We start from the raw sequence: 57,671 nt of genomic DNA, 5'->3' as shown, positions 1-57,671 counted from the left end.
AGGCGTTCGAGGGAGAGCGCGAGGTGGGCGCCGCGTTTGCTGCCGGCCACCGCGTGCACCTCGTCGACGATCACCGTCTGGACGCCGCGCAGCGAGTCGCGAGCCGCGGACGTGAGCAGTAGGAACAGCGACTCGGGCGTGGTGATGAGGATGTCCGGCGGAGTGCGGGCGAAGGCTCGTCGCTCGTCGGCGGGCGTGTCGCCGGTGCGCATGCCGACGGTGATGTCGGGCGGTGCGACGCCCAGCCGGGTGGCCGCCTGCCGGATGCCGGCCAGCGGGGCGCGCAGGTTGCGCTCCACGTCCACGGCGAGGGCCTTGAGCGGGCTGACGTAGAGCACGCGGCACCGTTGGCGGGCCTCGGCCGGTGCTGGCTCGCGGGCGAGTCGGTCCAGTGACCAGAGGAAGGCCGCGAGCGTCTTGCCCGAGCCGGTGGGTGCCACCACGAGCGCGTTGCGGCCGGCGGCGACCGATCGCCAGGCGCCGGTCTGCGCGGCGGTCGGGGCTGCGAAGGCGTTGTCGAACCAGGCGCGGGTGGCCGGGCCGAACCCGGCCAGCACCGCGCCGGCGTCTGCGTCTGCCCCGGTCACCGGTCCATCGTGCCCCGCCGGTCCGACATCCACGAGCGACCTCTCGACGGAATGAACCAGCAAGAAGCAAAAAGCGTGGAACGTGCGCTTAATACGTTAAGTCTCACTTAACTGCTTGCTTCTAAGGAGCAACATAAAGTAACTTCACTCGCAACGCGAACCGGGGTGAGGGGGTTTGATGGCCGGCGAGCAGCACACCGTCGAACCGGGCACCGACGTGCTGATTCGCAAGGTCGACAGCCACCTCGCCGCGCTCCGCGCCGGCCTGCACGGCCCCGAGCTCGAGCTCGCCGAACGCCTCGCCCACTGCCTGCGCGAGATGGTTCTCTGTACCGCCCAGGCCAGCGCCGCCGACCGGGGTCAGGTCCGCGTTGCCGTGCACTACTTCGTGCTCCGTCGCGAGAGCCGTGGCCGCCTGCTGGCGGTGCGGTCGCTGACCGCCGCCGAGCGGGTGGTCGACCGGGTCGCCCGCCAGCTCGGCCGCCTCGACCTGCTGGCCGAGCTACGCCGCGACCGGTCCACCCCCGACGACGCGCAACCCCTCAACAAAGCCCTGCTGCGCTAACGCCGCTCAGCCTCCCCTCCCGTGTTGATCAAGAGATTTGCGTCAGGAACCCGGGCGCGGGTGACGCAAACCTCTTGATCAACGGTCGGGGTCGGGGTCGGGGTTGGGGTCGGGGTTGGGGTCGGGGCTGGGGTCGGGGCTGGGGCTGGGGCTGGGGCTGGGGTCGGGGGCTGGGTTGGGGCTTTGGGGGCGAATTCTGGCAAAACCGCCCGGCGGGGGAGGAACTGGCGTCTGATCGCTGCTAGGCGCCACCGCTGCCACGGGCGTCGGCCATGTCGATCAGGAGCGCAGGTGCTGGTACTGCTCATCCTCCATCTCGTGGCGGCGCTCGCCGCGCCCCTGCTCGTCCGGTGGTGGGGTCCGCGCGCGTGCTACCCGCTGGCGCTCGCGCCGGCCGCCGCGTTCTGCTGGGCGGTGGCCCGCACCCCGGCCGTCGCCGACGGCGGGGCGGTGGTCGAGACGTACCCGTGGATCCGGCAGTTGGGCCTCGACATCGCGTTCCGGCTCACCACGCTGTCCTGGCTGATGACGCTGCTGATCGGCGGCGTCGGCGCGCTGGTGCTGGTCTACAGCGCCCGCTACTTCGGTGCCGGTTCCACCGGGCTGGCGCAGTTCGCAGCGGTCCTGGTCGCGTTCGCGGGCGCGATGCTCGTCCTGGTCTTCGCCGACGACCTGCTGCTGCTCTACGTCGGCTGGGAGCTGACCACGATCTTCTCGTACCTGCTGATCGGGCACAGCACCGAACGGCGGTCCAGCCGCTGGGCGGCGGCGCAGGCGTTGACGGTCACCACGCTGGGCGGCCTCGCCATGCTGGTCGGCTTCATCATGCTGGGCGAGCACGCCGGCACCTACCGCTGGTCGGAGATCAGCGCGCAGCCGCTGCCCGGCGGCGGGTACCTGGTGGGCGCCGTGCTGCTGATCCTGGCCGGCGCCCTGTCCAAATCGGCGGTGCTGCCGTTCAGCTCGTGGCTCCCGGTGGCGATGGCGGCGCCCACGCCGGTCAGCGCCTACCTGCACGCCGCCGCCATGGTCAAGGCCGGCGTCTACCTGGTCGGGCTGCTCGCCCCGGTGCTCGCCACGGTCGGCCCGTGGCGGCCGCTGGTGCAGATCGCCGGTGTGGCGACCATGCTGCTCGGCGGATGGGCCGCGCTGCGCCAGACCGACCTCAAGCTGCTGCTGGCGTACGGGACGGTCAGTCAGCTCGGCCTGCTGGTGGCCGTGACCGGCTCGGGCACCCCGGACGCCGCGCTGGCCGGCACCGCGATGCTGCTGGCGCACGCCCTGTTCAAGGCGGCACTGTTCCTGGTCGTCGGCATCATCGACCACGGTGCCGGCACCCGTGACCTGCGCGAGTTGTCCGGGGTGCGGCACTGGTCCCAGCCGCTGTTCGTGGTCGCCGTGCTGGCCGCGGCGTCGATGGCCGGTGTGCCACCGCTGGTCGGCTTCGTGGCCAAGGAGGCGGTGTTCGGGGCGTTCACCGACCAGCCCGTGCTCCTCACCGGCCTGGTCGCCGGGACGGTGCTCACCGTCGCGTACAGCGCCCGCTTCCTCTGGGGCGCGTTCGCCGACCGGCCGGGTGTGGCGCCGGTCCCGCCGGGGCCGATCGCCGCGTCGTTGCTGGTCCCGCCCGCGGTGCTCGCCGGTGTCGGTCTGCTCGCCGGTCCGGCCGCGAGCGTGCTGGACGACCTGTTGCGCCCGTACGCCGACCTGCTCGGCGGGGTCGACGCGCACCTGGCGCTCTGGGCCGGGCCGACCCCGGCGCTCGGCCTGTCCCTGCTGGCGCTCGGCGGCGGCGGCCTGCTCTTCGCCGTGCGTGGGCCGCTCGCCCCGGTGCTGGCCCGGTTCCGGTCACCGGTGGGGGGCAACCAGGGGTACGAGTGGGTCATCGGCCGGTTCGACCGGCTGGCCATCGACGTCACCGGCGCGACCCAGCGTGGCTCACTGCCGCAGTATCTGGGCATCATCCTGGTCACCCTGGTGCTGGTGCCCGGTGCGGCGATGCTCTCCGCCAGCCCCTGGCGGGCGCGGATTCCGCTCTGGGACAGCGCGCTGCAACCGGTGGTCGTCCTGGTGATCACGGTGGCGGCGGTGCTGGCGGTCGGTGCCCGTCGCCGGCTGACAGCGATGCTGCTGGCGGGCATGACCGGCTACGGCACGGCGATGTTGTTCGTGCTGCACGGAGCGCCCGACCTGGCGCTCACCCAGTTTCTGGTGGAAACGGCGACGATCGCCGTCTTCGTACTGGTGCTGCGTCGCCTGCCGGAGCGGTTCTCGGCCCGCCCGCTGCGCCGTACCCGCTGGGCCCGTCGGGTGATCGGGGCGGCGGCGGGGCTGGTCGCCGCCGGGTTGGCCCTCACCGCCGTCGGCGCCCGCCGGGCATCGGACATCTCGGCCGCCTTCCCCGACCTGGCGGTGGCGCACGGGTACGGCCGCAACGTGGTCAACGTGACCCTTGTCGACATTCGGGCCTGGGACACGATGGGCGAGCTGGCGGTGCTGGTGGTGGCCGCGACCGGGGTGGCCAGCCTGATCTTCGAGCGCTCTCGCACCGGACCGCGGCCGCGCCGGCCCGATTCCGAGCAGGGCGTGAGTGGACGCGGCCGGCCGGTCTGGCTGCGCGGAGGCCCCACCCTCTACGAGGAACGCCGCTCGATCGTGTTGGAGGTGGTCATCCGGCTGATCTTCCACACCGTGGTGCTGTTCTCGCTGTTCCTGCTCTTCTCCGGGCACAACGCGCCGGGCGGCGGGTTCGCCGGCGGGCTGGTGGCGGGTCTCGCCCTGGTGGTGCGCTACCTGGCCGGCGGCCGGTACGAGCTGACCGAGGCGGCCCCGATCGGCGCCGGCGCGATTCTCGGCGCCGGGCTGGCCCTGGCGGTGGGCAGTGGCGTGGTGGCGTTGCTGGTCGGCGGGTCGGTGTTGGAGAGCGCGAAGGTCGACCGAGCCTTGCCACTGGTCGGCGACGCCCATCTGGTCACGTCGCTCTTCTTCGACATCGGCGTGTACCTGGTCGTGATCGGGTTGGTGCTGGACATCCTGCGCAGCCTCGGTGCCGAGGTGGACCGGCACATCGAGGCCACCGGAACGGCCACCGGCGGGCTGGCCGTCGACAAGGGGGACCGGGCATGACGCGGAGCGGTGCGGGGCCGACGTTGGTGCTGGTGTTGGCCGTCGCGGTGCTGGTCGGGTGCGGGGTGATGCTGCTGTTGGAGCGCAGCCTGACCCGGATCCTGCTGGGCGTGGTCATGCTCGGCAACGGGGTGAACCTGTTGATCCTGTTGGGCGGGCGGTCCGGCGGGGCGCCGGTCGTCGGCACGGGCCCGGTGGAGCGGATGAGTGACCCGCTGCCGCAGGCGATGGTGTTGACCTCCATCGTGATCACCTTCGGGTTCACCGCGTTCCTGCTCGCTGTGGCGTACCGCAGCTGGTATCTCTCCGGCGACGACGAGGTGCCCGACGACCTGGAGGACCGGCAGATCATCCGGCGGGCCGGGCGCAACGAGGTCGGTGCGGCCGATCGTGGTGGGGAGGGACCGAACGGTGACCCGGAACAGGTCGATCCCGAGCCGGCCCGCCGGCGGTTACGACGCGGAGACGAGTCGTGATGCGCGCCCTGGTGCCGCTGCCGGTGGTGGTGCCGCTGCTCGGTGCGGCGCTGACCCTGCTGTTGGCCGGGAAGCCCCGAATCCAGCGCGCGACCAGCGTGCTGTGTCTGGGCGCCACGCTCACTGTGGCGGTGCTGCTGCTGGTGCAGGCGTACCGGCACGGGCCGGTGGTGGTGGCGGTCGGGGGGTGGCCGGCGCCGGTCGGCATCGTCCTGGTGGCCGATCAACTGGCCGCGCTGATGCTGGTGGTCTCCTCGGCGGTGACCCTCTGCGTGCTGCTCTACTCGATCGGCCAGGGTCGCAGCGAGACGAGCGAGAGCTCGCCGGTGTCGATCTTCCACCCGACGTACCTGGTGCTCACCGCCGGCGTCACCAACGCGTTCCTGGCGGGTGACCTGTTCAACCTCTTCGTCGGGTTCGAGATCCTGCTGGCCGCCAGTTTCGTGCTGATCACCCTGGGGGGCACCGAGACCCGCATCCGGACCGGGTCGACGTACGTGGTGGTCAGCATCCTCTCCTCGATGATCTTCCTGACGTCGGTCGGTCTGGTGTACGCCGCCACCGGCACGCTCAATCTCGCCCAGCTCGCCCAGCGCCTCGACGACCTGCCCGACGGTGTCCGACTGGCCCTGGAGCTGATGTTGCTGCTGGCCTTCGCGATCAAGGCGGCGGTCTTTCCCCTGTCGGCCTGGCTGCCGGACAGCTACCCCACCGCGCCGGCCCCGGTCACTGCCGTCTTCGCGGGTCTGCTCACCAAGGTGGGCGTCTACGCGATCATCCGTACCGAGACGTTGCTGTTTCCCGGTGGGCGTGCCCACATCCTGCTCATGGTCGTCGCCGGGCTGACCATGGTGATCGGCATCCTCGGTGCGGTGGCCCAGTCCGACCTGAAGCGACTCTTCTCGTTCACCCTGGTCAGTCACATCGGCTACATGATCTTCGGGGTGGCGTTGAGCACCGTCGCCGGCCTCTCCGGCGCGATCTTCTACGTGGTGCACCACATCACCATCCAGACCACGCTGTTCCTGGTCGCCGGACTGGTCGAGGAGCGTGCCGGCAGCACCGACCTGCGTCGTATCGGCGGTCTGGCCCGGGTGGCGCCGCTGCTGGGCGTGCTCTTCTTCATCCCGGCCATGAATCTCGCCGGAGTGCCACCGTTCTCCGGCTTCCTCGGCAAGCTCGGCCTGCTCCAGGCCGGGGTGGCGGCCGGCGGGCCGCTGCCCGGGGTGCTGGTCGCGGCCGGCACCCTGACCAGCCTGCTCACCCTGTACGTGGCGTCCCGGGTGTGGAACATCGCCTTCTGGCGCGCGCCCCGGCTGGCCACCAGCGAGCCGGTCGTCCAGTTGCCGAGGCTGATGGTGGGCGCCACAGTGGCTCTGGTCGCCATCGGGCTGGCGTTGACAGTGCTGGCCGGTCCGCTCTTCGACGTCACCGCCGACGCGGCCGAGGACCTGCGGCTGCGCACCCCGTACGTCCGTGCGGTGCTGCCGGGCGGTGTGCCGTGACCGGCTCCCCGGAGCCGGCTCCCGACACCCCCGGGCCCGCCGTGGTGGGGCGGGGCCGGCTCGGGCGCTGGCGGGACCAGGCGGTGGCACTCGGGTGGCTGGTGCTGGTCTGGAACCTGCTCTGGGGCGACATCACCTGGGCCAACCTGGTCGGTGGCCTGCTGGTCGGTGCGGCCGTGCTGGTGTTCTACCCGCTGCCGGCGGTCAGCTTCGGTGGCCGGTTGCGACCGTGGGCTCTGCTGGTGTTCGTGGGCCGGTTCGCCGTCGAGTTGGTCAGCGCGAGCCTGCACGTCGCCCGGATCGCCGTGCAGCCCGGCTACCGACCGCGTGGGGCGATCATCGCGGTCCGGTTGCGGGTGTCCACCGACCTGAACCTGGCGCTCACCGCCGAGGCGGTCTCGTTGGTGCCGGGCACGCTGGTCCTCGAGGTGGACCGGGACTCCGGAACGCTCTACCTGCACGTCCTGGACACCCACGGCCCCGGCGACCTGGACGTGGCCCGGGCCCGCACGCTCGCCGTCGAGCGGCGAATCGTCCGCACGGTCGGCTCCACCAGTGAACTGCGCCGACTCGACGTCACCTCACCCGAGAAAGGAACCCGCCCGTGACCACCTTCCTGGCCGTCGTCCTCACCGCACTGCTGTCGGTCACCGCGCTCCTCGCGCTGACTCGCCTCTACCGTGGCCCGTCGCTGGTGGACCGGGTGATCGCCGCGGACATGCTGCTCGCCACGATGGTCGGCGCGGTGGGCGCCGAGGCGGCGGTCAACCGGCACGCCACCACGCTGCCCGTGCTGGTGGTGCTCTCCCTGCTCGGCTTCGTGGGCTCGGTGTCGCTGGTCCGCTTCGCCGTCCGGGAGCAGCAGTGATCGCGACGATCGCGGACTGGATCGGCGCCGGTTGCCTGGTGGCCGGCGCCCTGCTCGCCCTGGCCGCCGGGATCGGCGTACTGCGTTTCCCGGACGCGCTGTCCCGGATGCACGCGGCCACCAAGCCGCAGGTGCTCGGGGTGCTCCTGTTGCTGCTGGGCATCGCGTTGCGGCTGCGGTCCCCGGCGGACCTGGGCATGATCCTGCTGGTGGCGGTCTTCCAGTTGGCGACCGCGCCGGTGGCTGCGCAGATGATCGGGCGGGCCGCGTACCGGTCGGGGCGGCTCGACCGGAGCCTGCTCGACGCCGATGAGCTGGCCGAACGCGGACCAGGCGGCGGGCCGGCGGGGCCGGCGTGACGACCGCCAGGCGGCGGGCCGGCGTGACAAACCGGGGCGCTCGCTGAACCGGACGTTCCGCTCCTTCGGCCCACCCCCAGCGGAGTCCCAGCCAGCGCCGATAAAATGACGGCATGATCGACTCTTCTGCCCAGGAGGGCAGCAGTAGCCAGCCGGGTCGTGCCCGGCATATCCCCGTACCGACGACCCCGGGAGCCCTGAGCGACCCGTGTTGATCGTCGTTGGTCTCCTACTGATCATCCTTCTCACTGCCGCCACCGGCTACTTCGTGGCGCAGGAGTTCGGCTACGTCGCCGTGGACCGGGGCAAGCTGCGCCAGCTTGCCGATGACGGCGATCAGGCCGCCGCCCGGGCCCTGACCGTCACCAGCCGGCTCTCCTTCATGCTCTCCGGTGCCCAACTCGGCATCACCGTCACCGCGCTGCTGGTCGGCTACGTCGCCGAGCCGTATCTGGGCGGTGGTCTCGCCGACCTGCTCGGCGTGGCCGGCGTCAGCGAGGCGGTCAGCCTGCCGCTGTCGGTGGCGTTGGCACTGGTCATCGCCACCATCGTGCAGATGGTCCTCGGTGAGCTGGCCCCGAAGAACCTGGCCATCGCCCGGGCCGTGCAACTGGCCCGGGCGCTGAGCCGCTCCACCCTGATCTACCTGGCCGTCGCCGGGCCGCTGATCCGGCTCTTCGACCGGGCCTCGGTCCGGCTGCTGCGCCGCATCGGCATCGAGCCGATCGAGGAACTGCCCAGCGGCGCCACCCCGGCGGACCTGGAACAGATCATCGCCGAGTCCCGCGAGGAGGGCAGCCTCGACGCCGAGATGTCCACGCTGCTCGACCGAGGTCTGGACTTCCGCGAACTGACCGCCGGCGAGGCCATGGTGCCGCGCGTCGACGTGCACACCGTCCGGGCGCACGAACCGGTGAGCCGGGTGGTCGAGCTGCTGGACACCGGCCACTCCCGCTTCCCGGTACGCGGTGCGGAGGGCGTCGACGACCTGCTCGGCATCGTCGGCATCGCCGACGTGCTCGGCGTACCCCCGGGGGAGCGGGCCACCACCCCGGTGAGCGCGGTGGCCGGGCCGCCGCTGCTCGTACCGGAGACGTTGCCCCTGCCCACGGTGCTCGACCGCCTGCGCGCCGGGCACCGGCAGATGGCGTGCGTGGTCGACGAGTACGGCGGCTTCGCCGGCGTCATCACGCTGGAGGACATCGCCGAGGAGCTGGTCGGCCCGATCCGAGACGAGGACGACCCGCCGGAGCGGGCGCCGGCCCGGCAGGACGACGGGTCCTGGGTGGTGCCGGCCCGTTGGCGGATCGACGAGGTCGCCGACAGCACCGGCATCGCCCTGCCCGAGGCCCCCGAGTACGACACCCTGTCCGGGTTGGTGATGCGGGAGCTGGGCCGGGTGCCCGAGGTCGGTGACCGATTGGAGATCAGCCTGCAACCCGAGGGGGCGGACGGCGAGGACAACGAGGCGGAGCCCCGGGCGTTGGTCGAGGTGTTGGCCGTGGACCGGCACGTGGCCGACTCGGTGCGGTTGCAGCTGACCAAACCTGAGGTGACCGCATGAGCCCCGGGATCGCGCTGTTCAGTTCGGTGATCCTGCTGGCGCTGAACGGGTTCTTCGTGGCCGCCGAGTTCGCCCTGGTGGCCAGCAAGCGCTACCGCCTGGAGCAGGCGGCGGCGAACGGTGGCCGGGCGGCACGGGCCGCGTTGGACGGCGTCCGCGAGCTGTCGCTGATGCTGGCCGGCGCGCAACTCGGCATCACGCTGTGCACCCTGGGTCTCGGTGCGCTGGCCGAGCCGGCGATCGAGCACCTGCTCAGCCCCCTGCTGCACGCGGTGGGCCTACCGGACGCGGCCAGTCACCTGATCGCCCTGGTCTTCGCCCTCGGGGTGGTGACCTTCCTGCACCTGGTGGTGGGGGAGATGGCACCGAAGTCGTGGGCGATCACCGACGCGGAGCGCTCGGCGACGCTGCTCGCGTTGCCGTTCCGCGCCTTCGCCCGGGTCTCCCGGCCGGTGCTCTCCGCGCTGAACGCCCTGGCCAACGCGATCCTGCGGCTGTTCGGCGTCAACCAGCAGGACCAGCTCGCCCAGGTGCACGGCCCGGACGAGCTGCGGATCCTGTTGGAGCAGTCCCGAGAGCACGGGCTGCTCGGTGCCGAGCAGCACCAGCTGTTGACCAGCATGCTGGAGTTGCAGGGCACGTCGGTGGCGCAGGTGATGGAACCGTTCGCCACCATGGTCACCGTCCGACGGGACGACCCGGCCGAGCGGATCGAGGAGGTCAGCCGCGACAGCGGCCGATCCCGGCTCGCGGTGCTCGACGAGGCGGGTGACGTGTGCGGGCTCGTGCACGTCCGGGAGGCGGTACGGGTGGTCACCACCGGCCGGGTCGCCACCGCCGGGGAGCTGATGACCCCCGCGTTCACGCTGCCCGCGACGTCCTCGGTCACCGAGGCGGTGGCGGCGATGCGGGCCCGGCAGTCGCAGCTCGCGTTGGTCCGCAACGGCGGTGGCCCGGCCCGGCCGATCGGCTTCGTGGCCCTGGAGGACCTCCTTGAGGAGGTCATCGGGGAGTTCGACGACGAGACCGACACGGTCCCGCGCGGGCGTCGGTTGCGCTGACCTGTCGACCCGGCCGTACCGACGAAGTACGGCCGGGTCGACGCTCCCCATGGCAGCGCCGCTCGACGCGGGCGGGCTTGAGCCGACCCCGACCGGGTAGGCGCGCCTGGTGGGGCCGCCGGGGCCCCGTCCCGGGAGGGGGCGCGCGGTGCGGCTGACGGGAGTGTCCCCGGAGTCCGGTGGCACCGGACTCTCCGTGCAGACCACGCTGCCCAACCCGAGTACCCGCCCGGGCCTGCGCCTGCCCGGGCGGGTGACAGTCGCGGCCGGCCCGGAGGACGTGCTGGTGCGGCACATCCGGCTCGGCCTCGTCACCACTGTCGAGCCGGACGACCCGGCCGCGGCCCGACGTCTCGTGCAGTTCCACCACCTGCCGATCGCCGGCCGGTTCGTCGTACCGGCCGGTCGGCGGCGGGCGGTCGACTTCGCGTTCCCGCTGCCGTGGGAGACCCCGGTGACCACCTTCGGTGGGGTGCCGCTGCTGAGCCTGCGGATGGGCCTGCGGACCGAGGTGTCGCTCGACCCCGACCTTGACCAGGGGGCCATGGTGCCGGTCTTCGTGCATCCGATCCCCACCCAGCAGCACGTGCTGGCGGCGCTGGACACGCTGGGCTTCATGATCCGCCAGTCCGGGTTGCTGGAGGGCGGGTTGCCAGGGGTGGAGCACACCCTGCCCCTGCACCAGCGCTGGGGCTACTGGGTGGGGCCGCTCTACGCCGGCCCGATCACCGAGCTGGAGGTGATCTTCGTGACCAACTCGGCGGGCCTGGAGGCGATCCTCTGGATGGATCGCCGGCTGGCGCTGGCCGGAATCACCCACCAGAGCATCAGCCGGTTCCGGATCTGGCACGAGGACGCCGACCGGCGGGACTGGGTCGCCACAGTGGACGGCTGGATCCGCCAGGCGATCAACCGGCACGCCGCAGCGGCCGCGCACGCCGACTGGTCCGCGCAGATCGCCGGGTCGGCCCACGTCAGCCGCCACCCCGACGAGCCGATCCGACCGGGCTACGGCCTGGGCGGCACCGCCGGCGGCACCGGCGTAGGCGGCGGCGGCTCCGGCGGCGACGGCACCTGACCCCTCGGCCCCGCCCTCTCCCGCCTTCTCACCCTCGCGATCTTGCAGTTTCTGCGGCGACAAAACGGCTCAGAATGCGCGTTTCTACGACCGAAAGTGCAAGATCGCGAGGGCGGGCGGGCGGGCGGACCGAGGGGGGTCAGCTGGCGCTGGCGGTGGCTAGCTTGAGGCTGAAGGCCAGGAAGAGGGCGGCCACGGCGGTGGTGCCACCGGCTGCCAGGCGGCGGCGTTGGCGGAACTGGGCGGCCAGGAAGGTGCCCGCGAAGATCAAGGCGGTCAGGTAGAGCGCGCTGGTCACCTGAGCGATCAGCCCGAGCAGCAGGAACGACAGCGCCGGCCAGGCGTAGCCGGGGTCGACGAACTGGATGAAGAACGAGATGAAGAACAGGATCGCCTTCGGGTTCAGCAGGCTGATCACCAGCGCCTTGCGGAACGGGCTGCGCATCGCCGCCGGCTCCGCGGCGTCGATGAGCCGCGGCGTGTTCGGGTCGTTGCGGTCGCGCCAGCGCCGCACGGCGCCGAGCAGCATGGTCACCCCGACATAACCGAGGTACGCGGCACCGGCGTACTTGATCACCATGAACAGCGGCGGGTACGCGTTGAGCAGCGACGCCACCCCGGCGGCGGAGAGGAACATCAGCACCCCGTCGCCGACGAACACGCCACCGGCGGCCCGGTAGCCGACCGCGACGCCCCGCTTGGCCGCGGTCGAGAGCACGAAGAGTGAGTTCGGCCCGGGCAGCAGGATGATGGCCACGGTGCCCAGCACGTACGTCCAGATGTCGGTGATCCCCAGCACGCCCGCCATCATCACGCCACCGGTGCCGTCCGCAGAAGTCTTTCTCGCAGCCTGGCCTGTGCGTTCGGCCACTCGTCGACGGTCATCGCGTACTGCACGGTGTCCCGCCAGGAGCCGTCCGGGCGTTGCCGGTGCATCCGCAGCACCCCCTCCCGGGTCGCGCCGAGCCGTTCGATGGCCGCCTGGGAACGAACGTTGCGGATGTCGGTGTGCCAGGCGACCCGTACCGCGCCCAGGTCGTCGAAGGCCCGGCTGAGCAGCAGCAACTTCGCCTCGGTGTTGATCCCGGTACGCCACCAGGGCCGGCCGAGGAAGGTGTGCCCGATGGCCACCGCCCGCCGCTCCGGGTCGATGTCGTAGTAGGAGGTGCTGCCCACCACCGCCCCGGTCGCCGCGCACCGCTGCACCCAGGCCACCCGCTCGCCCCGGTGCTGGGCGGTCAGGGCGGTGCCGATCACCTCGGCGGTTTCGGCGGGGGCGGTGGGCGGCGCGACGCTGAGGTGCCGCCACACCACGGGGTCCGCGGTGGCGGCGTGCAACTCGTCGGTGTGCGCCAGCTCCAGCGGCTCCAGCCGAACGTGCTCACCGTGCAGCGGCACCGGGTCGTGCCAGGGCGTGCGGGGCGTTCGCAGGTACGCCGGCAGCGGCGCGGTGACCCCGGCGTCCGGCTCGGGTGCCCCGGCGGTGAGTCGCAGTGGCAGCACGCCGGCCCAGTGCGGCAGGTGCAGGTCGGCCTCGTCGTCGCGGACCCCGCCGGTGCGGGCCCGGACGGACACCTCGCGTAGTGGCAGCGCCAGTACGGCGGTCTCGGCCAGCTCGCGATGGCTGGGCGGACGGGTGGCGGTGCTGCGTCCCGCGCCGACCTTCTCGACCAGCGCGGTGAGCATGGCGAGCTTCTCCCGCTCGTCGGTGACCAGTCGGGCGGTGCCGTGGGCGACGACCGAGCGGTAGTTGGCGCTGTGGTGGAACTGGGAACGGGCGTAGACCAGCCCGTCGAGCAGTGTCACCGCGACGCAGACCGGCAACCCGTCGTCGCCCCGGGCGGCGAGCAGCGGCCGGCTGCCGGTGGAGCCGTGCAGGTAGAGCGTGTCGCCGATGCGGACGTGCAGGGTGGGCAGCACTCGTGGCTGGCCGTCGACGATGAAGCTGAGCGCGCAGTCGTACGCCTCGTCGAGCACGGCGTGGGCGGCGGCCTGGTCGTAGCTCATCTTTTCGCGGGAGCGGTGGGGTGTGGTCCGGGCGGTGGGTGGATACATGCGCGCGCCCCTTTGTTCTAGTACAATCTCTTATTTGTGTCAGCACACTATCAGCTCACCGGTACGACAGCCGTCGAGATTTCGGCCAGCATCGAGTCGGGCATCCGTACCGGCGCCCTGTCCCCGGGGGCCGCCCTGCCGCCCGTGCGGGCGCTCGCCGCCGAGTTGGGGGTCAGCCCCGCCACCGTCGCCCGCGCCTACCAGGAGCTACGCCAACGTGGTCTGCTCGCCACCGCCGGTCGGCACGGCACCCGGGTACGCCCCCGCCCGCCGGTGGCCGCCCGCCGCTCCGCGCTGCGCCCCCCACCGTTGCCCGGCGCCCGAGACCTGTCCCGGGGTGAACCCGACCCCCGTCTGCTGCCCCCGCTGGGCCCGCACCTGGCGGCGCTCGCCACCGAGAACGGCCCGTCGGTCGGCTACTCCGATGCCGGAGTGCTGCCCGAACTGGCCGAGATGGCCCGCGCCCGGCTGCGCGTCGACGGCGTACCGGCCGGGGAGTTGACGCTCACCGGCGGTGCGCTGGACGGCATCGAGCGGTTGCTCGGCGCCCACCTGCGCCCCGGCGACGCGGTGGCGGTCGAGGACCCGGGCTGGGCCAACCTGCTCGACCTCGTCGCCGCGCTGGGCCTGCGTCCGATCGGCGTACCGGTGGACGACGAGGGGCCGCTGGTCGCCGGGGTGGCCGCGGCACTCGCCGCCGGAGCGCGGGCGCTGATCGTCACCAGCCGGGCGCAGAATCCGACCGGCGCCGCCGTCTCCGCGGCCCGCGCCGAGGCGCTGCGGACGCTGCTCGCCGGCCGACGGGACCTGCTGTTGATCGAGGACGACCACGCGGCCGAACTGGCCCGCGTACCCCTGCACCCGCTCGCTGGTGCGACAGCGAGTTGGGCCTTCCTCCGCTCGGTGAGCAAGCCCTTCGGCCCGGACCTGCGGATGGCGGTGCTGGTCGGCGACGAGACGACTGTGGCCCGGGTGAGCGGCCGTACCCGGGTCGGCGCCGGCTGGGTCTCCACAGTCCTGCAACGCCTGGTGCTCGCCCTGTGGCGGGACCCGGCGGTCACCGAGTTGGTGCAGCGGGCGGCGCAGAGCTACGAGCAGCGCCGCGACGGGCTGCTCGCCGCGCTGGCCGAGCACGGGCTGACAGCACACGGTCGCAGCGGCATCAACGTCTGGCTGCCGGTCGCGGACGAGACCAGCACGGTGACCGCGCTCCGCGACGCCGGCTGGGCGGTGGCCCCCGGCGCCCTCTACCGGATCGCCGCCCCGCCGGCCCTGCGCATCACCGTCAGCTCCCTGGACCCCGCCGACCTGGCTCCGCTGGCCGCCGCACTGGCCCAAGCCGAAAACCCACCCCCCTCCCAGGGCTTCCCCACCTGACCCCCCGCGCCTCCCGCACCCCGCCGCGCCCGCGATCTTGCAGTTTGTGTTGGCGAAATGTCGGGTCTGTGCACGTTGGTCGGGGCAGAAAGTGCAAGATCGCGGGGATTCGGGACGGCGGGGACGGGTATGCGGGCGCCCGGAGGTGGGGGACATGGCTTCTGGTGGGGCTCGTAAGGGGATCTGGATAGCGGTGGCGGTGGCGATCATCATCATCGTCATCGTGCTGATCGCGATCGCGTCCGGCGGAGACGGGGGCGGCAACGGGTACTGACGCGTTGCGGCCGGGGTGCCGGGGCGTATCCGGCGGCGAGCATCGAACGGGTATATAACAGTCGGCATGGCCGAAAGTGCTCCGGGCGCCCAGCGGTTCATTCCGCCCGACGCCGACACCATCGACGACCTGCGCACCGCCGCCGGCGGCTGCCAGGGCTGTGAGCTGTACCGGGACGCCTCGCAGACGGTCTTCGGTCGGGGCGACGAGAGCGCCCGCGTGGTGCTCGTCGGCGAGCAGCCCGGCGACATGGAGGACCAGAAGGGGCTGCCCTTCGTCGGCCCGGCCGGACGCCTGCTGCGCCGCGCCGTCGACGACGCCGGGCTGGACCCGGGTCTCCTCTTCCTCACAAATGCCGTAAAGCACTTCCGTTTTGTTCAGCGCGGCAAGCGGCGGATCCACCAGACCCCGGACCAGGTGCACATCACCGCCTGTCGCCCCTGGTTGGTCGCCGAGTTCGCCCGGCTGCGTCCGGAGATCGTGGTGGTGCTCGGCGCGACCGCCGCCAAGGCCCTGCTCGGCCCGTCCTTCCGGGTCACCCGGCAGCGGGGCGAGCTGCTGCCCTGGCCGGAGTCGGCCCAACACCCAGCGGACTTCGAACAGGTGCCGGTGGACAACGCCGGAAAGCGGGCCGACGCGCCGCAGGCTCGGCTGCTGGCCACCATCCACCCGTCCGCCGTCCTGCGGGCCGACGACCAGGACAAGGCGTACGAGGGCCTGGTCGCCGACCTCACCGTCGTCACCCGCGCCCTGCCCGGCTAGCCAACTACCCCGCGCGACCACCAGCACCCCGGCCTCGCTCATCCGGGCACCCTGGGCGTGGGCCGCGCCGGTGGCGACCCCGTTCCGGCGAAACCCACTGCCGCCGGTCGGTGCGGGTGCGCGAGGATGAGGCACCCCTTCCGACAGGAGCGCCGATGGCGACCGACCTGACCGCGCCGCGTACCGCCGCCCGACCCGACGTCGCGTCGATCCAGCGGCGTACCCTGCGGCTGCTCTTCACCACCCAGATCATCGGCGGGATCGGCGTGACCATCGGCATCGCCGTGGGCGCGCTGCTCGCGGCACGGATCGCCGGGACCGCGGTGGCCGGTGTCGCGCAGAGCGCCGGGGTGGTCGGTGCCGCGCTGCTCGCCGTCCCGGTCACCCGGATCATGGCGCGGCACGGCCGCCGGCCGGGCCTGGTGCTGGCGTACACGGTCGGCGCCGTCGGTGGCCTGCTGGTGGTGCTGGCCGCGGCCACCCGCTGGGTGCCGCTGCTCTTCCTCGGCATGCTGCTCTTCGGCGGGGGCACCGCGGCGAACCTGCAGGCCCGCTACACGGCAGTGGACCTCGCCGAGCCGGCCCGCAGGGGGCGGCAGCTCTCCCTGATCGTCTGGGCCACCACCATCGGTGCGGTGGCCGCGCCGAACTTCGCCGCGCTGGCCGACCGCGTCACCACCGGCTGGGGGTTGCCCCCGCTGGCCGGCCCGTTCGCGTTCAGCGCGGCCGCGTTCGTGCTGGCTGCCGTCGTACTCCTCGGGTTGCTCCGGCCCGACCCGCTGCTCACGGCGCGGCGGCTCGCGGCGGCCGACGCACCGGCCGCCGATCTGCCGCCGGCCGCTGACGCGACGGCGACCGCCGTGGCGGCCGAGGCGCCGGCGGCAGGTGGCGGCGCGACGCCGGCCGCCGCGCCGGTCGAGGTGCGCGCGCCGCGCGGCGCCGGGATGCGTGCGGCCTGGTCGGTGGTACGCGGACAGCCCGCCGCCCGACTCGGCATCGCCGCCGTGGCGGTGGGTCACCTGGTGATGGTGGCGGTGATGGCGATGACTCCGGTCCGGCTCGGTGAGTCGCACGCCGACGCCGACGTGTTGCGGCTGGTCGGCATCGTGCTGAGCCTGCACATCGCCGGCATGTACGCGTTCTCCCCGGTGGTCGGTTGGCTCACCGACCGGCTCGGTCGACGGGCGGTGATCCTCGGTGGGGTCGGGCTGCTGCTGGCCGCCTGCGCGGTCGCCGGCACCGCCGGGCACCACACGCCTCGGCTCTCGGTCGGTCTGGTCCTGCTCGGGTTGGGCTGGTCGGGGACGATGGTGGCCGGGTCGACCCTGCTGTCCGAGTCGGTGGCGGCCGAGGTGCGGCCGAGCGTCCAAGGGCTGTCCGATCTGATCATGGGGCTGGCCGGGGCCGGCGCCGCCGTGGTCAGCGGGTTTGTCATGCAGTTCGCCGGATATCCCGTGCTCACCCTGCTCGCGGCGGTCGCGGCGGCGCCCCTGGTGGCGCTAGCGTTGCGCCCGGTGCCGACCGGGGCACCGGACGAGGAGGGCTGATCACTGTGCGGCTGACCGACTTCTGGACGCGGCTGGACGAGGCGTTCGGGCCCGGCTACGCGGCCAGCATCGCCCGCGATCAGGTGCTGTCCCAGCTCGGCGGGCGGACCATCGAGCAGGCCCTGGCATCGGGGGAGCAGACGCACGCGGTGTGGCGGGCGGTTTGTGCCGCGTACCCCGATCGAGTGCCCGCCCGACTACGCTGAGCAGCCTTCTCGCCCATTCCGCGTGTCACTTGTCGAGTCGTACACCTGTTCGGCTACTGTCCACAGCTGGGTGCTCGTCCACAGCTCGCGGCCCGTCGGCTGGTTTTCTGTCGGACCTAGCGCCTAGCGTGTCCGCGTGACGCGAAGCTCAGCAAAGACGCCGGCGAAGGCAGGGGTGGCAAACATGGCAGCAGGGCCTGACCGGGAGAAGGCACTCGACCTTGCTCTCGCTCAGATTGACAAGCAATTCGGCAAGGGCTCGGTGATGCGGCTGGGTGACCGGCCGGTCGTCCAGACCGCAATCATTCCGACCGGCTCCATCGCGCTCGACGTGGCCCTCGGCATTGGCGGCCTGCCCCGTGGCCGGGTGGTCGAGATCTACGGCCCGGAGTCCAGTGGTAAGACCACTGTTGCGCTGCACTCGGTGGCCAGCGCCCAGCGGCTCGGCGGCATCGCCGCCTTCATCGACGCGGAGCACGCGCTCGACCCGGAGTACGCGAAGGCCCTCGGCGTCGACACCGACGCGATGCTGGTCTCGCAACCGGACACCGGCGAGCAGGCGCTGGAGATCGCGGACATGCTGATCCGCTCCGGCGCGATCGACATCATCGTGATCGACTCGGTGGCGGCCCTGGTGCCGCGCGCCGAGATCGAGGGCGAGATGGGCGACAGCCACGTGGGCCTCCAGGCCCGGCTGATGAGCCAGGCGCTCCGGAAGATCACCGGTGTGCTCAGCAACACCGGCACCACGGCGATCTTCATCAACCAGCTGCGGGAAAAGATCGGCGTCATGTTCGGCAGCCCGGAGACCACCACCGGTGGTCGGGCGCTGAAGTTCTACGCCTCGGTCCGGCTCGACGTGCGACGCATCGAGAGCCTCAAGGACGGCACCGACGTGGTCGGTAACCGCACCCGGGTCAAGGTCGTGAAGAACAAGGTCGCCGCGCCGTTCAAGCAGGCCGAGTTCGACATCATGTATGGCAAGGGCATCTCGCGTGAGGGCTCGCTGATCGACGTCGGCGTGGAGCAGGCGATCATCCGCAAGTCCGGAGCGTGGTACACGTACGACGGCGACCAGCTCGGCCAGGGCAAGGAGAAGGCCCGGGAGTTCCTGAAGGAAAACCCGGACGTGGCCGCCGAGATCGAGAAGAAGATCCTGGAGAAGCTCGGCGTCGGGGTCGGCGCGGGTGACGCCGCCGGTGGCCCGGAGCTGCCGCCGGTCGACTTCTGATCGGTCGCTGACCCATGGCAGGACGACGCGCTCGTACGGGGCGGGGCTGGGATGCCAGTCCGCCTCGTACGGGCGACGCCACCGATGCGCCCCGCCCTCGGCGAGGCCGCCGGGGTCGGTCCGAGGAGGCCGACGCCGTCGAGTCTCCGGCCCCTCCGCGCGACGAGTCGGAGGTGGCCCGCGAGATCTGCCTGCGCCAGCTTGCCGTCCGGCCCCGTACCCGGGCCGAGCTGGCCGGGGCGTTGGCCAAGCGGGGCATCTCCGAGGAGGTCTCGGCCGAGGTGCTCGACCGGTATGACGAGGTCGGCATCATCGACGACGCAGCGTTCGCCAGGGCCTGGGTGTCCAGCCGGCACGCCGGGCGCGGCCTCGCTCGCCGGGCACTCGCCAACGAGCTGCGCCGCAAGGGCGTGGACGGCGAGGTGGCCACCGAGGCGCTGGGTGAGCTGGACGAGGAGACCGAAGCGGACACCGCCCGTGGCCTGGTGGAGCGCAAGCTGCGCACCGCTCGAGGCGAGCCGGACGCGGTCTTCCGCCGGCTGGTGGGCATGCTGGCCCGCAAGGGCTACCCGCCTGGTGTGGCCATCCGGGCGGTGAAGGAGGCGCTAGCCGCGCAGAGCGCCGAGGCGGCCGAGTTCGCCGAGCAGATCGACGCCGACGCGCTCGCCGACGCCGAGGGCGAGTTGGAGCGCGACAACCGTCTGGTCGAGTGAGCGACGTGCGATGAGCGGTCCGGGCGGGGTGACCACCGCCCGCCGAGCGTGCTGGACGACCGGACTCCTGGTAGATCAACGTGGGTCGAAGGAGAAGACCGCGCCGATCTTGCAGTTTCGGTCGTCGAGATAGGCGGAATGCCCCCTTGTGTCGGGACAGAAAGCGCAAGATCGCGGAGTAGGGGCGGTTGATCATGTAGTTGTGGTGCCCGGTTTGGCCGTTTTGCAGGCGCTTTATCGCCCACCACAACTCCATGATCGGCGAGGCTGTGCCGGTCGCCGAACAGTCGTCCTCCCTAACGCGACGGCGTCGACTTCCGGGATGTAGCACGATCTTGGCGTGGCGAGCCCGACGAGGGGCCGGGTGCGGGCGGAGGGTCGCTGGTGTCACAAAGTCGGCTGAACGCCGGGGTGCCGCAGTCTCTGAACAGGCACGACATCCGTATCGGAGCCGTCGGCTCGCCGCGTTTGTCCTTCCGTGTCCGACACGACATCAGCTTTGAGTGACGCGGCAACTTCTCTCCGTTCGGGGGGTTTGATCATGAGTCCTTGACCAGAGCACCCCCGGCGACCTAGCCTCGCCATACAGGCTCACATTGCCCGACCAGCGCAGGCTAAGCGCACAACATAGATCGCGTAACAGAACAGCATCACTTTGGCCGACTCCGCGGCCTTTGGCGGCAGTTCCGGACAGGCCGGTCCGGAACGCTGCGACAACTGCACCCGGTCGCCGACGCTGCCCACGGGCACCGCCGGCGGAGAAAGCTACCCACGGCCAGCCGCTCCGGTCGGGCGTCCACAGCCGCAGGAGTGTGCCCCCGGCACGGTCGCTGCGGTCTCGACGTTAGGGGAGGCGGCCATGGCGGGGCGGCGGCACAGGTTCATCGGTAGACCCGACGGGGTCCCGGCATGAACGCGTTCGACGTCGTGCTCCTCGCGGCCGTCCTCGTCCTCGCGGTGGTGGTGATCGGGGCCGTGCTGGTCGGCATCCGGACACTGCGCCGGATGGGCGCCGCACCGGCTCCGGAGGATCCCGCCTTCATCGCCGAGAAGGACCGCCAGGAGCAGTCCCTGGCCGCGCTGCGGACCGCGGCCGACGAGGCGAACAGCACGATCGACGTGGCGAAGTCAGCGGCCGCAGCGGCCCGTACCGAGGCGGCGGCGGCGAAGGCCGAGGCGAAGGCGGCCCGCGCCGAGGCGCGGCGGGTCCTCGACGACGCCCGGGCCGAGGCGGACACCGTTCTGGAGCGCGCCCACAAGCAGGCCGAGGCGGACGCCGAGCAGTTGCGGACGGCAGCCCGGCGCAGCGGCGAACGGGAGGTCGCGGTGCTCGCCGCCACCACCCGGGAGCAGGCCGCCGAGGTGGAACGTCGGGCAGCCCGGATGGACGAGCGGGAGCGGATGCACACCGAGGAGGTCGAGCGGTTCGCCGAGCGGGAGCGGCAGCTCACCGCCGCGAAGGCCGCCCTCGCCGCCCGGGAGGCCGCGCTCGCCCAGCGCGAGGCCGAGCTGACCGAGTCGGAGGAGCTGCGCCGCCGGGAGCTGGAGCGGGTCGCCGGGCTCACCGCCGACTCCGCGCGAATGGAGCTGGTCGACGCCATCGAGACGCAGGCCAAGCGGGAAGCGGCGTTGCTCGTGCGGGACATCGAGTCCGACGCCCGCAACACCGCCGAGCAGCGCGCTCGACACATAGTGGTGGACGCGATCCAGCGGGTCGCCAGCGAGCAGACCGCGGAGAGCGTGGTCAGCGTCCTGCACCTCCCCGGTGACGAGATGAAGGGGCGGATCATCGGCCGGGAAGGGCGCAACATCCGCGCCTTCGAGTCGGTGACCGGCGTCAACCTGATCATCGACGACACCCCCGAAGCGGTGCTGCTCTCCTGCTTCGACCCGGTCCGTCGCGAGGTGGGCCGGGTGACCCTGGAGAAGCTGGTCCTGGACGGGCGCATCCACCCGCACCGGATCGAGGAGGTCTACGACCTGGCCCGGCAGGAGGTGGAGCAGCTCTGCCTCCGCGCCGCCGAGGACGCCCTGGTCGAGGTCGGCATCACCGAGATCCACCCGGAGCTGGTGACCCTGCTCGGCCGGCTGCGCTACCGCACCTCGTACGGGCAGAACGTGCTCAAGCACCTGGTCGAGACCGCCCACATTGCCGGCATCATGGCCGCCGAGCTGCGGTTGGACGTGCCCATCATCAAACGGTCGGCGTTCCTGCACGACATCGGCAAGGCGCTCACCCACGAGGTGGAGGGCAGCCACGCCATCATCGGCGCGGACCTGGCTCGCAAGTACGGCGAGCACGAGGACGTGGTGCACGCCATCGAGGCGCACCACAACGAGGTGCCCCCGCAGACCATCGAGGCCGTGCTCACCCAGGCTTCCGACGCCTGCTCCGGTGGTCGGCCGGGCGCGCGTCGGGAGAGCCTGGAGGCGTACGTCAAGCGGCTGGAGCGGATCGAGGAGATCGCGGCCAGCAAGCTCGGCGTGGACAAGGTCTTCGCCATGCAGGCCGGCCGTGAGATCCGGGTGATGGTCAAGCCGGACGACGTCGACGACATCGGGGCGGCAGTGCTGGCCCGCGACGTGGCCAAGCAGATCGAGGAGGAGCTGACCTACCCGGGTCAGATCCGGGTCACAGTGGTCCGCGAATCCCGGGTCACCGAGATCGCCCGCTAGCTTCGCGCGCCCGGCGGTAGAGCGGACAAAGGGCCAGCCCGGTGTTCGGGCTGGCCCTTTGCCGTGCGAGCTGAGCGTCAGAAGCCTGTTCCGGCGCCGCCCTCGGCCTGGGACATCAGCGCTGCGGGCGGCGGGTTCTGCGCCGGGGTGTTCGCGGTCTTGCGACCCCGGGCGAGCCGTCGCTGGACGTACTGTGCGAGCTTCGACAGCGAGTAGTTCACCACGATGAAGAGAACGGCGATCACGACGTAGACCTGGATGGGATTTTCCAGTGCGCCGATGATCTGCTTACCGATGTTCAGGGTCTCCTCGTAGCTGATGATGAAACCGAGTGAGGTGTCCTTCAGGACGACCACCAGCTGGCTGATCAGCGCCGGCAGCATGATCCGGAATGCCTGCGGCAGCAGGATCATCCGGGTGGTCTGTGCCGGGGACAGCCCGATGGCGGAAGCGGCCTCCGCCTGACCTCCCGGCAGCCCCTCCATGCCCGAGCGCAGGATCTCGCCGATCACCACAGAGTTATAGACGGTGAGGCCGATGACCAGGTACCAGAGGTTGTCGAGGTAGACGCCGAACTCGGGAAAGCCGCGGGCCACAAAGAAGATGGTGAGCACGACGGGCAGGCCGCGGAACACCTCGACGCAGACGCGGGTGACCGCCGACAGCAGCCAGCTCAGCCCGCGCAGCAGGTACGCCAGCGGCGTGGCGAGGCCGGTGAACGTGCGCTGGGACAGGCTCTTGAGCTGGATCCGCAGCACCGCGAGCAGCGTGCCGACGACCAGCGAGGCCACGATGGCCATCGCCGCCGCGATCAGGGTGTTCTTGAAGCCGAGGCCGATCCGCTCCCAGACCAGGGAGAAGTTCTCGTTGGAGGGGTCGACCAGCGGACCCCACAACTCCATCGACAACTGGCCTTTTTCGTCCAGGGGTCGGTAGACCAGGAAGTAGGCGCCGACGAGCAGGACCAACCCGGCGACGACGCTGCTGATCAGCGTGATCCGCCGCTGCCGGGGCCCGGGGACGTCGTAGAGGACGCTGGTCTGCTGACTCATCGGGCCACCGCCTGTCGCTTCTCGATCCGGTCCAGCAGGGTGCCGAGCGGCACAGTCATGATCAGATAGCCGATCGAGATGCCGAGGGCGACGGGGACGAAGGCGTAGCCCTCGGCCGAGGTGAGCTGGTCGGCGCTCTGCGACAGGTCTCCGACGACCCCGAAGAAGCCGACGAGCGCCGAGTTCTTGATCATCGCGATGATCACCGAACCGAGCGGGACGATCGAGGCCTTCCAGGACTGTGGCAGCACCACGTAGCGCAGGTTCTGCCCGAAGGTCAGGCCCAGTGACCGCGCCGCCTCCGCCTGGCCGGCGGGCACCGCGTTCACTCCGGACCGCAGCGCCTCGCAGACGAACGCCGCGGTGTAGAGCACCAGGGCGATCAGCGCGAACCGGAAGTACGGCAGGTCGGTGCCGAGCCGGGTGAACAGCGAGTCGAGCACCGGGATGCGGAGGAAGTCCGCGTTGGAGCCGAGCGCGGGCAGGCCGAACGCGGCGAAGAACATCACCACTGTCAACGGCATGTTCCGGAAGACGTTCACGTAGCCGGTGCCGAGTGCGCGGAGCGGCGGCACCGGTGAGATGCGCAGCACCGCCACGATGGCGCCCAGAACGAGGGCACCGATCGCGGCGAGGATGCAGATCTGGAGGGTGAGCCAGAAACCACCCGCAAAGACGTCGAACTTGTCGATGAGCACGTTCACGGGTCGGTGTTCCTCCCCACCCTCCAGATCGAAGGATCAGATCAGTAGCGGTTGATGGTGGGCGCTGAACCCAGTTCCGCGCCGAACTTGCCGGCGGTGTTGTCCCAGGCCTTCTTCCAGCTGCCGTCGCCGACCGCCTTGTCCAGGGTGTCGTTGATGAAGCTGCGGAAGTCCGCGTCCTCCTTCTTCACCCCGATGCCGTACGGCTCCTTGGTGAAGTTGCTGCCGGCCAGCTTGAACGACGCCTCGTCCTTGGCGATGTAGCCGAGCAGGATCACGTTGTCAGTGGTGACGGCGTCGACCTGGCCGCTCTTGAGGGCGTCCCGGCACTTGTCGTACGTGTCGAAGGGCACCAGCTGGGTGGCAACGTCCTTGACGTACTTCTTGATCTCCTCGAACGGCGTCGAGCCGGTGACCGAGCAGACCTTCTTGGTGCCGTCCTTGAACGAGTCCGGACCGGTGATGGTGGTGTCGTCCTTCTTGACCATGATGTTCTGGCCGGCCTCGTAGTACGGGCCTGCGAAGGCGATCCGCTCCTTGCGCTTGTCGTTGATCGTGTAGGTCGCGGCGACCAGGTCGACAGTGCCGTTGACGATCACGTCCTCGCGGACCTTCGAGGGGGCCTCGACCCACTCGATCTTGTCCTCGGGGATGCCGAGCTCCTTGACGATGATCTTCGCGATCTCGACGTCGAAGCCCTCCGGCTTGCCGGAGAGGCCCTTCAGGCCGAAGCCGGGCTGGTCGAACTTGGTGCCGATCTTGATCTTTTGGGCCTTGTTCAGCTTCTCCATGGTGGTGCCGGCGGCGAAGGACTTGTCGCCAGCGCCGGTGCCCTCTCCGCCGTCGTCGCCACCACAGGCGGTGAGGCCGAGCGCCAGAGCGGCGACCGCGGCGACTGCCGCAACGCGCTTGATACGCATACTCTTCTCCTTCTTCAACGGAGCCCACCGAGTACGGCGCGCTCCACTACGGACGCCTAGTGCGTGAGGATCTTGGAGAGGAAGTCTCGGGCCCGCTCGCTGCGCGGGTTCGCGAAGAACTCCGCCGGTGGGGCGTCCTCGACCAGTTGCCCGTCGGCCATGAAGATGACCCGGTTCGCCGCGTGCCGGGCGAAGCCCATCTCGTGGGTCACCACGACCATCGTCATGCCGTCGCTGGCCAGCGAGGTCATCACGTCGAGCACCTCGCCGACCATCTCCGGGTCCAGGGCGCTGGTCGGCTCGTCGAAGAGCATCGCCTTGGGCTGCATGGCCAGCGCCCGGGCGATGGCCGCCCGCTGCTGCTGGCCGCCGGAGAGCTGGGCCGGGAACTTGTCCGCCTGGTTGGCGATGCCGACCCGGTCCAGCAGGGCCAGGCCGCGCTCGCGGGCGGCGGTCGGCTTCTCCTTGCGGACCTTGATCGGGCCGAGGGTGACGTTCTCCAGGATGGTCTTGTGCGCGAAGAGGTTGAACGACTGGAAGACCATGCCCACCTCGCTGCGCAGCTTCGCGAGGGGCTTGCCCTCGGCCGGCAACGGCTGACCGTCGAAGGTGATGGTGCCCGAGTTGATCGGCTCCAGTCGGTTGATCGTGCGGCACAGCGTCGACTTGCCGGAGCCGGACGGGCCGATCACCACGACCACCTCGCCCCGACCCACCGACAGTGAGACGTCGTCCAGCACGTGCAGCGGCCCGAACCACTTGTTGACCGCGTCCAGCACGATGAGCGGTTCGCCCGTCGTCACGTCGTCCACCGTCCCCTGTCGTCTCCCGGATCGGGGTCGGTTGACCCCCGGTGCGGCCACTGTAGGCGGCCTGATGTGGCAGAACGCAACCCAGCGGGTCACGGAGCGGTAACACCGGTCACGATCGTTCTCGGGCGCCCGATTTTGGTCACCGGATGGGCGGTCACGGTGGCGATCGTGGTGCCTTGTCGCGATCATGGGTGGATGACCGAACCCGTACGGTTGACCAAGTACGCCCGCGGCGGTGGCTGCGCCTGCAAGATCCCGCCGGGCGAGCTGGAGATCATGGTGGCCGGTCTCGGGCCGGCGACCGGCACCGCCGAGTTGCTGGTCGGGTTGGACCACGGCGACGACGCGGCGGTGGTGCGCCTGGACGAGCGGACCGGCCTGGTCAGCACCGCCGACTTCTTCACCCCGGTGGTCGACGACGCGTACGACTGGGGTCGGATCGCCGCTGCCAACGCGCTCTCCGACGTGTACGCGATGGGCGGCACCCCGCTGGTGGCGCTCAACCTGCTCTGTTGGCCGCGCGACGTGCTGCCGCTGGAGTTGGCCCGTGAGGTGCTGCGCGGCGGCCAGGACGTGGCGCGGGAGGCCGGCTGTCACCTGGCCGGCGGGCACAGCGTGGACGACGACGGCCCGAAGTACGGTCTCGCGGTCACCGGCACGGTCCGACCTGAGGAGCTGATCACCCTCGACGGCGGGCGGGCCGGGGTGCCGTTGTCGCTGACCAAGCCGCTCGGGGTGGGTGTGCTGAACACCCGGCACAAGGCGACCGGGGAGAGCTTCCCGGAGGCGGTGGCCACGATGAGCGCGCTCAATCGGGAGGCCGCCCGGGCGGCGGTCGCCGCCGGCATCCGGTGCGGCACCGACGTGACCGGGTTCGGGCTGCTCGGGCACGCCTCGAAGCTGGCCCGGGCCAGCCAGGTCACGGTGGCCATCGACACCGCCCGGGTGCCCTATCTGGCCGGCGCGCGGGAGGCGCTGAGCGACGGGTTCGTCAGCGGCGGCAGCCGGCGCAACCTGGAGTGGGTGACCCCGTGGACCGACTTCGGCGCGGCGGACGAGGCGGAGCGGCTCCTGCTCGCCGACGCGCAGACCTCCGGTGGCCTGCTGGTCGCCGGCGAGGTGCCCGGCGCTCCGGTGGTGGGCGAGCTGCTGCCCCGGGGGGAGCACCTGGTCGTCCTGCGCTGACCGGGGCGGTCGACCCGCGGGAGGACACGCGGTGGCGGTGGCGCGGATGGCGCACCATACCCGATAAACTGTCACCTTCCCGCTACTCCGAGCAATGCCGCTCAGGGAAATTTTGCCCGGAATGGTCACAGACCGGTAACTTGCCCCCGGCTGGGGTCAAATGCCCCCCACCATCGTGTGTAAGGCCCGATCCGGAGGCCGGTGGGGACGAACGCAGCGAGGAGGCGGAATGACCGAGCTGTGGAACTGGAGAATCGACGGGGCTCAACCCGTGGAGGTCTACCCGGCGCTGGCGGAGGCGCTTGGTCGGGTGGTGATGCCGCTGGCGGTGGCCGACCCGGCGCGGCTGCCGGCGTACGCGGTGGTGTGTGACGTCTGGCAGGCGCCGGGCGAGTTCGCCACGGTGGTGGACTGCTACGGGGTGCCCGAGCAGCTTCCCGAGCACGCGAGCATCGCCGCACTGGCCCGATTGCTGGGCCGCAACTGCCTGTTGCGCGACGACACGCTCGACGCGGGCCGTCACCTGCTCGTCGCTCCGGACGGCACGGTCCGTCCGGTGCACTTCGACGTGCGGGACACCGAGGACGGTGAGGTGCTCAGCAGGCTGCGGCTCTGCTCGCTGGGTGACCCGGGTTGTCGGGGCTGGTCGCAGTGCCACCGCTCGCGCTGGGCACCCGACACTGTCGCACCGGCGCTCGCCGCGGCCTGACCCTCCCCAGGGTTAGGCCCGGCCGGGTGCCGTGCCGGTCGGCGGCGATCAGCTGGCGGCGGTGGCCGACCGGTCGGTGGTGCCCGATCCGGCGCCCCGCACCACCAGTTGGTCGAGCAGGGTGCGCGTCGCCTCGGCCACGGCGGCCACCGCGGCGTCGAAGGCGGCGGCGTTGTGCGCGGCGGGCGCCCGGAAGCCAGAGATCTTCCGGACGTACTGCAACGCTGCCGCCTCGACGTCCGCGTCGGTCACCTGCGGGGTGAACGGCTCACGCAGCGTCTTGATGCTCCGGCACATGTCAGCTCCTCCTCCGTCCACCGACGGGTGCCACTCGCCGTGCCGGCGGTGGTACCGACGGTGACACTGGGTCGATATTTGTCTATCCTGGTCACGGACCAGAGCCGTTCGAGCCACAGCCGCCGCTCGCGCTCCCAGCGCCCCGGGCCCCCGGAGACTCATTGTGGACCATGCCCCCACCCGCCCATCCCGTCCCGACCTAGACGATCTCACCCGTAGCCTGCACGTTCCGCTGGAACGGATCGCCGTCGAGCATGCCGGTCTGATCGAGGCGGTGCGCAGCCGCGTCGTCACCAACGACTCCGTGCCGTCCGGCATCGTGGCCGTCGCCGCCTTCAACTCGTCCATCTGAGTGATGGTCTGCCGGTGCGGTCCGCCCGGAGTGGGCGGATCCTGCCGGCGGATCAGCCAGTTCGTGCTGAAGGTGCACAGCCGGTGCGACCTCAGCTGCGACCACTGCTACATCTACCAGCACGCCGACCAGACCTGGCGTGGCCGTCCGACGCGGATGCCGCCCGCCACCGTCCAGGCCGCCGCACGGCGTATCGCCGAGCACGCCCGCGAACACGAGTTGCCGGTCGTGCACGTGGTGCTGCACGGAGGTGAGCCGCTGCTGCTGGGGGCCGCCGGGTTACGGGAGGTGTTGGCCGAGCTGCGCACGGCGATCACCCCCTGGGCGCGGCTCGACCTGCGCATGCAGACCAACGGCGTGCTGCTCGACGACGAGCTGTGTCGGCTGTTCGTCGAGTACGACGTGCGGGTCGGCGTCTCCTTCGACGGCGACCGGGCCGCCAACGACCGCCACCGGGTCTTCGCCCACGGCGGCAGCAGCCACGACCTCGTCCGCCGGGCGTTGGCCCTGCTCCGACGGCCGGAGCACCGCGCCAGCTACGCCGGCATCCTCTGCACGATCGACGTCCGCAACGATCCCGACCGGGTGTACGAGGCGCTGCTGGCCGAGAGCCCGCCCCGGGTCGACCTGTTGCTGCCCCACGCCACCTGGGACCACCCGCCGCAGCGCCCCGGCCCCGAGCCCACCCCGTACGCGGACTGGCTGGGGCGGCTGCACCGGCGGTGGGTGGACGACGGGCGCCCGATGTCGATCCGGATGTTCGAGGCGCTGCGCCCGGGTGGCGGCGGCACCGAGGCGTTCGGCCTCGCGCCGGCCGACGTGCTGGTCATCGAGGCGGACGGCAGTTGGGAGCAGGTCGACTCGTTGAAGACCGCGTACCACGGCGCGGCCGGCACCGGGTTCGACGTGTTCGACCACTCGGTGGACGAGGTCGCGCGGCACCCCGGGGTCGCCGTCCGGCAGGACGGCGTGGAAGGGCTCTGCGTGACCTGCCGGGCCTGCCCGGTGGTCGACCGGTGTGGCGGCGGCCTGTACGCCCACCGCTGGCGCACCGGCTCCGGCTTCGACAACCCCTCGGTGTACTGCGCCGACCTGCTCCGCCTGATCGACACCGTGGACGCCTACCCGCCGCCCACCCCACCCGCGTCGGGCGAAGGGTCGACCACCTCGCCCGTCGACGGGTTGCTGGACGACCTGGCGACCGGGCACGGCTCGGCCTCGACGCTCGCGCTGCTCGCCGACACCCAGCTCTCCATCACCCGGGCGCTGCTGGCGGCCTGCCGGGACGGGTCGGGCACCACGGCCGCCTGGGAGTTGCTCGTCCACCTCGACCAGGTGGCGCCGGAGGCGGTGCGGGCGATCCTGGCGCACCCGTTCGTCCGGCCCGGGCTGGTGCACCGCCTCGACTCGTCGGCCCCGCCCGGCCTCGGCGCGGCAGCCGACCCACTGCCGGCCATCGCCGTCGCCGCGGCGCTGCGGGCCGGCGTCCCGGCCGCGCTGCACGTCCCGGTGCGGGCCGACAGGATCACGTTGCCCACGCTCGGCAGCCTGGTGCTGCCCGGCCTGGGGGAGAGCGCCGAGGTGACCGTCCGGCCCGGCGAGTTTCAGGTCCGGGGCGGGCCGGTCGCGCAGACGGTGCTCCTCGATCCGCTGGCGCCGCCGTCGACCGGCTGGTTTCCGACCCGTGACGTGTCGGTGCCCGGTGGCCGGTTGCTGCTTGAGGACGGTGACCCGTACCGCGACTGCTACGGCCAACCGGTGGAGTCCCGCCTGGACGGTCCGGCGGCGCGGGCGTTGGGCCGTACCCTGGCGGCGGCCTGGCGGGTGGTGCACCGGGACGTGCCGGCGCACGCGGCGGCGCTCGACGGCGGCCTGCGTGCCGTCGTTCCGTTGGCGCCCGACCCGGCGCGACCCCTGCGGAGCGCGACCGCCCGGCACGCGTTCGGCGCGGTAGCGGTCACCCCCCATGCCGATCCGGAGACGATGGCGGTGCTGCTCGTGCACGAGTGGCAGCACGCGAAGCTGGGTGCGGTGCTCGACCTGTACGACCTGGTCGAACCCGGGCAGGGCCTTCGGATCCGGGTGCCGTGGCGCCCCGACCCGCGGCCACCGGAGGGCGTCCTCCAGGGGGTGTACGCCCATCTCGCCGTCACCCAGGTCTGGCAGTCCCGGGCGGCGGCCACCGACCATCCGGACGCGTCGGCGCACGCGGCCCACTTCCTGGCGTGGACCCGGGACGGCGTCGACGCGCTGCTGGCCAGCCGGTCGCTCACCGCGACGGGTGAGCGGTTCGCCGGCCAGCTGCGCCACGCCCTGGAGGAGACCCGTGTCGGGTCCAGATGAGCACCCACCGCCCAGACTGGGTCGTCCCCGCCTCGCCGACGAGCTGCGGGCGCTGGGCGTACGCCCGGGGGTGTGCCTGCTGGTGCACTGCGGCCTGCGTCGGGTGGGCCCGCTGGAACACGGCCCGGCGACCCTCGCGGGCGCGCTGCGCGACGTCCTCGGCCCGGCCGGCACGCTGCTGGTGCCCACCCAGACCGACGGCAACTCGACCACCTCCCGGGTCCACCTGGCGGCCACCGCCGGCATGGACCGGGCGCAGCGCGAACGGTACGAGGCGGCGCTGCCGGGCTGGGACCGCCGGACCACCCCCTCCCATCGGATGGGGGCGCTCGCCGAGTACGTCCGGTGCACCCCCGGCGCCGTGCGCAGTGACCATCCGCAGACCTCGTTCGCCGCGCTCGGCCCGCGGGCCCGGCAGCTCACCGACGGCCATGACCTCACCTGTCACCTGGGGGAGCGCTCACCGGTCGGCGGCCTCTACGCGGCGGACGGGCAGATCCTGCTGCTCGGCATCGGCTACGAGGTGTGCAGCGCCCTGCACCTGGCCGAGTACCGACTGCCGGTGCCGCCGCCCGAGCGCGACTACCACTGCTTCCGGCTCGTCGACGGTCGGCGGGTCCGTCTCGACTTCCGGGCCCTCGACCTGGACGACCGGGACTTCCCGATGGTGGGCGCCGCGCTCGACGACACGCCGTTGGTACGGCACGGTCGGGTGGGGCGGGCCGATGCCCGCCTGCTGCCGGCCCGGGCCGCTGTCGACTTCGCGACTGGTTGGTTCACCACGAACCGGTTGGCGGCGCGACGTTGACGCGGGGACTACGCTGATGATCCGGCCGCGCGGGGAGGGCGGAGGGTCAGCGGTGAGCACAGTGGACGCACCCTCCCAAGCACGCGCCCCACTCTTCTTCATCAGCTATTCGCGGGCGCCGGTCGGCCGGGCCACCGGCAAACCCGCCGAGTACGTGTCCCGTTTCTTCGAGGACCTCTCCGTCCACGTCAGCGAGCTGGTCGGCCCGGTGACCGGAGTGGACGCCGGCTTCCTGGACAGCTCCATCGCCGGCGGTGAACGCTGGAGCCCGGAGCTTCTCCAGGCCGCCGGCACCTGCCAGGTCTTCGTTCCGCTGGTCTCCAGCGCGCTGCTCGGCAGCGACTGGTGCGGCCGGGAGTGGGACGCGTTCTCCCGCCGACGGATCACCCCGCGACACCGCTCCGCCTCGATCCACGAGACAGCGATCGTGCCGGTCACCTGGTCGCCGACGAACGGCACGGCACTGCCTCGGGTGCTCCGCGACATCCAGCGCTTCACCCCGACCGCGATGCCGGATCCCGACATCGCGGTGCACTACCAGCGGGACGGGGTCTACGGCTTGCTGACCATGCAGTGGGAGAACGCGTACCGGGCGGTGGTCTGGCGGCTCGCGCAACGCATCGTGGCCATCCACCGGTCGTACCTGGTCGAACCCTGGGTGCCGGCGAGCGTGGACGAGCTGTGCAACCGGTTCGCCGAGGAGTCGGAGTGAGCCCCCCGACGGCCCGACGCCGACCGGGGGCGCGCGGGACGTACTTCTTCCTGAGCTACGCACACTCGGCGCCGCCGCCGGGCGCCCGGGCCGACGCCGACGTCTGGGTCGGCCAGTTCTTCGCCGACCTGACCGACGAGGTGCGGCGTCAGGCGCGACCGGTCGCCGGAATGCGGATCGGCTTCTTCGACCAGCACATCCCGTTGGGCGCCGACTGGAAGGCCGCCCTCGCCGAGGCGCTCGGTGACGCTGAGGTCTTCGTCCCGCTCTACTCGCCCGGCTACTTCAGTCGCCCCTGGGCGCTGGGGGAGCAGGAGTCCTTCCGGGCCCGGCTGGCCGCCGCCGGGTCGACCCGGATCACCGCCGGCCATCTCACCCCGGTGCTGTGGATCCCGTTCCCCCCGTGGGAGGCCCACCCGGAGCTGGACGGTGCCCTGGACCTGGGCCGGGACGTCCCGGAGTACGCAGCGGACGGCCTGCGCGCGTTCTGCATGCTGGCCTCCTACCGGGCCCAGTACGAGCTGATGCTGAGCCGCCTGGCGAGCCGGATCGTGCACACCGCCGAGCGCCGTCCGATGGGCCCGTCCCGGGCGCCCGGCCTGGACGAGGTGGTTCGTCCGGCGCCGACCGACCCGGACTTCGTCGTCGCCGTCCTGGCCCCGACCCGGGACCGGCTGCCGAGCGATCGCGACCCCGCCGGCTACGCGGCCAGCGGCCGGCTCTGGCGGCCGTACGGGCGCAGCCAGCAACTACCCGCCGCCGAGTACGCGGTCAGCACCGCCGAGCGGCTCGGGCTGTCGGCCCGTACCGAGGACTTCGCGCAGGCGTCCGCGCTGCTCGATCGGCGGCCGGCAGTGCTGTTGGTCGACCCGTGGATCGCGGCGGCGCCGGACGCGGCCGGCGTCCTCGCCCGGATGCTGCACGGCCTGCGGGAGTGGGTCGTTCCGCTGGTGGTCACCGACGACGACGACAGCCAGGACGCCACCCGCTGGGCCACCGAGGTGACGCAGCTGTTGCACGCCGCCGGCCTGCCCCAGGTGAAGCGGGCGTGCAACATGCCGGAGTTCGTCGACCTGATGCCCGCGCTGGTCACCGAGGCGCGCCGCCAGTTCCTCAAGTACGGCCCGGTCGTCCCCTTCGAACCACCGCCGGAGCCGGTGCCGAGCCTGCGTGACGGCCTGCCCGCCGCCGGCTCGACAGTGTCCACCGACCCCGCGTCCCCGCCTGATGATCCGGCCCCACCGCGTCCCCACGGAGAAAACCGATGAACAACGATCGCGAAGGCCAGGTCGTCACCTTCTACTCGTTCAAGGGTGGAACGGGCCGAACGATGGCGCTGGCCAACGTGGCCTGGATCCTGGCGGCCAGCGGCCGGCGGGTGCTCGTCGCCGACTGGGATCTCGAGTCGCCCGGTCTGCACCGCTTCTTCCACCCGTTCCTCGACGCCGAGGCGATCCAGGGCACCAGCGGTGTGATCGACATGATTCGCGACTACGAGTGGGAGACCACCCGGGTCAACGACCGGCCGGACCGCTGGATGGAGCAGTACGCCCGGGTCGGGCGGCACGCGTTCTCGCTGCGCTGGAACTTCCCCGACGGAGGCGGCCTCGACTTCCTCTCCGCCGGCCGGCAGAACAGCGACTACGCCGTCTCGGTGAGCGGGCTGGACTGGGACAACTTCTACAACCGGCTGGGCGGCGCGCAGTTCTTCGAGGCGCTGCGGGCGGACATGAAGCGCCAGTACGACTTCACCCTGATCGACAGCCGGACGGGGTTGAGCGACGTAGCCGACATCTGCACCCTGCACCTACCGGACACCCTGGTCGACTGTTTCACCCTCAGCGACCAGGGCATCGACGGCGCTGCCCGGGTGGCGCACTCGGTACGGGACCGGTACCGGCGGCGCGACATCCGGGTCCTGCCGGTGCCGATGCGGGTCGACCAGGCCGAGAAGGAGCGGGCCGAGGCGGGGCGCCTGCTGGCCATGCGCCGGTTCGCCGGTTTGCCGGCCGGCATGACCGAGGCGGAACGGCGGCGTTACTGGGCCGCGGTGGAGGTCCCGTACCGGCCGTTCTACGCGTACGAGGAGACCCTCGCGACGTTCGGCGACCCGCCGGGCTCACCGACGTCGCTGCTGGCCGCGTTCGAGACGTTGACCGGGATCCTCACCGACGGCGCGGTGACCGCGTTGCCGGTGATGGACGAGTCGGTGCGGGAGCGGGGCAAGGCCCGGTTCCGCCGACGCACCGAGGCTATCGACGACCAGATCGTGCTCCGGTATGCGCCGGAGGACGCCATCTGGGCCGAGTGGCTGGAGCGGGTGCTCAGCTCGGCCGGGCTGCGGGTGGTGGAGCCCACTGCCGCCGTCGGGTCCGCCGGTACGCCGGCCCCGCGCACGCTGACAGTGGTCTCGCCGGCCTACGTGGCGACCCCGTCCGGTGGTCTGCCCGACCGGGACACGAGCACCGGCTCCACGGCCCTGGCCGTGTACGTCGCCGACCTGCGCCCACTGGCCGAGTTCCCGTCCCAGAGCTCCACCAACCTGGTCAACGTGAGCGCCGCGACCGCCGTGGAGCGGGTGTTGCGGCTGGTCGGCCGGCCGGTGCCGTCGTCGGCGGACGGCCCGGCGGGTGGGAGTGCCCGTTACCCGGGCACCGAGCCGTTGATCTTCAACGCTCCCAACCGGAACGCCCGGTTCACCGGCCGGGAGGACGACCTGGCGCGGCTGCGCGCGCAGTTGCAGAGCGGGGGCAGCGCGGTGGTGCTGCCTGTCGCCCTGCAGGGCATGGGCGGCGTCGGTAAGACGCAGGTGGCTCTGGAGTACGTGCACCGGTTCAAGGCCGGGTACGACGTGGTCTGGTGGATCGTGGCGGACCCGCCGCAGTTCGTCGACACGGCCCTCGCCGACCTCGCCGGTCGCCTCGGCATCCTCGTCGGGCCGACCCTGCCCGACACGGTCCGGTCGGTGCTTCAGGTGCTCGGCCGTGGTGAGCCGTACGAGCGGTGGCTCGTCGTCTTGGACAACGCCGAAGAACTCGACCAGATCGAGCCCTTCCTGCCGCAGGGCCCCGGGCACGTCCTGCTGACCTCCCGCAACCGCGCCTGGGGTGACCGGGCGAACCCGATCCAGGTGGACGTCTTCGACCGCACCGAGAGCGTGGCGCACCTCGCCCAGCGGGTGCCCACGATCAGCGCCGAGGAGGCCGACCGGGTGGCCGAGGCGCTCGGCGACCTTCCGATCGCGGTGGCCGCGGCGGGCGCCTGGCTCGCCGACACCGGCACGTCGGTCGCCGACTACCTGCGGCAGATCGAGCGGCACGGCCCCAGCGCCCTCTCCGTGGAGGCGACCTGGGACCTGTCACTGAACCGGCTGCTGGAGCAGGCGCCCGCCGCCTACCGGCTGTTGCAGCTCTGTTCGGTGCTGGCCCCGGAGATCGCCCTCGAACTCATCTACAGCGACGAGATGGCGGCGGCCCTCGTGCCGTTCGACCCGTCGGTTTCCGAACGGCTGGTGCGCGGCGCCCTGGTCCAGCAGATCAACCGCCTGGCACTGCTCAAACTCGATGTCCAGGGCGGTCGGGTCCAGGTGCACCGGCTGTTGCAGGCGGTGGTCCGCGACCGGATGACCGACGACGAGATCACCGCCGCCCGACACCAGGTGCACCTGGTGCTGGCCGCGTCCCGGCCCCGTGGCGACGTGGACGACCCGACCACCTGGGCCCGGCTGCGCATGCTCTGGCCGCACCTGGAGGTCTCCGAGGCGCTGACCTGCCCGGACGAGCCGGTGTGTCAGCTGCTCATCGACCGGGTCCGTTATCTGTGGCAGCGCGGCGGTCTGGACCAAGCCGACACGTTCAGCCAGGAGGTGGACGACACCTGGAGCGCCCGGCTCGGGGACACGCACGACGAGGTCGAGGCGTCGGCGTTGGGCCGCCAACTGCTGCACCTGCGGTTCAACCGGGCGAACATCCTGCGCAGTCTGGGCCGGTTCAACGAGGCACGGGACCTGGACGAGGCGGTGCTGGCCGAGCAACGCCGGCTGCTGGGCCCGTTGCACCCGCACAGTCTGATGACCGCCGGCAGCCTCGGCGGTGACCTGCGGGCGCTCGGCCGCTACGCCGAGGCCCTGGAACGGGACCGGTCCACCTACGCCTCCTGGCTCCAGGTGTTCGGCGAGGACCACCCTCGGACGTTGAGCGCGGCCAACAACCTCGCCGTCTCGTACCGGCTGGTCGGCGACTACCGGTCGGCCCGTCGCTGGGACGACGAGGTGCACCAGCGGCGGCGGCTGGTGCTCGGCCCTACGCATCCCTACACCCTCGTCTCGGCCGTGCGGCTCGGCAGTGACCTGCGGGAAGCTGGCGAGTACGAAAGGTCGGCCACCCTGCTGCGCACCGTGTACGACACGTACTGCGAGGTGCTCGGTCCGGATGACGGCCAGAGTCTCGCCGCTCAGGTCAACCTGGCGGTTTCCCTGCGCAGCTCCGGCCGGGGCAGCGAGGCCGCGCCGATGTTCGAGACGGCCTACCGCGAACTCGACGACCGTTTCGGTTCGGACAACCCGGACACGGTGGCGTGCCGGTCGAGTCGCGCGGCGAACCTGTTGGCCGTCGGCGACGCGGCGCGGGCGCTGACCGAGATGAACGCCGTGCGGGTGGCGTTCGAGGAGTTGCTCCGGCTCGGCCCGGAGCACCCGCACGCCCTGGCGACGGTGAGCAACATCTCGGCGGCGGAGCGCGCGCTCGGGCGCAGGTCGGACGCCCTCGCGTCGGCGTCCCGGGCGGTCGGCGAGTTGCGCAAGGTGCTCGGGCCGGATCACCCGCACACCCTCGCGGCGGAGGTCAACCAGGCGGTGTGCCTCGCCGAGGAGGGTGACTGGGAGTCGGCGCGGGACCGGCTGCGGGAGACCGCCGGCCGACTGGCCGCGGTGATCGGTGCGGACCACCCCGACACGCTGCGCTGCCTCGGCGATCTCGCCCTGGTGGCGAGGCGGGCCGGCGACGGCCCCGCCACCGAGGACGTCGGCGTCGTGGCGGACCGGCTGGCCGAGGTGATCGGTCTGGAACATCCCACGGTCCAGACCCTGCGCGAACGGCGGTTCGTGGTCCGGGTGATCGACCCACACACCATCTGAGCGGGGCGTTCGGCGGGCGGCTGGCTGTCCAGGCCGACCCGCCGGTCCGGCCGGGCCGGGCGATCAAGAGCTGCGGGCCGGGCGCTCAGAGCTGCGGGCTGGTCGCGAGGTCCGGCGTGGCCAGCCAGGTCAGGGTCTGCGGCAGGATCTCCACCGCCCCGAAGTGCGCGGCGCCGGGCTGCACCTGCACCTCGGCGCGCGGAATCCGCGAGGCGAGCCAGTGTGAGTGCTCCACCGGGGAGAAGCGGTCCTGTTCGCCGTGCCAGAGCCGGACCTCCGCGCGGATGGCGCCCAGGTCGAACCCCCAGCCGCGCCGGATCGCCAGCACGTCGTCGATCCAACCCTCGGGGCCGTGTCGCAGCGCCTCGGAGTACATGTCGGTCAGCAGTCGGCGGATCGCGATGTCGTCGACGACCCGGATGTCCTCGTCGGGCAGTTGAGGGCGGAGGAAGTCCAGCAGCGTCATCGGGTCCCGGCGGGCCTCGTCCGCGCGAACCTTCAGGTTGAGCGTGAGCTCGGCGAGGTCCTCGTCGGCCTGCCCGTAGTCCTCCACGTTCGATTCCGCCATGCCCGCGTACCAGTCCAGGTCGGGCGCGCCGGCCGGGGCGAGCCCCACCAGCACGGCGGCCCGGGTGACCCGGTCCGGCAGCAGCGCGGCGCAGGCCAGGGCGTGTGGCCCGCCACCGGATCGGCCCACCACCGCGAACCTGTCGATGCCGAGGTCGTCGGCGATCGCCGCCACGTCGGCGGCGGCGTCGGCCACCCGTCGACCCTCGTGCCGGTCGGAGTCGCCGTACCCGGGTCGGTCGTAGCAGACGAGGTGCACGCCGAGGCGGTAGACGACGATGCCCCGGGGGCGAGGGCCACTACGGCTGCCCGGGGTGCCGTGCAGCAGGAAGACCGCCGGCCCGTCCGGCGCTCCCGAGGTCTCCACCGCGAGGTGCCGCCCGTCCGGGGTCGTGACGGTGCGCTGTGTCGCATCTTGTCGCGTCACGGTTGGCCTCCCGCGGGTCGTCATGTGCTCCCCCGTGAACGGAGCCGGCGCATGGTCGGCGCCGAGTGCAAAGCCCCCGAAATCGCCCAGAACACATCCTTGTTGTGCAGCGTACTGCCCGTCGTGGATGCCCGCCATGGGCCAGCGGGTCAATGCCGGTGGGGTGGGCCACCCGAACGGGCCGCTACCCTGGTAGCCCGAGGGGAAGGGGCACCAAGAGGGTGGCTAGGACCTACAACGTCGTGACGTACGGCTGCCAGATGAACGTGCACGATTCTGAGCGGATCTCCGGCCTGCTCGAACAGGCCGGCTACGTGCGCGCGGTGCCGACCGACGACACCCCGGACATCGTCGTCTTCAACACCTGCGCGGTGCGAGAGAACGCCGACAACCGGCTCTACGGCAACCTCGGTCGACTGCGCCCGGTGAAGGACAAGCACCCTGGGATGCAGATCGCTGTCGGCGGCTGCCTCGCCCAGAAGGATCGGGGCGACATCGTCCGCAAGGCCCCCTGGGTGGACGTGGTCTTCGGCACCCACAACATCGGCGCGCTGCCGGTGCTGTTGGAGCGGGCCCGGCACAACGCCGCCGCCGAGGTGGAGATCCTGGAGTCCCTCGACGTCTTCCCGTCCACGCTGCCCACCCGCCGCGAGTCCACGTACGCCGGCTGGGTGTCGATCTCGGTGGGGTGCAACAACACCTGCACGTTCTGCATCGTGCCGGCGCTGCGCGGCAAGGAGAAGGACCGGCGCCCCGGCGACATCCTCTCCGAGGTGCGCGCCCTGGTCGACGAGGGCGTGCTGGAGGTGACCCTGCTCGGGCAGAACGTCAACTCGTACGGTGTGGAGTTCGGCGACCGGTACGCGTTCGGCAAGCTGCTGCGGGCCTGCGGCGACATCGACGGGTTGGAGCGCGTGCGCTTCACCAGCCCGCACCCGAAGGACTTCACCGACGACGTGATCGCCGCGATGGCCGAGACGCCGAACGTCTGCCACTCGCTGCACATGCCGTTGCAGTCCGGCTCCGACGATGTGCTGCGGGCGATGCGCCGGTCCTACCGTTCCGAGCGCTACCTGGGGATCATCGAGAAGGTCCGGGCGGCGATGCCGGACGCGGCGATCACCACCGACATCATCGTCGGCTTCCCTGGTGAGACCGAGGCCGACTTCCAGCGCACCCTGGACGTGGTCCGGGAGGCCCGGTTCTCCTCGGCCTTCACCTTCCAGTACTCGAAGCGGCCCGGCACCCCCGCCGCGACAATGGACGATCAGCTGCCCAAGCAGGTCGTGCAGGAGCGCTACGAGCGGTTGATCACATGCGTCGAGGAGATCACCTGGGCGGAGAACAAGCGCCTCGTCGGTGAGACCGTCGAGGTGCTGGTCGCTGTCGGTGAGGGCCGCAAGGACGAGCGGACCGGCCGGATGTCCGGTCGGGCCCGCGACGGTCGACTCGTGCACTTCGCGACCGAGACCGCCGACGGGGAGTCGCTGGCCGGCCGGATCCGGCCGGGGGACATCGTGCACACCACGATCACGTACGCCGCGCCGCACCACCTGAACGCCGACGGACCGCCGGTGGCGCACCGTCGCACCCGGGCCGGTGACGCGGCCGAGGCGGGGCGCTCCCCGCGTACCCCCGGGGTGTTGCTCGGTCTGCCGACGATCGGCGCACCGCCGGTCGCGCCCGCTCCCGTCGCTGGCTGCGCCACCCAGTGACCGCACGGAAGGGCCCCTGGACGAGGGGCCCTTCCGCGAAAGGCCGAGTCAGACGGTGATCCGGCCGGCGCCGGCGCCCGCCGTCACGATGGACTTGACGTTGCTCGCGGTGTCCAGCTGGTAGGAGTACGGGATGCTGGCCACGCTGCCGCCGGCCTGGCCGGTGGGCGAGTTGACGAAGTGGTTGTTGCGGGCGACCAGGCTGCCGGGCCCCGAGTCCCCCTCACCGCGGTGGTACGGGTCGTCGACGTTCTCGAAGTAGTTGCCCTCGACGAGCACGCCGGCGTTCTCGGTGGACGCCACGCCGTAGCCGCCGTTGGCCCGGTAGTAGTTGTTGTACACGTGCACCGGGTTGCCGAAGCGCACCCGGGGGTTGCGCTGGTTGCTGCCGTCGAACCAGTTGTGGTGGTAGCTCACCCGCAGGTGACCGACGTCCTGGCTGGCGTTGTCGTCGCTGTGACCGAGCAGCATGGTCTTGTCGTGGCTGAAGACCCGGTTCCACGAGACGGTGACGAAGTCCGAGCCGCGCTTGATGTCGACGGCCCCGTCGTACCCGTTGCTGAAGCTGTTGTGGTCGATCCAGATGTTGGTGGCCGACTCCTGCACGTTGATCGCGTCGTCGTTCCAACCGCGGAAGGTCAGGTTGCGGATGATCACGTTGCGGTCACCGCTGACGTTGAGCCCGCAGCCGGCGATGGTCGCGCCGTAGTTGCCGAGGATGGTCTTGTTGGACCGGACCCGCAGCATGCCCGAGCAGGTGATCGTCCCGGACACCCGGATCACCGCGGCGCCTGTCGCGTTCAGCGCGCTGGTCAACGCCGAGGCGGTGGTGACGGTGGTGGTGGCGGCGCTACCGCCACCGGTGGTGCCGCCGTTCTGGGTGGCCCAGCCGACAAGTGTCGACGGCGGCTGGGTGCTGGGCGGGGGAGTGCTCGACGGTGGCGGGTCGGTAGGCGGCGGGGTGGTCGGTGTGGTGCCGCCGGTGCAGGCGACGTTGTTCAGGCTGAAGCTGCTCGGGGCCGGGTTGCTGGAGCTGTTCCAACTCGCGTTGAAGCCGAACGTGGCGCTGGCGTTCGTCGCCAGGTTGCCGTTGTAGTCGACGTTTGTCGCGGAGACCTGGCTGCCGCTCTGCGAGGCGGTGGCGCCCCACGCCTGGCTGACCTGCTGACCGGCCCCGTACGACCAGCGCAGCGTCCACCCGGAGACCGGGTCGCCGAGGTTGGTGACTGTGACGTTGCCGGTGAATCCGCCCGGCCACTGGCTGGCGACCGAGTAGGCCACCTGGCAGCCGGCGGCCGCCTGGGCGGACACGGAGGTCAGCAGCCCGGCGGTGACCAGGGTGGCGGTGGCTGCGGCAGTGGTGGCGATCAGCGTCATTCGACGCCGTCCTGTGCGCATGCTGCTTCCTTTCGGTGAGGCGGACGGAGGTGTCGCGACGCCCATGCCCGTGGGCGGCGATCTCGGCCGGGACCAGTGGTCCTCGGGCCCGCCAGTGCAGGTTCGTGAAGGAAAGCGGCTCCCGCGCTCGCGCTCACCCATGGAGAGGCAAGCGCTTTCCCGATGAAAGCATAGAAGAATCTGAATGTAAATGGCCGGGACGGCCGATGCGCTGCGCACCGGCCGTCCCGGCAGCGGCGCACCGGCCGTCCCGGTGGATCAGCAGCCGGTGCCGCTGAGTTTCACAGTGCCCGGCGCGCTGGCCGTGCCGTTGGCGGTGAAGCCCACCGTGACCGATCCGCCCGCCGGCAGGGACGGAGCGTGGCTCGGAGCCGCGGCGGTGACAGTCGTACCGGACTGCGTGACGGTGGCGTTCCAGCCACTGCCCACCGTCACCCCGGACGGCCAACTCCAGGTGACCGACCACGGGTTCACCGCGCCCGAGCCGGTGTTCTTCACTGTCAACTCGCCCTGGAAGCCGCCCTGCCAGGCGTTGACCTGCCGGTAGGTGGCCGTGCAGGCGCCGGCCGGCGGGTCCGTCGGCGGGTCCGTCGGCGGTCCGCTGGTGCCGCCACCGGACGGCGCGATCAGGTACGGCTGGAGGATCGCCTGCTTGGCGGTGTTGACGTTCGTCCAATCGTCAAGCGCGATACCGCCGGTGTCACCCGAGTTCGGGTTCCACGACCAGTAGGTGAAGGACATCCCGGTCACCCCGGTCCCGGTGTAGGCCATCAGCTTCTCCAGCCACACCTTGTCCTTCGGGTCGACCAGGGTGCTGCCGAACTCGCCCATCATGATCGGGGCGATGTTCTGCTTGTAGAGGTAACCGAAGTACTTGTCCCAGATGGCCGGCATGTTCGCCGGGTAGTCCGGGGCGTCGAACCAGGTCTGCCGGTACACCGAGGTGGCGTACTCGTGCGGCGAGTAGACCAACCGGTTCGCCACGCTCAGCCGGACCGGGAACTGACCCGCCTTCGACAGGTTGCCACCCCACCAGCCGCAGTCCTCGTCGTTGCTGGTGTCGCCGTCCCAGACGTTGGAGAGGCCACCGCTCGGGCAGCTCACCCCCTCCACGAAGATCAACCAGTTGGGCTGGACGCCGAGGATGGCGTTCCCGGCCCGCTCGGCGGCGAGCCGCCAGTCCCGGGTGGTGTCGCCACAGCCCCAGCACGCGCCGGTGGCCGCCGGGTTGGTGCCCTCCGCGTGCGGCTCGTTGTGCAGGTCGGCACCGATCACCGTCGGGTTGCCCGCGTACCGCTGGGCGAGCATCTTCCAGTCGTTGATCCAGGTCGCCTCGGAAACCGTCGACGTGTACCAGAGCGGCGACTGCCCGGCCGCCGTCGGCCGGTGCCGGTCCAGGATGATCCGCATGCCCTTGCTGCCGGCGTAGTCGATCACCTTGTCCAGAATCTGCAACGGCGACAACCCGATCAGGTCCGGGTTGACGAAGTCGTTGATCCCACTGGCGGTCGCACCCGGTTTCAGCGCGTCGTTCGAGTACGGCACCCGCAACGTGTTGTAACCCAGCCGGGCCATCGTGTCGAGTTGTCCCCGCCACGGGTTGTTCGACCACAGCCCGTGGAAGGTCTTGTTGTCGGTCTCCATGCCGAACCAGTTGATGCCGGTCAACCGGACTGTCGCACCGGTGCTGTCCACGATCTGGTTGCCACTGGTATGTAGATAACCCGTACCGGTGCCGGCGGCGACGGCCGGGCTGGTGCTGACGGCGGCGGCGAGGAACACGCCGGCCGCGACGGTGACGAGCGCGGTGAGCGCGCCGCCGAGAGCCTTGGGACGGAACAATGCGAGCTCCACTTCGGAGGTCCGACGCCGTCCAGGAACGACGCCGGTGGGCGGCCGTCCGCACGCCACGGTCCCGAAGGGGTACGCGGACAGCACGCGACGGCCCATGTCACCCGGACGTGGTCACTCGCGGAAGCTCACCGGCGACCCTCGACGGCGGATGCTCCGCCTTCGTCGCCCTCGCACCGGTGGCCCTGCCTGGCTCCGTCGCTCATTCTGATCAGCCCAGGTCAATGCGTCAACCTGCCCGCCCGCCCCGCCTCGCCCCGCCGTGGGGGCGCGCAGACGAGGGCGCGGACGCCTGAGGCCGGACAGGCGGGAGCCCCCGGTCCCGCTGGGGACCGGGGGCTCCGGACGTCGTCAGCTCAGCCGGCCTGCTCGGCGAGTTGGAGGAACTGCCGCTTGGAGGCGAGGGCCTGCTCCGCCTCCTTGATCCGGCGTGCGTCCCCGGCGCTCTGCGCCCGGGCCAGCCGGTCCTCGGCCTCCGCCACCTGCGCCCGCATCTGGGCGAGCAGCGGGTTGTCCTCCTTGGTGGTGCGGCGCCACGCCGAGTCCATCACGTCACGGACCTTGTCGTCGATGACGCGCAGTCGGCGCTCCAGCCCGGCGGCCGCCTCGCGGGGCACCCGGCCGGCCTCGTGCCACTGGGCCTGGATCTCCCGCAGCCTGGCCTGGGCGCCCTTCGGGTCGGCGTCGATGTCCAACGCCTCGGCCTCGGCGAGCAGGGCCTGCTTGCGCTCCAGGTTGCCGCGCTGCTCGTTGTCCCGTGCGGAGAAGACCTCGCTGCGCCGGCTGAAGAAGGCGTCCTGCGCACCCCGGAACCGTTCCCAGAGCTTCTGCTCGGCCTCCTTGGAGGCGCGCGGAGCGGCCTTCCACTGGGTCATCAGGTCCTTGAGCTGGTTCGCGGTGGCGGCCCAGTCGGTGGAGTCCGAGAGCTTCTCCGCTTCGGCGACCAACTCCTCCTTGGCGGTCTGTGCCTGCTTGCGCTGCGAGTCCAGGGAGGCGAAGTGGGCGCCGCGGCGGCGGGTGAAGCCGTCCCGGGCGGCGGCGAACCGCTTCCACAGCTCACCGTCGGCCTTCTTGTCGACCCCGCGGATGGTCTTCCACTCGTCGAGGATCTCCTTGAGCCGGTCCCCGGCGGTCTTCCACCCGGTGGATTCGGCGGCCAGCTTCTCGGCCTCCTCGACCAGCGCGGTCTTGCGGGCCAGGGCCTCGCCGCGAGCGGCGTCCCGGGCGGCGCGCGCTTCGCCGGCCTTCTCCTCGGCGAGGGTCGCCAGCTTGTCCAGGCGGGTGGCCAGCGCGTCGATGTCGCCGACCACGTTGGCCTCGGGCAGCGTGGCACGGATCCGCCGGATCGTGCTCAACGAGTGCCCGGCGTCCGCCGCACCCGACTTGAGTCGCGCCTCGGTCAGGTCCACCTCGGTCACCAGGTCGGCGAAGCGACGGGCGAAGTGTGCCAGGCCCTCCTCCGGTGCTCCCGCCTGCCAGGATCCGACCACCCGCTCTCCCTCGGTGGTCTTGACGTACACGGTGCCGTCCGCGTCCACCCGTCCGAAGGCAGTCCAGTCGCTCATGTGCCCATCCTCGTTCTCCCGGCGTCGAGGGATCGATCCCCCGTCGCCGCCACGGCGCAGCCAAGTTGCTTCCGGCATTGTCACAGGTCCGACCCGGTCCGCGTCGAGCGCCTATCGCCGACCGTGACCATACGGTGTCCTAGGGGCCTAATGACCGGATCGGCGCGGAGACGCACCGGGGATTCCCGCTACGGTGGACGGGTGCCACTGGTCGCCGCCGCCGTCTGCCCGCATCCGCCCCTGCTCGTGCCCGAGGTGGCCGGCTCGGCGGCCCCGGAGCTGGACGATCTGCGGGCGGCCTGTGACACCGCCGTACGCCGGCTGTTGGCCGCCGATCCGGACATTGTGGTGCTGGTGGGCACCGGCCCGGTGACCGGCCCGATCCGCACCCCGGCGACCGGCTCTCTCCAACCCTGGGGTGTCGACCTGGACGTGCCGTTGGTGCCCGGCCTTCCGGACCGGGGTGCGGTGCTGCCGTTGAGCCTGACCATCGGCGCGTGGTTGCTGGCCCGTCACGGCACCCGCCCGCCGGTGACGGCCGTGCAGGTGGCCGCCGACGCCGGCCCGGCCGAGCTGGCAGCGCTCGCCGACGAGGTCGGCGCCACCGGTGAACGGGTGGCGTCGCTGGTGCTCGGGGACGGGTCGGCCTGCCGGGGAGAGAAAGCACCCGGGTACGACGACGCGCGCGCCCTCCCGTACGACCACGGGGTTGCCGCGGCGCTGGCCGACGCGGACCTGGACGCCCTGCTCGACCTCGACCCGGTGGTGTCGACGGAGCTGAAGGCCGCCGGTCGCGCGCCCTGGCAGGTGCTCGCCGGCGCGGCCCGCGCGGCCGGTGGTGGGTGGCGCGGCGAGTTGCTGCACGACTCCGCCCCCTACGGGGTGGCCTACTTCGTGGCGTCCTGGGAGCGGGTGTGACGGGCACTGTCGTCGCGGTGGTCGGCCCGACCGCGGCTGGCAAGTCCGCGCTGAGCATCGCGTTGGCGCACGCCCTGGACGGCGAGGTGGTCAACGCCGACTCGATGCAGCTCTACCGGGGCATGGACATCGGCACCGCCAAGCTGACCCTCGCCGAGCGGGACGGGGTGCCGCATCACCTGCTGGACATCTGGGAGGTCACCGAGCCGGCGAGCGTCGCGGAGTACCAGCGACTGGCCCGCGCGGCGGTGGACGACATCCTGTCCCGGGGGCGGGTGCCGCTGTTGGTCGGTGGTTCCGGGCTGTACGTGCGGGCGGTGCTGGAGCGTTTCGAGTTCCCCGGCACGGACGCGGCGCTGCGGGAGCGGCTGGAACGGGAGTTGGCAGAGGTCGGTCCGGCCCCGCTGTACGCGCGGCTGCGCGCCGCCGACCCGGTCGCCGCCGAGGGCATCCTGCCGGGCAACGGCCGGCGGATCGTGCGGGCCCTGGAGGTGATCGAGCTCACCGGCGCGCCGTTCGCCGCCTCGCTGCCGCAGCCGACGCCGTACTACCCGTCGGTGCAGCTCGGCGTCGACCTGGACACCGGCGTGCTGGACGAGCGGATCGCGCTGCGGGTCGACCGGATGTGGGCCGACGGCCTGGTGCCGGAGACCCGTGAGCTGGTCGGGCGCGGGCTGGCCGAGGGGCGGACGGCGAGTCGGGCGCTGGGCTACCAGCAGGTGCTGCGCCTGCTCGCCGGTGAGCTGACCGAGGCGCAGGCGCACGACGAGACGGTCCGGGCGACCCGGCGCTTCGTCCGCCGGCAGCGGTCGTGGTTCCGGCGCGACCCGCGGATCCACTGGCTGGACTCGACGACCCCGGACCTGATCGGGGCCGCCCTGCGTCTGGTGCCGGCGGCTGCGCGATGATGGGGCTGTGGAGTTCACCAAGGGCCACGGCACCGGCAACGACTTCGTCCTCCTTCCCGACCCGGACGGTCAGCTCGACCTGACCCCGGAGCTGGTCGCGGCGCTCTGTGACCGGCGGCGGGGCATCGGCGCGGACGGCGTGCTGCGGGTGGTCCGCGCGGCCAAGCATCCGGACGGCGCGGGTCTGGCCGGCGAGGCCGAGTGGTTCATGGACTACTGGAACGCCGACGGCTCGTTCGCCGAGATGTGCGGCAACGGCGCCCGGGTCTTCGTGCGCTACCTGCTCGACACCGGGTTGGCCACGCCGGCCGGCGCGGCGCTGCCGGTGGCCACCCGGGCCGGCGTCGTGCGCGCGCTGGTCGAGGGCGACGTCGTGTCCGTCGAGATGCGCCGACCCCAGGTGTACGACAGTTCAGCCGCCACCCTCGGCGGGCTGACCCTGACCGGTGCGGTGGTGGACGTCGGCAACCCGCACCTGGTCTGCGTGCTGCCGGCCGGCGTGGAGCTGTCGGCGCTGGACCTGACCGTCGCGCCCGGGTTCGACCCGGCGGTCTTCCCGAGCGGGGTGAACGTCGAGTTCATCGTGGCGGGTGACCCGGTCGACGGCACCGACGAGCACAGCCTGATGCGGGTGTACGAGCGCGGCAGCGCCGAGACCCTGTCCTGCGGCACCGGTGCCTGCGCGGTGGGTGCCGTGGCGCTGCGCGACGCCGGCCGGGACACCGGCGTGGTCGCCGTGGACGTGCCCGGCGGCCGCCTAACGGTGACCGTCACGTCCGGCTCCTGCTGGCTCTCCGGCCCCGCCCTCCTGGTGGCCACCGGCGAACTGAACCCAACAGTGCTCCGCCCCTAACGGCCCCCCCCACGCCCCACCCCCACGCCCCACCCCCACCCGTGTTGATCAAGAGGTTTGCGTCAAGTTTCGCGTACTTCCTGACGCAAACCTCTTGATCAACGGCGCGGTTGGTGGGGGTGGGTCGTTGGCGCTTTTACGGGGTGGCGCTGGCGCTTGCCGCGATCTCGGGGAGGTCGGCGGGGCCGGGGTCGGCGGCCGGGAGCGGGCTCGGGTTGTGCGCGGCGGCGCGCACGGCGGCGGCGACCGCCGGGGCGACCCGGGAATCGAAGACGCTCGGCACGATCACCGTCGGGTTGATCTTTTCTTCGCCGACCACGTCCGCGATGGCCCGGGCGGCGGCGATGGCCATCTCCTCGGTGAACTCCTCGGCGTGCGCGTCCAGCATGCCGCGGAACACCCCAGGGAACGCGAGCACGTTGTTGATCTGGTTCGGCTGGTCGGAGCGGCCGGTGGCGACCACTGCGGCGTGCTTGCGCGCCTCCCGCGGGTCGACCTCCGGGTCCGGGTTCGCGAGGGCGAAGACGATCGAGTCCTTCGCCATCTGCGCGATGTCGTCGCCGGTGAGCAGGTTCGGCGCGCTGACCCCGATGAACACGTCGGCGCCGCGGATCGCGCCGGGCAGGTCGCCGGAGTAGTTCTCCTTGTTGGTGTTCTCCGCCAGCCACTGCCACGCCGAGTTGAGCCCGGTCAGCCCGCGGTGCAGGGCGCCCTCCCGGTCGCACGCGATGATGTCGCCGACGCCCTGGCGCAGCAGCAGCTTCATGATCGCGGTGCCGGCCGCGCCGGCGCCCGAGACGACCACCCGGACGTCCTCGAGCCGCTTGCCCACCACCCGCAACGCGTTCGTCAGCGCGGCCAGCACGCAGATCGCGGTGCCGTGCTGATCGTCGTGGAAGACCGGGATGTCCAGCGCCTCGCGCAGCCGGGCCTCGATCTCGAAGCAGCGCGGCGCGGCGATGTCCTCCAGGTTGATGCCGCCGTAGGCCGGCGCGATCGCCTTGACGATCTGCACGATCTCGTCGGTGTCCTGGGTGTCCAGCACCACCGGCCAGGCGTCCACCCCGCCGAAGCGCTTGAACAGCGCGGCCTTGCCCTCCATCACCGGCAGCGAGGCGGCCGGGCCGAGGTTGCCCAGGCCGAGCACCGCCGAGCCGTCGCTGACCACAGCGACGGTGTTGCGCTTGATGGTCAGTCGCCGGGCGTCGGCCGGGTTCTCGGCGATCGCCATGCAGACCCGGGCCACCCCCGGGGTGTACGCGCGGGACAGCTCGTCGCGGTTGCGCAGCGCGACCTTCGAGGTCACCTCGATCTTGCCGCCCAGGTGCAGCAGGAACGTCCGGTCCGACACCTTGCGCACGTCCACGCCGTCCAGCGCGGTCAGCGCGTCGACCACCTGGTCGGCGTGACCGGAGTCGGCGGTGTCGCAGGTCAGGTCGACGATCACATGGGTCGGGTCCGAGTCCACCACGTCCAGCGCCGTGACGATCGCCCCGGCCTCGCCGACGGAGGTGGTGAGTCGGCCGATCGAGGAGGCGTCCGCGGTCACGGCGATCCGGATGGTGATCGAAAATCCGGCGCTGGGCATTCGGGTGATGGCCACGGGATCCCTCCGTAACGGCTGTGCGGCCGTTCGGCCGCCGCCCGCATTTCTACCGGGTTGTCGCGGCCGACCAGCATTCGCCCCCACTTTTGGCGACCTTCGCCATGGGCATATAGCAGGTGCGTTCGGCGTTGTGTCATGTCAGGATTACGTTCTACTTATCAAAACGGACAGGAGAACCGCTTGCGAGACCAGGAGAGCTTTGTCCCCGTCGAGGACGAGCTCGACGACGTCACCACCGGCGAGATGGAGCTGTCGGAGCGGCAGTCCCTCCGACGCGTCCCGGGCCTGTCAACCGAGCTCACCGACGTCACCGAGGTGGAATACCGCCAGCTGCGGCTGGAGCGGGTCGTCCTGGTGGGCGTCTGGACCGAAGGCACTGTCACCGACGCGGAAAACTCGCTGACCGAGCTTGCCGCGCTGGCCGAGACCGCCGGTTCGCAGGTGCTCGAAGGGCTCATCCAACGTCGTACCCGACCCGACCCGGCCACGTACATCGGCCGCGGCAAGGTCGACGATCTTGGCGCGGTGGTGCTTTCCACCGGCGCCGACACTGTCATCTGTGACGGTGAGCTGTCCCCGTCGCAGTTGCGCAACCTGGAGCAGCGCACCAAGGTCAAGGTCGTCGACCGCACCGCGCTGATCCTCGACATCTTCGCCCAGCACGCCAAGAGCAAGGAAGGTAAGGCGCAGGTCGAGCTGGCCCAGCTCCAATACCTGCTGCCGCGACTGCGCGGTTGGGGTGAGACGCTCTCCCGGCAGACCGGTGGTTCCGGCCGGGGCGGCGGCGCCGGCGGCGGTGTGGGTGTTCGTGGTCCCGGTGAGACCAAGCTGGAGACCGACCGGCGGCGCATCCGTCACCGCATCTCCCGGCTGCGTCGCGAGATCAAGAGCATGAAGACGGTACGCGTGACCAAGCGCGCCCGGCGTTCCCGCAACGCCGTTCCCGCTGTGGCCATCGCCGGCTACACCAACGCCGGCAAGTCCAGCCTGCTCAACCGTCTGACCGGCGCGGGCGTGCTGGTGGAGAACGCGCTGTTCGCCACGCTGGACCCGACGACCCGCAAGGCCACCACCTCGGACGGGCGGCTCTACACCCTCTCCGACACGGTGGGCTTCGTCCGACACCTTCCGCACCAGATCGTCGAGGCGTTCCGCTCGACGCTGGAGGAGGTCGCGGAGGCGGATCTGGTGGTGCACGTCGTGGACGGCACCCACCCGGATCCGGAGGAGCAGGTCCGGGCGGTCCACGCGGTGCTTGCCGAGGTCAGCGCGGACCGGCTCCCCGAGCTGTTGGTGGTCAACAAGACCGACGCGGCCGACGAGGACACTCTGCTGCGGCTCAAGCGGCTCTGGCCGGACGCGATCTTCGTGTCCGCGCACTCCGGGCGGGGCATGGACGAGCTGCGCGCGGCGATCGAGGAGCGGCTGCCGAGTCCGGCCGTGGAGGTTCGGGCCGTGCTGCCGTACGACCGGGGCGACCTGGTGGCTCGGGCGCACCGCACCGGTGAGGTGCTCAGCACGTCGCACCTGCCGGAGGGCACTCTGCTGCACGTCCGAGTGGGTGCGGAGCTTGCCGCGGAGCTGATGGCCTTCGACGTGGAGCGGCAGGGGCAGGCGGCCGGCAGCCGGTCCTGAGCGGCCACGGCGTCATCCACCGGAAACGCGCGGCATGCGACACTGGCCGAATGCGCCGCGTTGTTTCCTCGGTCACGGTTGCCCTCGGCCTGCTCGGGGCAACCGTGGCGCTCGCCGGAGTCGCCGCAGCGGCTCCCGCCCCTGGGGCGTCGGGGCCGCCCGCCGCGAACCCTGGCCAGAAGCGATGCACGATCACCGACGAGCGCCTACGGGAGCTGTCCGGGCTGGTCGCCACCAAGAGTGGCTACATCGTCATCAACGACGGCACCGACGTCGCGGCGCGCAAGCGGGTGTTCTTCCTCGACAGTAAGTGCAAGATCTCGAAGGAGCCGGTCCGCTACTCGGGGCAGGGTCCGTTCGACACCGAGGATCTCGCCCTGTCCAAGGACGGCCGCACACTCTGGATCGCCGACACCGGTGACAACCCCGACTCGAAGGAGCGCCGCAGCCGCGTCGCACTCTGGTCGATGCCGGTCACCGGCGCCAAGCAGCCGACGCTGCACCGGCTCTCCTACCCGGAGGCCAAACCGCACGACGCTGAGGCGTTGCTCATCGGCGACGACGGAAAACCGCTGATCATCACCAAGGTGACCAGCGGCAAGGCCGAGATCTACACGCCGTCGGCGGCCCTCAAGAGCGGCGACACCGACCCGGTGCCGATGCGTAAGGCCGGCGAGCTCACGCTGCCGAAGACCCAGACGGAGAACACCCTCAACACGTTCGGCCGGATCGCCATCACCGGCGCATCCCGGGCACCGGACGGCTCCCGCGTGGTCCTGCGCACGTACGCGGACGCCTTCGAGTTCGACGTGACCGGTGGCGACATCGTGGGTGCGCTCACCACCGGCAAGCCGAGGGTGACGCCGCTGGCCGACCCGTTCGGCGAGGCCATCAGCTACACCTCGGACGGAAAGTCGTTCCTCACCGTCTCCGACGCGGGCCGGTTCACCGAGGACGAGCCGGTCGACATTCTCGGCTACACCCCGTCCACGTCGACCGCCGTGCCACTGAGTGCCGAGGACGGCGCCAAACCGGCCGCGTCGAAGTCCTGGACCGACGGGCTGAGCCTGGACGACATCACGTACCTGGTCGGGGCGGTCGGGCTGATCGGCCTGCTGTTGGTCGCCGCCGGAATCTTCGGCATCGTTCGCGCCCGCCGTCGGCCGCCGACCGCTGACGCGTCCGACCCGTCGGGTCCGGACGATGAGCCGTTCGGCCCGCGCGCGGGCCGTGCCGTTGACGGGTTCCCGGCCGACGATGACCGCAGGGGTGGTGTCTACGGGGGCGCCGCCCCGGCCGGCGGCGCGGTCTACGGCGGTGGTGCGGTTCGCGGCGGTCCGGCCCCGGCGGGTGGTGCGGGTCGTGGTGGCCCGGCCCCGGCGGGTGGTGCCGTGTACGGCGGTGGCGGCCGGCCGGCCTCGGCTGACGGTGGCTACCGTGCGCCGCGACCGGACGGCGGCGGTGCTGGCGTTTACGGCGGCGGCGGTCGTCCCCCGGCTGGCGGCGGCGGTCGTCCTCCCGCCAGTGGCGGCGGTCGCCCCCCGGCTGGTGGCGGTGGTCGTCCGCAGGGTGGTGGTGGCGGTCGTCCGCAGGGCGGCGGTGGCCGTCCTGGCGGTGGCGTCTACGGCGGCGACGGCGGTCAGCCCGGTCGCGCGGAGCCGCCCCGGCGCGGCGGGCAGGAGCCCGACTACCGGGGTCAACGGCCCGGCCGGCGACGTGACGACGACGCGCCCATCGACCCGTACGGGCAGTATCCCGGGGGCGGTCGCGGTCCCCGGGGCGACCGTTACTGATCGGCGCTGAAGCGCTCATTCGTCCTGACCGAGCGGTGCGGGTGAGCGCTGTCGGCACCCACCCGCCGATCGATCAGATCCGGCGTAGCACCGCCACGACCCGGCCCATGATGGTGGCGTCATCGCCGGGGATCGGGTCGAAGGCCGGGTTCTGCGGCATCAGCCAGACGTGCCCGTCGCGCCGCCGGTAGGTCTTCACTGTCGCCTCGCCGTCGAGCATGGCGGCCACGATCTCGCCCGAGTCCGCGGTCGGCTGCTGCCGGACCACCACCCAGTCGCCGTCGCAGATCGCCGCGTCGAGCATCGAGTCGCCCTTGACCTGGAGCATGAAGACCTCGCCCTCACCCACCAGCTCGCGGGGGAGCGGGAAGATGTCCTCCACGGCCTGCTCGGCGAGGATCGGCCCACCGGCGGCGATCCGACCGAGCATCGGCACGTATGCCGGGGTGGGCCGCTGTGCCCTGGACAGCTCGTCGTCGATCGCCTCGCTGGGGGCACGGACGTCCACCGCGCGCGGCCGGTTCGGGTCGCGGCGCAGGAAGCCCTTCTTCTCCAGCTCCTTGAGCTGGTAGGCGACGCTGGACGGCGACACCAGGCCGACCGCCTCGCCGATCTCGCGGACGCTCGGCGGGTAGCCGTGGCGCTCCACCCAGTTGCGGATGAACTCCAGGATGCGCCGTTGGCGGGCGGTCAGGTCGACCGTCACCGGGTCGGGGAAGGCGCTGACCACCGGGGTGACCGGGCGCACGGCGGGCTGACCCGTCCGGCTGCGCGCGGCGCTGCGGCGTCGGGTGGCCGGCGGGCCCGCCTCGGTGATCTGCTGCGGGCTCTTCGGCCGGCTGGCCCGGTCCTCGGTCACGTCCGTCCTCCCTGGTCGGCGCTGGGTGCCTCGTCGGCTCGTGGTGCGTGCGGTGGTGCCACGTTGTTCATGACCGTATAGGTGAGATCAGTCATTTTCAAACATCTGTACGACCTCTCATCGGCGTGTCGGGGTGAAAAAGCGCTCCCGTCGTACGGATGTTCTGATAAATGGTACGTCAGGTAGCACTGGTGTTCGATCCTGGACCATTTTCCGGCCGCGTTCGGCCGGCTGGCCGGTAACCCGGGCGGCATCGTGACGTTGGGTCTTCGGGCGCTGTGCGGTGCGTGGATGACCGGATGGTCCGTGACGCGCCGGACACGCCGGCCAACTTGACCCGGCTTCCCCAGCGACATACGGTCGACCCCTAGATGTAGTAGTGACACGGGCGTAAGTTGCCTACAGGTTGGGTCTGACTACCGACCGCACTCCCGTAACGTCGATCACGGCGAGCGCCATCCGAGGATGGCACCGTCGCGGTGAGTCGTGCCCGGGGGTGTCCGGTGTGCTCGCAGTTGATCATTATTAGGAGGTGGGCGATGCGGTGTCCGTACTGCCGGCACGCTGACTCCCGGGTGGTCGACTCGCGGGAGGCCGACGACGGCCAGCTCATCCGACGGCGGCGGTCCTGCCCGGAGTGCGGCAAGCGGTTCACCACCGTCGAGGAGGCGGTCCTCGCTGTCGTCAAGCGCAGCGGGGTGACCGAGCCGTTCAGTCGCACGAAGATCATCGGCGGGGTGCGTAAGGCGTGCCAGGGCCGGCCGGTGGACGACGACTCACTCGCGCTGCTCGCGCAGCGGGTGGAGGAGACGGTCCGGGCCAAGGGGGCCGCCGAGATCCCCAGCCACGACGTGGGCCTGGCGATCCTGGGTCCGCTACGCGACCTGGACGAGATCGCCTACCTGCGGTTCGCCAGCGTCTACCGCTCGTTCGACTCGCTCGCCGACTTCGAGCGCGAGATCGAGACGTTGCGGGCCGCGGCGCAAGCCCGGGAGCAGGGCCGGGCCGATGCGGTCGAGGCCGCCGGCCGTACCAGCTGAGTCTTCACAGTTTTTCAAGAGATTGGGACGCGCGGTGGGTGACCGCGCAGACGAGGGGGGCGACGGCGTGACTACTAGCCGTTCACGAAGCAAGGCAGGCGCGGGGCTGAAGATCGAGCGGGTGTGGACGACCGAGGGGGTCCACCCGTACGACGAGGTCTCCTGGGAGCGCCGTGACGTCGTGATGACGAACTGGCGGGACGGCTCGATCAACTTCGAGCAGCGTGGGGTGGAGTTCCCGGAGTCGTGGAGCGTCAACGCGGCAAACATCGTGACCACCAAGTACTTCCGGGGAGCGGTGGGGACCCCGGAGCGCGAGTGGTCGCTCAGGCAGCTGATCGACCGGGTGGTCACCACCTACCGCACCGCGGGTGAGGAGTACGGCTACTTCGCCAGCCCGGCCGACGCCGAGGTGTTCGCGCACGAGCTGACCTGGATGCTGCTGAACCAGGTGTTCAGCTTCAACTCGCCGGTCTGGTTCAACGTCGGCACGCCGTCGCCGCAGCAGGTCAGCGCCTGCTTCATCCTGGCCGTCGACGACTCGATGGACTCGATCCTCGACTGGTACAAGGAGGAGGGGCTGATCTTCAAGGGCGGCTCCGGCTCCGGAGTCAACCTGTCGCGCATCCGCTCGTCCCGTGAGCTGCTCTCCTCCGGCGGCACCGCCTCCGGCCCGGTCAGCTTCATGCGCGGCGCGGACGCCTCCGCCGGCACCATCAAGTCCGGCGGCGCGACCCGCCGGGCGGCCAAGATGGTCATCATCGACGTGGACCACCCGGACATCGAGGAGTTCGTGGTCACGAAGGCGCGCGAGGAGGACAAGATCCGCGCCCTGCGTGACGCCGGGTTCGACATGGACCTCGGCGGCTCCGACATCGTCAGCGTGCAGTACCAGAACGCCAACAACTCGGTCCGGGTCTCCGACGAGTTCATGTCGGCGGTCGAGAACGGCAAGGGCTTCGACCTGCGCGGCCGGCTGGACGGCTCGGTGATCGACACCGTCGACGCCAAGAAGCTGTTCCGCACCATCTCCCAGGCCGCCTGGGAGTGCGCCGACCCGGGCCTGCAGTACGACGACACGATCAACGACTGGCACACCTGCCCGGAGACCGGGCGGATCACCGCCTCGAACCCGTGCTCGGAGTACCTGCACCTGGACAACTCCTCGTGCAACCTGGCCTCGCTCAACCTGATGAAGTTCCTCCGCGCCGACGGTGGCTTCGAGGTGGAGAAGTTCGTCAAGTCCGTCGAGTTCGTCATCACCGCGATGGACATCTCGATCTGCTTCGCGGACTTCCCGACCGAGAAGATCGGTGAGACGTCCCGCGCCTACCGGCAGCTCGGCATCGGCTACGCCAACCTGGGCGCCCTGCTGATGGCCACCGGCCTGCCGTACGACTCGGACCAGGGCCGCTCGGTCGCCGCGTCGATCACGTCCCTGATGACCGGCACCGCCTACCGCCGTTCGGCCGAGCTGGCCGGCGTCGTCGGCCCGTACGACGGCTACGCCCGTAACGCCGAGCCGCACAAGCGGGTCATGCGCAAGCACGCCGCGGCCAACGACGAGATCAAGCCGACCAGCCCGGTGGCCACCGCTATCGTCCGCGAGGCGACCAAGCAGTGGACCCAGGGCAACAAGATCGGTGACAAGAACGGTTGGCGCAACGCGCAGGCGAGCGTCCTCGCCCCGACCGGCACGATCGGCTTCATGATGGACTGCGACACGACCGGTGTGGAGCCGGACCTGGCGCTGGTCAAGTTCAAGAAGCTGGTCGGCGGCGGCTCGATGCAGATCGTCAACCAGACGGTGCCGCGCGCCCTGCGCAGCCTCGGCTACCCCGAGGAGCAGGTCGAGGCGATCGTCGAGCACATCGCCGACCACGGCCACGTGGTGGACGCCCCCGGCCTCAAGCCGGAGCACTACCCGGTCTTCGACTGCGCCATGGGCGAGCGGACGATCGCCCCGATGGGTCACGTGCGGATGATGGCGGCCATCCAGCCGTTCGTCTCCGGCGCCATCTCCAAGACGGTCAACATGCCGGAGGCGGCCACCGTCGAGGACGTCGAGAAGATCTACTTCGAGGGCTGGAAGCTCGGCCTCAAGGCGCTGGCGATCTACCGGGACAACTGCAAGGTCGGCCAGCCGCTCTCGGTGGCCAAGTCCAACAAGGCCACCGAGTCGGCCGCCGTCGAGACCGCAGCGGCCGCGCCGGCCGCGGTCGAGAAGGTCATCGAGTACCGGCCGGTGCGTAAGCGCCTGCCGAAGAAGCGCCCGTCCGAGACGGTCAGCTTCTCCGTCGGTGGCGCCGAGGGCTACCTGACCGCGTCGTCCTACCCAGACGACGGCCTCGGTGAGGTCTTCCTGAAGATGTCCAAGCAGGGCTCGACCCTGGCCGGCGTGATGGACGCCTTCTCGGTGGCCATCAGCATCGGCCTCCAGTACGGCGTGCCGCTGGAGACGTTCGTCAGCAAGTTCACCAACATGCGCTTCGAGCCGGCCGGCATGACCGACGACCCGGACGTGCGGATGGCGGCCTCGGTGATGGACTACATCTTCCGTCGCCTGGCGCTGGACTTCCTGCCCTACGAGCGTCGCGCCGAGCTGGGCATCTTCACCGCCTCGGAGCGGGCCGCGCAGCTGCGGGCCGAGGCCGACGCGGAGGCTGCTGGCGTCACCGGCGCCGAGCTCACCGCGATGGCGTCGTCCGCGCCGGTGGAGACCCCGGCCAAGCCGGAGGCTGTCGCCCAGCCGGCCCAGGAGATGGCCGACGTGGCCGCCGCCAAGCCGGCTCCGAGCGTGGGTTCCAGCACCGAACTGCTGGAGGCCGTGATCGGCAAGGCCGCCGACGCGCCGCTCTGCTTCACCTGCGGTACGAAGATGCGGCCCGCCGGTAGCTGCTACGTCTGCGAGGGCTGCGGCTCCACCAGCGGCTGCAGCTGACGTACGCGAAACGCGGCGCCGCCCCGGCTTCCCTCAAGGGAGTCGGGGCAGCGCCGTTTCCAGTTGCTCGTCATGACGGCACCCCCATGATCAAGTGATGAAACACCCTTGCGCTAGGCGCAGTGGCCATCCGTCACCTGCACCGCCTCGTCGATCAAGGAGTTGTGGTGAGTGACAAAGCGCTCGGAGAACCCCAAACCAGACACCACAACCCCATGATCGACGAGGGCGGCCCGCCTGCATGCCGCGATCTTGCACTTTCTGTCGCGGCGTAGCGGGCATTCCGCGCATCTGGGCGACGGAAACTGCAAGATCGGCGCGGGTGGGCTCGGCAGCCGAAGGTGACGGTGTTGAAAAGTAGGTCCGAGGGGTCATCTCTGACCTACTTTTCATCACTTGATCACAGTGGACCGGACGGTGCTCGGGTCAGTCGTACGACGACGGTTGTTGTCGTCGCCCCTCGGTTGGGCGTGGTGGGTGGGTGGGTGGTTGTGCTTGGCTCATTCGTCTACCTCGTCAGCGTTCGAGATCGTCGTT

47 protein-coding genes (1 of these 47 running past the window's edge) are annotated in these 57,671 nt (G+C 71.3%); 33 read left to right on the top strand and 14 right to left on the bottom strand.

The window, feature by feature from the left end; all coding sequences use genetic code 11:
• Positions 1-587 carry the beginning of a DEAD/DEAH box helicase gene (locus tag ABZ794_RS13160; protein WP_357515648.1) on the bottom strand. It extends 4,084 nt beyond the left edge of the window, so only the first 587 of its 4,671 coding nucleotides appear in the window; the start codon lies at positions 585-587; its stop codon lies beyond the left edge, outside the window.
• Positions 588-765: 178 nt separating this feature from the next.
• Between ABZ794_RS13160 and ABZ794_RS13155 the strand changes: the two genes are divergently transcribed.
• The 10 genes from ABZ794_RS13155 (at position 766) to ABZ794_RS13110 (ending at position 11,189) form a co-directional block, all read left to right on the top strand.
• Positions 766-1,152 carry a hypothetical protein gene (locus ABZ794_RS13155; protein WP_210787530.1) on the top strand — a complete coding sequence of 129 codons (387 nt, stop codon included), beginning with the start codon at positions 766-768 and terminating at the stop codon, positions 1,150-1,152.
• Between the two features lie 291 nt (positions 1,153-1,443).
• Positions 1,444-4,278 (top strand): Na+/H+ antiporter subunit A, encoded by a 2,835-nt coding sequence (locus ABZ794_RS13150; RefSeq protein WP_357515646.1) that lies wholly within the window; start codon positions 1,444-1,446, stop codon positions 4,276-4,278.
• Positions 4,275-4,754 (top strand): Na(+)/H(+) antiporter subunit C, encoded by a 480-nt coding sequence (locus ABZ794_RS13145; protein WP_210787397.1) that lies wholly within the window; start codon positions 4,275-4,277, stop codon positions 4,752-4,754. Before ABZ794_RS13150 ends, ABZ794_RS13145 begins: the two co-directional genes overlap by 4 nt.
• Positions 4,754-6,259: a Na+/H+ antiporter subunit D gene (locus ABZ794_RS13140; protein ID WP_210787398.1), complete on the top strand. Its 1,506-nt coding sequence runs from the start codon at positions 4,754-4,756 to the stop codon at positions 6,257-6,259. The genes ABZ794_RS13145 and ABZ794_RS13140 overlap by 1 nt, the downstream gene beginning before the upstream one ends.
• Positions 6,256-6,867, top strand: coding sequence for a Na+/H+ antiporter subunit E (locus tag ABZ794_RS13135; RefSeq protein WP_210787399.1), 612 nt, complete (start codon positions 6,256-6,258; stop codon positions 6,865-6,867). Before ABZ794_RS13140 ends, ABZ794_RS13135 begins: the two co-directional genes overlap by 4 nt.
• Positions 6,864-7,127, top strand: a complete 264-nt coding sequence (locus ABZ794_RS13130) for a monovalent cation/H+ antiporter complex subunit F (RefSeq protein WP_112586633.1) — start codon at positions 6,864-6,866, stop codon at positions 7,125-7,127. The genes ABZ794_RS13135 and ABZ794_RS13130 overlap by 4 nt, the downstream gene beginning before the upstream one ends.
• Positions 7,127-7,486: a monovalent cation/H(+) antiporter subunit G gene (gene mnhG, locus ABZ794_RS13125; RefSeq protein ID WP_210787403.1), complete on the top strand. Its 360-nt coding sequence runs from the start codon at positions 7,127-7,129 to the stop codon at positions 7,484-7,486. The genes ABZ794_RS13130 and mnhG overlap by 1 nt, the downstream gene beginning before the upstream one ends.
• A gap of 208 nt (positions 7,487-7,694) precedes the next feature.
• Positions 7,695-9,050 carry a hemolysin family protein gene (locus ABZ794_RS13120; RefSeq protein ID WP_210787400.1) on the top strand — a complete coding sequence of 452 codons (1,356 nt, stop codon included), beginning with the start codon at positions 7,695-7,697 and terminating at the stop codon, positions 9,048-9,050.
• Positions 9,047-10,111 (top strand): hemolysin family protein, encoded by a 1,065-nt coding sequence (locus tag ABZ794_RS13115; RefSeq protein WP_210787401.1) that lies wholly within the window; start codon positions 9,047-9,049, stop codon positions 10,109-10,111. Before ABZ794_RS13120 ends, ABZ794_RS13115 begins: the two co-directional genes overlap by 4 nt.
• Positions 10,112-10,259: 148 nt before the next feature.
• Positions 10,260-11,189, top strand: coding sequence for a sporulation protein (locus tag ABZ794_RS13110; RefSeq protein ID WP_357515643.1), 930 nt, complete (start codon positions 10,260-10,262; stop codon positions 11,187-11,189).
• Between the two features lie 139 nt (positions 11,190-11,328).
• On the opposite strand, the gene leuE is transcribed toward ABZ794_RS13110, so the two are convergent.
• Both leuE and ABZ794_RS13100 read right to left on the bottom strand, forming a co-directional pair.
• Positions 11,329-12,000: a leucine efflux protein LeuE gene (leuE, locus tag ABZ794_RS13105; RefSeq protein WP_210786009.1), complete on the bottom strand. Its 672-nt coding sequence runs from the start codon at positions 11,998-12,000 to the stop codon at positions 11,329-11,331.
• A complete protein-coding gene (locus tag ABZ794_RS13100) occupies positions 12,000-13,244 on the bottom strand; it encodes a bifunctional pyridoxamine 5'-phosphate oxidase family protein/GNAT family N-acetyltransferase (RefSeq protein ID WP_210786008.1) in 1,245 nt (414 codons plus the stop codon). Before ABZ794_RS13100 ends, leuE begins: the two co-directional genes overlap by 1 nt.
• Before the next feature lie 36 nt (positions 13,245-13,280).
• Between ABZ794_RS13100 and ABZ794_RS13095 the strand changes: the two genes are divergently transcribed.
• The 7 genes from ABZ794_RS13095 (at position 13,281) to rny (ending at position 22,030) form a co-directional block, all read left to right on the top strand.
• Complete coding sequence (locus ABZ794_RS13095) at positions 13,281-14,621, top strand: aminotransferase class I/II-fold pyridoxal phosphate-dependent enzyme (protein ID WP_210786007.1); 1,341 nt, start codon at positions 13,281-13,283, stop codon at positions 14,619-14,621.
• 340 nt (positions 14,622-14,961) lie between these two features.
• Positions 14,962-15,657 carry a UdgX family uracil-DNA binding protein gene (locus tag ABZ794_RS13090; RefSeq protein WP_210786006.1) on the top strand — a complete coding sequence of 232 codons (696 nt, stop codon included), beginning with the start codon at positions 14,962-14,964 and terminating at the stop codon, positions 15,655-15,657.
• A 155-nt stretch (positions 15,658-15,812) separates the two neighbouring features.
• Entirely contained in the window at positions 15,813-17,204 is a 1,392-nt protein-coding gene (locus tag ABZ794_RS13085; RefSeq protein ID WP_210786005.1) for an MFS transporter, read from the top strand.
• A 5-nt stretch (positions 17,205-17,209) separates the two neighbouring features.
• Positions 17,210-17,410 carry a DUF3046 domain-containing protein gene (locus ABZ794_RS13080; protein ID WP_210786004.1) on the top strand — a complete coding sequence of 67 codons (201 nt, stop codon included), beginning with the start codon at positions 17,210-17,212 and terminating at the stop codon, positions 17,408-17,410.
• A 184-nt stretch (positions 17,411-17,594) separates the two neighbouring features.
• Positions 17,595-18,641 carry a recombinase RecA gene (gene recA / locus ABZ794_RS13075; RefSeq protein WP_053656326.1) on the top strand — a complete coding sequence of 349 codons (1,047 nt, stop codon included), beginning with the start codon at positions 17,595-17,597 and terminating at the stop codon, positions 18,639-18,641.
• A 14-nt stretch (positions 18,642-18,655) separates the two neighbouring features.
• A complete protein-coding gene (locus tag ABZ794_RS13070; RefSeq protein ID WP_357515639.1) occupies positions 18,656-19,354 on the top strand; it encodes a regulatory protein RecX in 699 nt (232 codons plus the stop codon).
• Between the two features lie 909 nt (positions 19,355-20,263).
• On the top strand, positions 20,264-22,030 hold the full coding sequence (rny, locus tag ABZ794_RS13065) for a ribonuclease Y (protein WP_210786002.1): 1,767 nt from the start codon (positions 20,264-20,266) through the stop codon (positions 22,028-22,030).
• Between the two features lie 77 nt (positions 22,031-22,107).
• Here the strand turns inward: rny and ABZ794_RS13060 are convergent, their stop codons facing one another.
• Genes ABZ794_RS13060 through ABZ794_RS13045 form a run of 4 tightly spaced genes read right to left on the bottom strand, consistent with a single transcriptional unit; the run spans position 22,108 to position 25,518 of the window.
• Positions 22,108-23,082 carry an amino acid ABC transporter permease gene (locus tag ABZ794_RS13060; protein ID WP_357515638.1) on the bottom strand — a complete coding sequence of 325 codons (975 nt, stop codon included), beginning with the start codon at positions 23,080-23,082 and terminating at the stop codon, positions 22,108-22,110.
• Positions 23,079-23,786, bottom strand: a complete 708-nt coding sequence (locus ABZ794_RS13055) for an amino acid ABC transporter permease (protein WP_210786000.1) — start codon at positions 23,784-23,786, stop codon at positions 23,079-23,081. The genes ABZ794_RS13060 and ABZ794_RS13055 overlap by 4 nt, the downstream gene beginning before the upstream one ends.
• Before the next feature lie 41 nt (positions 23,787-23,827).
• Positions 23,828-24,706: a glutamate ABC transporter substrate-binding protein gene (locus tag ABZ794_RS13050; protein WP_210785999.1), complete on the bottom strand. Its 879-nt coding sequence runs from the start codon at positions 24,704-24,706 to the stop codon at positions 23,828-23,830.
• 56 nt (positions 24,707-24,762) lie between these two features.
• Positions 24,763-25,518: an amino acid ABC transporter ATP-binding protein gene (locus ABZ794_RS13045; RefSeq protein WP_088946762.1), complete on the bottom strand. Its 756-nt coding sequence runs from the start codon at positions 25,516-25,518 to the stop codon at positions 24,763-24,765.
• Between the two features lie 195 nt (positions 25,519-25,713).
• On the opposite strand from ABZ794_RS13045, the gene selD reads away from it, so the two are divergent.
• Both selD and ABZ794_RS13035 read left to right on the top strand, forming a co-directional pair.
• Positions 25,714-26,703, top strand: coding sequence for a selenide, water dikinase SelD (gene selD / locus ABZ794_RS13040; protein WP_357515635.1), 990 nt, complete (start codon positions 25,714-25,716; stop codon positions 26,701-26,703).
• Between the two features lie 229 nt (positions 26,704-26,932).
• Positions 26,933-27,412, top strand: coding sequence for a hypothetical protein (locus ABZ794_RS13035; protein ID WP_210785997.1), 480 nt, complete (start codon positions 26,933-26,935; stop codon positions 27,410-27,412).
• A 48-nt stretch (positions 27,413-27,460) separates the two neighbouring features.
• Here the strand turns inward: ABZ794_RS13035 and ABZ794_RS13030 are convergent, their stop codons facing one another.
• On the bottom strand, positions 27,461-27,709 hold the full coding sequence (locus ABZ794_RS13030) for a DUF2277 family protein (RefSeq protein ID WP_112676127.1): 249 nt from the start codon (positions 27,707-27,709) through the stop codon (positions 27,461-27,463).
• Positions 27,710-27,872: 163 nt separating this feature from the next.
• On the opposite strand from ABZ794_RS13030, the gene ABZ794_RS13025 reads away from it, so the two are divergent.
• From ABZ794_RS13025 to fxsT, 6 genes are read left to right on the top strand one after another with little or no spacing between them, the layout of a single operon-like run.
• Complete coding sequence (locus ABZ794_RS13025; protein WP_357515633.1) at positions 27,873-28,061, top strand: hypothetical protein; 189 nt, start codon at positions 27,873-27,875, stop codon at positions 28,059-28,061.
• A 30-nt stretch (positions 28,062-28,091) separates the two neighbouring features.
• Positions 28,092-30,404, top strand: coding sequence for an FxsB family cyclophane-forming radical SAM/SPASM peptide maturase (locus ABZ794_RS13020; protein WP_307850656.1), 2,313 nt, complete (start codon positions 28,092-28,094; stop codon positions 30,402-30,404).
• On the top strand, positions 30,388-31,212 hold the full coding sequence (locus tag ABZ794_RS13015; RefSeq protein WP_238690865.1) for an AAC(3) family N-acetyltransferase: 825 nt from the start codon (positions 30,388-30,390) through the stop codon (positions 31,210-31,212). Before ABZ794_RS13020 ends, ABZ794_RS13015 begins: the two co-directional genes overlap by 17 nt.
• Before the next feature lie 52 nt (positions 31,213-31,264).
• Positions 31,265-31,924 carry a TIR-like protein FxsC gene (locus ABZ794_RS13010; protein WP_210785994.1) on the top strand — a complete coding sequence of 220 codons (660 nt, stop codon included), beginning with the start codon at positions 31,265-31,267 and terminating at the stop codon, positions 31,922-31,924.
• A complete protein-coding gene (locus ABZ794_RS13005; protein ID WP_210785993.1) occupies positions 31,921-33,192 on the top strand; it encodes a TIR-like protein FxsC in 1,272 nt (423 codons plus the stop codon). Before ABZ794_RS13010 ends, ABZ794_RS13005 begins: the two co-directional genes overlap by 4 nt.
• On the top strand, positions 33,189-37,058 hold the full coding sequence (gene fxsT / locus ABZ794_RS13000) for an FxSxx-COOH system tetratricopeptide repeat protein (RefSeq protein ID WP_210785992.1): 3,870 nt from the start codon (positions 33,189-33,191) through the stop codon (positions 37,056-37,058). The genes ABZ794_RS13005 and fxsT overlap by 4 nt, the downstream gene beginning before the upstream one ends.
• A gap of 85 nt (positions 37,059-37,143) precedes the next feature.
• Here the strand turns inward: fxsT and ABZ794_RS12995 are convergent, their stop codons facing one another.
• Positions 37,144-38,052, bottom strand: coding sequence for an alpha/beta hydrolase (locus ABZ794_RS12995; RefSeq protein ID WP_238690869.1), 909 nt, complete (start codon positions 38,050-38,052; stop codon positions 37,144-37,146).
• Between the two features lie 221 nt (positions 38,053-38,273).
• Between ABZ794_RS12995 and miaB the strand changes: the two genes are divergently transcribed.
• Positions 38,274-39,767, top strand: coding sequence for a tRNA (N6-isopentenyl adenosine(37)-C2)-methylthiotransferase MiaB (gene miaB / locus ABZ794_RS12990; RefSeq protein WP_210785990.1), 1,494 nt, complete (start codon positions 38,274-38,276; stop codon positions 39,765-39,767).
• 48 nt (positions 39,768-39,815) lie between these two features.
• Here the strand turns inward: miaB and ABZ794_RS12985 are convergent, their stop codons facing one another.
• From ABZ794_RS12985 to ABZ794_RS12975, 3 genes are all read right to left on the bottom strand, one after another.
• Positions 39,816-41,165, bottom strand: coding sequence for a cellulose binding domain-containing protein (locus tag ABZ794_RS12985; RefSeq protein WP_210785989.1), 1,350 nt, complete (start codon positions 41,163-41,165; stop codon positions 39,816-39,818).
• A 258-nt stretch (positions 41,166-41,423) separates the two neighbouring features.
• The gene (locus ABZ794_RS12980; protein ID WP_210785988.1) at positions 41,424-43,007 is read right to left on the bottom strand and encodes a cellulase family glycosylhydrolase; all 1,584 of its coding nucleotides are present in this window, start codon (positions 43,005-43,007) and stop codon (positions 41,424-41,426) included.
• A 365-nt stretch (positions 43,008-43,372) separates the two neighbouring features.
• Positions 43,373-44,581 (bottom strand): DUF349 domain-containing protein, encoded by a 1,209-nt coding sequence (locus tag ABZ794_RS12975; RefSeq protein ID WP_210785987.1) that lies wholly within the window; start codon positions 44,579-44,581, stop codon positions 43,373-43,375.
• 150 nt (positions 44,582-44,731) lie between these two features.
• On the opposite strand from ABZ794_RS12975, the gene ABZ794_RS12970 reads away from it, so the two are divergent.
• Genes ABZ794_RS12970 through dapF form a run of 3 tightly spaced genes read left to right on the top strand, consistent with a single transcriptional unit; the run spans position 44,732 to position 47,260 of the window.
• Positions 44,732-45,499 (top strand): hypothetical protein, encoded by a 768-nt coding sequence (locus tag ABZ794_RS12970; RefSeq protein ID WP_210785986.1) that lies wholly within the window; start codon positions 44,732-44,734, stop codon positions 45,497-45,499.
• Positions 45,496-46,407, top strand: a complete 912-nt coding sequence (miaA, locus tag ABZ794_RS12965; RefSeq protein ID WP_210785985.1) for a tRNA (adenosine(37)-N6)-dimethylallyltransferase MiaA — start codon at positions 45,496-45,498, stop codon at positions 46,405-46,407. Before ABZ794_RS12970 ends, miaA begins: the two co-directional genes overlap by 4 nt.
• A 7-nt stretch (positions 46,408-46,414) precedes the next feature.
• Positions 46,415-47,260, top strand: a complete 846-nt coding sequence (gene dapF, locus ABZ794_RS12960; protein ID WP_210785984.1) for a diaminopimelate epimerase — start codon at positions 46,415-46,417, stop codon at positions 47,258-47,260.
• 136 nt (positions 47,261-47,396) lie between these two features.
• Here dapF and ABZ794_RS12955 read toward each other — a convergent pair whose 3' ends face one another.
• Entirely contained in the window at positions 47,397-48,863 is a 1,467-nt protein-coding gene (locus ABZ794_RS12955; protein ID WP_210786372.1) for an NAD-dependent malic enzyme, read from the bottom strand.
• A 183-nt stretch (positions 48,864-49,046) separates the two neighbouring features.
• On the opposite strand from ABZ794_RS12955, the gene hflX reads away from it, so the two are divergent.
• Together hflX and ABZ794_RS12945 are read left to right on the top strand one after the other, a co-directional pair.
• Positions 49,047-50,501, top strand: coding sequence for a GTPase HflX (gene hflX / locus ABZ794_RS12950; protein ID WP_210786371.1), 1,455 nt, complete (start codon positions 49,047-49,049; stop codon positions 50,499-50,501).
• Between the two features lie 50 nt (positions 50,502-50,551).
• Entirely contained in the window at positions 50,552-52,294 is a 1,743-nt protein-coding gene (locus ABZ794_RS12945) for a hypothetical protein (RefSeq protein ID WP_210786370.1), read from the top strand.
• A gap of 73 nt (positions 52,295-52,367) precedes the next feature.
• On the opposite strand, the gene lexA is transcribed toward ABZ794_RS12945, so the two are convergent.
• The gene (lexA, locus tag ABZ794_RS12940; protein WP_210786369.1) at positions 52,368-53,153 is read right to left on the bottom strand and encodes a transcriptional repressor LexA; all 786 of its coding nucleotides are present in this window, start codon (positions 53,151-53,153) and stop codon (positions 52,368-52,370) included.
• Between the two features lie 539 nt (positions 53,154-53,692).
• Between lexA and nrdR the strand changes: the two genes are divergently transcribed.
• Together nrdR and ABZ794_RS12930 are read left to right on the top strand one after the other, a co-directional pair.
• On the top strand, positions 53,693-54,193 hold the full coding sequence (gene nrdR, locus ABZ794_RS12935) for a transcriptional regulator NrdR (protein WP_210786368.1): 501 nt from the start codon (positions 53,693-53,695) through the stop codon (positions 54,191-54,193).
• 34 nt (positions 54,194-54,227) lie between these two features.
• Positions 54,228-57,134, top strand: coding sequence for a vitamin B12-dependent ribonucleotide reductase (locus ABZ794_RS12930; protein ID WP_210786375.1), 2,907 nt, complete (start codon positions 54,228-54,230; stop codon positions 57,132-57,134).
• Positions 57,135-57,671 lie beyond the last annotated feature (537 nt).

The organism is Micromonospora sp. NPDC047187 (genome assembly GCF_040643355.1).
Classification (GTDB): Bacteria; Actinomycetota; Actinomycetes; order Mycobacteriales; family Micromonosporaceae; genus Micromonospora; species Micromonospora salmantinae.
Note: the sequence above shows the minus strand (reverse complement) of the source record. Positions and strands in the feature narration are given on the sequence as shown.

Excerpts from the sequence above, each read along its gene's own strand:
- ABZ794_RS13155 (WP_210787530.1), top strand. The coding sequence starts at position 766 with ATGGCCGGCGAGCAGCACACCGTCGAACCGGGCACCGACGTGCTGATT.
- ABZ794_RS13145 (WP_210787397.1), top strand. The coding sequence starts at position 4,275 with ATGACGCGGAGCGGTGCGGGGCCGACGTTGGTGCTGGTGTTGGCCGTC.
- ABZ794_RS13140 (WP_210787398.1), top strand. The coding sequence starts at position 4,754 with ATGCGCGCCCTGGTGCCGCTGCCGGTGGTGGTGCCGCTGCTCGGTGCG.
- ABZ794_RS13115 (WP_210787401.1), top strand. The coding sequence starts at position 9,047 with ATGAGCCCCGGGATCGCGCTGTTCAGTTCGGTGATCCTGCTGGCGCTG.
- leuE (WP_210786009.1), bottom strand. The coding sequence starts at position 12,000 with ATGATGGCGGGCGTGCTGGGGATCACCGACATCTGGACGTACGTGCTG.
- ABZ794_RS13100 (WP_210786008.1), bottom strand. The coding sequence starts at position 13,244 with ATGTATCCACCCACCGCCCGGACCACACCCCACCGCTCCCGCGAAAAG.
- ABZ794_RS13090 (WP_210786006.1), top strand. The coding sequence starts at position 14,962 with ATGGCCGAAAGTGCTCCGGGCGCCCAGCGGTTCATTCCGCCCGACGCC.
- ABZ794_RS13085 (WP_210786005.1), top strand. The coding sequence starts at position 15,813 with ATGGCGACCGACCTGACCGCGCCGCGTACCGCCGCCCGACCCGACGTC.
- recA (WP_053656326.1), top strand. The coding sequence starts at position 17,595 with ATGGCAGCAGGGCCTGACCGGGAGAAGGCACTCGACCTTGCTCTCGCT.
- ABZ794_RS13070 (WP_357515639.1), top strand. The coding sequence starts at position 18,656 with ATGGCAGGACGACGCGCTCGTACGGGGCGGGGCTGGGATGCCAGTCCG.
- rny (WP_210786002.1), top strand. The coding sequence starts at position 20,264 with ATGAACGCGTTCGACGTCGTGCTCCTCGCGGCCGTCCTCGTCCTCGCG.
- ABZ794_RS13060 (WP_357515638.1), bottom strand. The coding sequence starts at position 23,082 with ATGAGTCAGCAGACCAGCGTCCTCTACGACGTCCCCGGGCCCCGGCAG.
- ABZ794_RS13050 (WP_210785999.1), bottom strand. The coding sequence starts at position 24,706 with ATGCGTATCAAGCGCGTTGCGGCAGTCGCCGCGGTCGCCGCTCTGGCG.
- selD (WP_357515635.1), top strand. The coding sequence starts at position 25,714 with ATGACCGAACCCGTACGGTTGACCAAGTACGCCCGCGGCGGTGGCTGC.
- ABZ794_RS13035 (WP_210785997.1), top strand. The coding sequence starts at position 26,933 with ATGACCGAGCTGTGGAACTGGAGAATCGACGGGGCTCAACCCGTGGAG.
- ABZ794_RS13030 (WP_112676127.1), bottom strand. The coding sequence starts at position 27,709 with ATGTGCCGGAGCATCAAGACGCTGCGTGAGCCGTTCACCCCGCAGGTG.
- fxsT (WP_210785992.1), top strand. The coding sequence starts at position 33,189 with ATGAACAACGATCGCGAAGGCCAGGTCGTCACCTTCTACTCGTTCAAG.
- ABZ794_RS12985 (WP_210785989.1), bottom strand. The coding sequence starts at position 41,165 with ATGCGCACAGGACGGCGTCGAATGACGCTGATCGCCACCACTGCCGCA.
- ABZ794_RS12975 (WP_210785987.1), bottom strand. The coding sequence starts at position 44,581 with ATGAGCGACTGGACTGCCTTCGGACGGGTGGACGCGGACGGCACCGTG.
- ABZ794_RS12970 (WP_210785986.1), top strand. The coding sequence starts at position 44,732 with ATGACCGGATCGGCGCGGAGACGCACCGGGGATTCCCGCTACGGTGGA.
- ABZ794_RS12945 (WP_210786370.1), top strand. The coding sequence starts at position 50,552 with ATGCGCCGCGTTGTTTCCTCGGTCACGGTTGCCCTCGGCCTGCTCGGG.
- nrdR (WP_210786368.1), top strand. The coding sequence starts at position 53,693 with ATGCGGTGTCCGTACTGCCGGCACGCTGACTCCCGGGTGGTCGACTCG.